The 57,280-nt window shown below is 55.6% G+C and carries 53 protein-coding genes (1 of these 53 running past the window's edge); 38 read left to right on the plus strand and 15 right to left on the minus strand.

The annotated features are described in order from the left end of the window. The first annotated feature begins 169 nt into the window (after positions 1-169). Positions 170-2,977, plus strand: coding sequence for an autotransporter outer membrane beta-barrel domain-containing protein (locus tag AOY23_RS16400; protein WP_054180520.1), 2,808 nt, complete (start codon positions 170-172; stop codon positions 2,975-2,977). 92 nt (positions 2,978-3,069) lie between these two features. Continuing rightward, positions 3,070-3,696 carry a helix-turn-helix domain-containing protein gene (locus AOY23_RS16405; protein WP_054180571.1) on the plus strand — a complete coding sequence of 209 codons (627 nt, stop codon included), beginning with the start codon at positions 3,070-3,072 and terminating at the stop codon, positions 3,694-3,696. Positions 3,697-3,698: 2 nt separating this feature from the next. On the opposite strand, the gene ampH is transcribed toward AOY23_RS16405, so the two are convergent. Continuing rightward, complete coding sequence (ampH, locus tag AOY23_RS16410) at positions 3,699-4,856, minus strand: D-alanyl-D-alanine-carboxypeptidase/endopeptidase AmpH (protein ID WP_054180519.1); 1,158 nt, start codon at positions 4,854-4,856, stop codon at positions 3,699-3,701. 203 nt (positions 4,857-5,059) lie between these two features. Here ampH and AOY23_RS16415 point away from each other — a divergent pair, with 203 nt between their 5' ends. The 3 genes from AOY23_RS16415 to AOY23_RS16425 all read left to right on the plus strand — a co-directional run bounded on the left by AOY23_RS16415 (position 5,060) and on the right by AOY23_RS16425 (position 8,061). Further along, complete coding sequence (locus AOY23_RS16415; protein ID WP_054180518.1) at positions 5,060-5,593, plus strand: isochorismatase family protein; 534 nt, start codon at positions 5,060-5,062, stop codon at positions 5,591-5,593. Between the two features lie 130 nt (positions 5,594-5,723). Next, positions 5,724-6,944 (plus strand): peptide antibiotic transporter SbmA, encoded by a 1,221-nt coding sequence (gene sbmA / locus AOY23_RS16420; protein ID WP_054180517.1) that lies wholly within the window; start codon positions 5,724-5,726, stop codon positions 6,942-6,944. Positions 6,945-6,957: 13 nt separating this feature from the next. Then, entirely contained in the window at positions 6,958-8,061 is a 1,104-nt protein-coding gene (locus tag AOY23_RS16425; protein WP_054180516.1) for a DUF1615 domain-containing protein, read from the plus strand. Here AOY23_RS16425 and AOY23_RS16430 read toward each other — a convergent pair. Continuing rightward, positions 8,058-8,360 carry a YaiY family protein gene (locus AOY23_RS16430; protein WP_054180515.1) on the minus strand — a complete coding sequence of 101 codons (303 nt, stop codon included), beginning with the start codon at positions 8,358-8,360 and terminating at the stop codon, positions 8,058-8,060. The two genes, AOY23_RS16425 and AOY23_RS16430, sit on opposite strands and share 4 nt — an antisense overlap. Positions 8,361-8,612: 252 nt before the next feature. On the opposite strand from AOY23_RS16430, the gene AOY23_RS16435 reads away from it, so the two are divergent. Continuing rightward, complete coding sequence (locus tag AOY23_RS16435; RefSeq protein WP_054180514.1) at positions 8,613-8,825, plus strand: DUF2754 domain-containing protein; 213 nt, start codon at positions 8,613-8,615, stop codon at positions 8,823-8,825. Between the two features lie 33 nt (positions 8,826-8,858). Here AOY23_RS16435 and ddlA read toward each other — a convergent pair whose 3' ends face one another. Further along, entirely contained in the window at positions 8,859-9,953 is a 1,095-nt protein-coding gene (gene ddlA / locus AOY23_RS16440; RefSeq protein ID WP_054180513.1) for a D-alanine--D-alanine ligase, read from the minus strand. A 272-nt stretch (positions 9,954-10,225) separates the two neighbouring features. Here ddlA and AOY23_RS16445 point away from each other — a divergent pair, with 272 nt between their 5' ends. The 4 genes from AOY23_RS16445 to psiF all read left to right on the plus strand — a co-directional run bounded on the left by AOY23_RS16445 (position 10,226) and on the right by psiF (position 13,808). Next, positions 10,226-11,419, plus strand: a complete 1,194-nt coding sequence (locus AOY23_RS16445; protein ID WP_054180512.1) for a multidrug efflux MFS transporter — start codon at positions 10,226-10,228, stop codon at positions 11,417-11,419. A 200-nt stretch (positions 11,420-11,619) separates the two neighbouring features. Continuing rightward, positions 11,620-11,880 carry an anti-adapter protein IraP gene (iraP, locus tag AOY23_RS16450; protein WP_038155194.1) on the plus strand — a complete coding sequence of 87 codons (261 nt, stop codon included), beginning with the start codon at positions 11,620-11,622 and terminating at the stop codon, positions 11,878-11,880. Positions 11,881-11,967: 87 nt separating this feature from the next. Further along, entirely contained in the window at positions 11,968-13,398 is a 1,431-nt protein-coding gene (gene phoA, locus AOY23_RS16455) for an alkaline phosphatase (protein ID WP_054180511.1), read from the plus strand. A 92-nt stretch (positions 13,399-13,490) separates the two neighbouring features. Further along, entirely contained in the window at positions 13,491-13,808 is a 318-nt protein-coding gene (gene psiF, locus AOY23_RS16460; RefSeq protein ID WP_054180510.1) for a phosphate starvation-inducible protein PsiF, read from the plus strand. 53 nt (positions 13,809-13,861) lie between these two features. On the opposite strand, the gene proC is transcribed toward psiF, so the two are convergent. Continuing rightward, on the minus strand, positions 13,862-14,671 hold the full coding sequence (proC, locus tag AOY23_RS16465) for a pyrroline-5-carboxylate reductase (RefSeq protein WP_054180509.1): 810 nt from the start codon (positions 14,669-14,671) through the stop codon (positions 13,862-13,864). A 110-nt stretch (positions 14,672-14,781) separates the two neighbouring features. Here proC and AOY23_RS16470 point away from each other — a divergent pair, with 110 nt between their 5' ends. The 4 genes from AOY23_RS16470 to ppnP all read left to right on the plus strand — a co-directional run bounded on the left by AOY23_RS16470 (position 14,782) and on the right by ppnP (position 17,429). Further along, positions 14,782-15,240, plus strand: coding sequence for a YaiI/YqxD family protein (locus tag AOY23_RS16470; RefSeq protein WP_054180508.1), 459 nt, complete (start codon positions 14,782-14,784; stop codon positions 15,238-15,240). A 247-nt stretch (positions 15,241-15,487) separates the two neighbouring features. Further along, positions 15,488-16,012 carry a shikimate kinase AroL gene (aroL, locus tag AOY23_RS16475; RefSeq protein ID WP_054180507.1) on the plus strand — a complete coding sequence of 175 codons (525 nt, stop codon included), beginning with the start codon at positions 15,488-15,490 and terminating at the stop codon, positions 16,010-16,012. Positions 16,013-16,388: 376 nt separating this feature from the next. Further along, positions 16,389-17,066 carry an AroM family protein gene (locus AOY23_RS16480; protein ID WP_054180506.1) on the plus strand — a complete coding sequence of 226 codons (678 nt, stop codon included), beginning with the start codon at positions 16,389-16,391 and terminating at the stop codon, positions 17,064-17,066. 75 nt (positions 17,067-17,141) lie between these two features. Further along, entirely contained in the window at positions 17,142-17,429 is a 288-nt protein-coding gene (gene ppnP, locus AOY23_RS16485) for a pyrimidine/purine nucleoside phosphorylase (RefSeq protein ID WP_054180505.1), read from the plus strand. A 30-nt stretch (positions 17,430-17,459) separates the two neighbouring features. Here the strand turns inward: ppnP and rdgC are convergent, their stop codons facing one another. Then, positions 17,460-18,374 carry a recombination-associated protein RdgC gene (gene rdgC / locus AOY23_RS16490; RefSeq protein WP_054180504.1) on the minus strand — a complete coding sequence of 305 codons (915 nt, stop codon included), beginning with the start codon at positions 18,372-18,374 and terminating at the stop codon, positions 17,460-17,462. 91 nt (positions 18,375-18,465) lie between these two features. Between rdgC and mak the strand changes: the two genes are divergently transcribed. Continuing rightward, positions 18,466-19,371 (plus strand): fructokinase, encoded by a 906-nt coding sequence (gene mak / locus AOY23_RS16495; RefSeq protein WP_054180503.1) that lies wholly within the window; start codon positions 18,466-18,468, stop codon positions 19,369-19,371. A 59-nt stretch (positions 19,372-19,430) separates the two neighbouring features. On the opposite strand, the gene sbcC is transcribed toward mak, so the two are convergent. Together sbcC and sbcD are read right to left on the minus strand one after the other, a co-directional pair. Further along, positions 19,431-22,571, minus strand: coding sequence for an exonuclease subunit SbcC (sbcC, locus tag AOY23_RS16500; protein ID WP_054180502.1), 3,141 nt, complete (start codon positions 22,569-22,571; stop codon positions 19,431-19,433). Next, positions 22,568-23,770 (minus strand): exonuclease subunit SbcD, encoded by a 1,203-nt coding sequence (sbcD, locus tag AOY23_RS16505; protein WP_054180501.1) that lies wholly within the window; start codon positions 23,768-23,770, stop codon positions 22,568-22,570. The genes sbcC and sbcD overlap by 4 nt, the downstream gene beginning before the upstream one ends. Before the next feature lie 183 nt (positions 23,771-23,953). Between sbcD and phoB the strand changes: the two genes are divergently transcribed. From phoB to malZ, 5 genes are all read left to right on the plus strand, one after another. Then, positions 23,954-24,643 (plus strand): phosphate response regulator transcription factor PhoB, encoded by a 690-nt coding sequence (phoB, locus tag AOY23_RS16510; RefSeq protein WP_038155175.1) that lies wholly within the window; start codon positions 23,954-23,956, stop codon positions 24,641-24,643. 21 nt (positions 24,644-24,664) lie between these two features. Further along, a complete protein-coding gene (gene phoR, locus AOY23_RS16515) occupies positions 24,665-25,960 on the plus strand; it encodes a phosphate regulon sensor histidine kinase PhoR (protein ID WP_054180500.1) in 1,296 nt (431 codons plus the stop codon). A gap of 410 nt (positions 25,961-26,370) precedes the next feature. After that, positions 26,371-27,690 (plus strand): branched-chain amino acid transporter carrier protein BrnQ, encoded by a 1,320-nt coding sequence (gene brnQ / locus AOY23_RS16520; protein ID WP_054180499.1) that lies wholly within the window; start codon positions 26,371-26,373, stop codon positions 27,688-27,690. Between the two features lie 88 nt (positions 27,691-27,778). Further along, on the plus strand, positions 27,779-29,152 hold the full coding sequence (gene proY, locus AOY23_RS16525; protein ID WP_054180570.1) for a proline-specific permease ProY: 1,374 nt from the start codon (positions 27,779-27,781) through the stop codon (positions 29,150-29,152). Positions 29,153-29,294: 142 nt separating this feature from the next. Further along, positions 29,295-31,079 carry a maltodextrin glucosidase gene (malZ, locus tag AOY23_RS16530; RefSeq protein ID WP_054180498.1) on the plus strand — a complete coding sequence of 595 codons (1,785 nt, stop codon included), beginning with the start codon at positions 29,295-29,297 and terminating at the stop codon, positions 31,077-31,079. On the opposite strand, the gene AOY23_RS16535 is transcribed toward malZ, so the two are convergent. Beyond that, on the minus strand, positions 31,076-31,978 hold the full coding sequence (locus AOY23_RS16535) for a LysR substrate-binding domain-containing protein (RefSeq protein ID WP_054180497.1): 903 nt from the start codon (positions 31,976-31,978) through the stop codon (positions 31,076-31,078). The two genes, malZ and AOY23_RS16535, sit on opposite strands and share 4 nt — an antisense overlap. A gap of 285 nt (positions 31,979-32,263) precedes the next feature. On the opposite strand from AOY23_RS16535, the gene AOY23_RS16540 reads away from it, so the two are divergent. The 5 genes from AOY23_RS16540 (at position 32,264) to AOY23_RS16560 (ending at position 39,531) form a co-directional block, all read left to right on the plus strand. Further along, positions 32,264-32,905, plus strand: coding sequence for a hydrolase (locus AOY23_RS16540; protein ID WP_054180496.1), 642 nt, complete (start codon positions 32,264-32,266; stop codon positions 32,903-32,905). 53 nt (positions 32,906-32,958) lie between these two features. Then, on the plus strand, positions 32,959-33,504 hold the full coding sequence (locus tag AOY23_RS16545) for an antibiotic biosynthesis monooxygenase (RefSeq protein WP_054180495.1): 546 nt from the start codon (positions 32,959-32,961) through the stop codon (positions 33,502-33,504). A gap of 20 nt (positions 33,505-33,524) precedes the next feature. Continuing rightward, entirely contained in the window at positions 33,525-35,393 is a 1,869-nt protein-coding gene (locus AOY23_RS16550) for an amidohydrolase (RefSeq protein WP_054180494.1), read from the plus strand. Positions 35,394-35,542: 149 nt separating this feature from the next. Beyond that, on the plus strand, positions 35,543-38,143 hold the full coding sequence (locus tag AOY23_RS16555) for a DUF2339 domain-containing protein (protein WP_054180493.1): 2,601 nt from the start codon (positions 35,543-35,545) through the stop codon (positions 38,141-38,143). Next, positions 38,140-39,531: a DUF3999 domain-containing protein gene (locus AOY23_RS16560; RefSeq protein WP_054180492.1), complete on the plus strand. Its 1,392-nt coding sequence runs from the start codon at positions 38,140-38,142 to the stop codon at positions 39,529-39,531. Before AOY23_RS16555 ends, AOY23_RS16560 begins: the two co-directional genes overlap by 4 nt. A gap of 49 nt (positions 39,532-39,580) precedes the next feature. Here the strand turns inward: AOY23_RS16560 and AOY23_RS16565 are convergent, their stop codons facing one another. Together AOY23_RS16565 and acpH are read right to left on the minus strand one after the other, a co-directional pair. Next, positions 39,581-40,183, minus strand: a complete 603-nt coding sequence (locus tag AOY23_RS16565) for a peroxiredoxin C (RefSeq protein ID WP_049855879.1) — start codon at positions 40,181-40,183, stop codon at positions 39,581-39,583. Positions 40,184-40,351: 168 nt separating this feature from the next. After that, complete coding sequence (gene acpH / locus AOY23_RS16570; RefSeq protein WP_054180491.1) at positions 40,352-40,933, minus strand: ACP phosphodiesterase; 582 nt, start codon at positions 40,931-40,933, stop codon at positions 40,352-40,354. Between the two features lie 91 nt (positions 40,934-41,024). On the opposite strand from acpH, the gene queA reads away from it, so the two are divergent. The 7 genes from queA to AOY23_RS16605 all read left to right on the plus strand — a co-directional run bounded on the left by queA (position 41,025) and on the right by AOY23_RS16605 (position 47,699). Continuing rightward, positions 41,025-42,095: a tRNA preQ1(34) S-adenosylmethionine ribosyltransferase-isomerase QueA gene (gene queA / locus AOY23_RS16575; RefSeq protein WP_054180490.1), complete on the plus strand. Its 1,071-nt coding sequence runs from the start codon at positions 41,025-41,027 to the stop codon at positions 42,093-42,095. Between the two features lie 54 nt (positions 42,096-42,149). Then, a complete protein-coding gene (gene tgt / locus AOY23_RS16580) occupies positions 42,150-43,277 on the plus strand; it encodes a tRNA guanosine(34) transglycosylase Tgt (protein WP_054180489.1) in 1,128 nt (375 codons plus the stop codon). A gap of 22 nt (positions 43,278-43,299) precedes the next feature. Beyond that, a complete protein-coding gene (gene yajC / locus AOY23_RS16585; RefSeq protein WP_038155154.1) occupies positions 43,300-43,632 on the plus strand; it encodes a preprotein translocase subunit YajC in 333 nt (110 codons plus the stop codon). Between the two features lie 27 nt (positions 43,633-43,659). Next, on the plus strand, positions 43,660-45,507 hold the full coding sequence (gene secD, locus AOY23_RS16590) for a protein translocase subunit SecD (RefSeq protein ID WP_072171038.1): 1,848 nt from the start codon (positions 43,660-43,662) through the stop codon (positions 45,505-45,507). Positions 45,508-45,517: 10 nt separating this feature from the next. Next, positions 45,518-46,489, plus strand: coding sequence for a protein translocase subunit SecF (gene secF / locus AOY23_RS16595; RefSeq protein ID WP_038155150.1), 972 nt, complete (start codon positions 45,518-45,520; stop codon positions 46,487-46,489). A 129-nt stretch (positions 46,490-46,618) separates the two neighbouring features. Then, positions 46,619-46,987, plus strand: coding sequence for a VOC family protein (locus AOY23_RS16600; protein WP_054180487.1), 369 nt, complete (start codon positions 46,619-46,621; stop codon positions 46,985-46,987). 19 nt (positions 46,988-47,006) lie between these two features. Continuing rightward, positions 47,007-47,699 (plus strand): helix-turn-helix transcriptional regulator, encoded by a 693-nt coding sequence (locus tag AOY23_RS16605; RefSeq protein ID WP_054180486.1) that lies wholly within the window; start codon positions 47,007-47,009, stop codon positions 47,697-47,699. Between the two features lie 42 nt (positions 47,700-47,741). Here AOY23_RS16605 and AOY23_RS16610 read toward each other — a convergent pair whose 3' ends face one another. Together AOY23_RS16610 and AOY23_RS16615 are read right to left on the minus strand one after the other, a co-directional pair. Continuing rightward, a complete protein-coding gene (locus AOY23_RS16610) occupies positions 47,742-48,626 on the minus strand; it encodes a nucleoside-specific channel-forming protein Tsx (RefSeq protein ID WP_054180485.1) in 885 nt (294 codons plus the stop codon). A 313-nt stretch (positions 48,627-48,939) separates the two neighbouring features. Next, positions 48,940-49,485 carry a SadB/YajI family lipoprotein gene (locus AOY23_RS16615; protein ID WP_054180484.1) on the minus strand — a complete coding sequence of 182 codons (546 nt, stop codon included), beginning with the start codon at positions 49,483-49,485 and terminating at the stop codon, positions 48,940-48,942. A gap of 151 nt (positions 49,486-49,636) precedes the next feature. Here AOY23_RS16615 and nrdR point away from each other — a divergent pair, with 151 nt between their 5' ends. The 6 genes from nrdR to pgpA all read left to right on the plus strand — a co-directional run bounded on the left by nrdR (position 49,637) and on the right by pgpA (position 53,724). Next, positions 49,637-50,086: a transcriptional regulator NrdR gene (gene nrdR / locus AOY23_RS16620; protein WP_038155143.1), complete on the plus strand. Its 450-nt coding sequence runs from the start codon at positions 49,637-49,639 to the stop codon at positions 50,084-50,086. A gap of 3 nt (positions 50,087-50,089) precedes the next feature. Continuing rightward, positions 50,090-51,196, plus strand: a complete 1,107-nt coding sequence (gene ribD, locus AOY23_RS16625) for a bifunctional diaminohydroxyphosphoribosylaminopyrimidine deaminase/5-amino-6-(5-phosphoribosylamino)uracil reductase RibD (protein WP_054180483.1) — start codon at positions 50,090-50,092, stop codon at positions 51,194-51,196. 74 nt (positions 51,197-51,270) lie between these two features. Beyond that, on the plus strand, positions 51,271-51,741 hold the full coding sequence (ribH, locus tag AOY23_RS16630) for a 6,7-dimethyl-8-ribityllumazine synthase (RefSeq protein ID WP_054180482.1): 471 nt from the start codon (positions 51,271-51,273) through the stop codon (positions 51,739-51,741). A 21-nt stretch (positions 51,742-51,762) separates the two neighbouring features. Next, on the plus strand, positions 51,763-52,182 hold the full coding sequence (nusB, locus tag AOY23_RS16635) for a transcription antitermination factor NusB (RefSeq protein ID WP_054180481.1): 420 nt from the start codon (positions 51,763-51,765) through the stop codon (positions 52,180-52,182). Positions 52,183-52,253: 71 nt separating this feature from the next. Then, on the plus strand, positions 52,254-53,231 hold the full coding sequence (thiL, locus tag AOY23_RS16640) for a thiamine-phosphate kinase (RefSeq protein ID WP_054180480.1): 978 nt from the start codon (positions 52,254-52,256) through the stop codon (positions 53,229-53,231). Beyond that, positions 53,176-53,724, plus strand: a complete 549-nt coding sequence (gene pgpA, locus AOY23_RS16645; protein ID WP_072171044.1) for a phosphatidylglycerophosphatase A — start codon at positions 53,176-53,178, stop codon at positions 53,722-53,724. The genes thiL and pgpA overlap by 56 nt, the downstream gene beginning before the upstream one ends. An 81-nt stretch (positions 53,725-53,805) precedes the next feature. Here the strand turns inward: pgpA and AOY23_RS16650 are convergent, their stop codons facing one another. The 3 genes from AOY23_RS16650 to ispA form a co-directional block, all read right to left on the minus strand. Further along, positions 53,806-54,780, minus strand: a complete 975-nt coding sequence (locus AOY23_RS16650) for an aldo/keto reductase (RefSeq protein ID WP_054180478.1) — start codon at positions 54,778-54,780, stop codon at positions 53,806-53,808. Positions 54,781-54,848: 68 nt separating this feature from the next. Continuing rightward, a complete protein-coding gene (gene dxs, locus AOY23_RS16655; protein ID WP_054180477.1) occupies positions 54,849-56,711 on the minus strand; it encodes a 1-deoxy-D-xylulose-5-phosphate synthase in 1,863 nt (620 codons plus the stop codon). A gap of 25 nt (positions 56,712-56,736) precedes the next feature. Next, on the minus strand, positions 56,737-57,280 hold the 3' portion of the coding sequence (ispA, locus tag AOY23_RS16660; protein ID WP_054180476.1) for a (2E,6E)-farnesyl diphosphate synthase. It continues 356 nt past the right edge of the window; 544 of the gene's 900 nt are visible here — the last part of the coding sequence; its start codon lies beyond the right edge, outside the window — the gene reads right to left on this strand; it ends in the stop codon at positions 56,737-56,739.

Below are 57,280 nucleotides of genomic sequence, written 5' to 3' on the forward strand. Positions count from 1 at the left end.
GAATAAATTTAAAATTTATTATTTTTAATCCTGTAAAAATATATTGCGTCCGGTTTCGAACTTCTACCAAAGATTAATTGAACTATCTTGTATCAGGAACGCATAATTCAACCGCAATTTAATCTTATTTGATGGACCAACATAATAAGTCCCTGAGGAGGGATAACAAATGCACTCGTGGAAAAAGAAAGTTGTGGTATCTCAATTAGCAATGGCCTGTGCGCTCGCAATCGCTTCTCAGGCAAATGCATCAACGGATATATCGAATACGGATTACACAACATTTATTCATTATAATGATGCGACATATACAGACGGCGTTTATTATCATGGATATGTCGGCTGGAATAATTACGGCGCTGATAGTATTTATAATGGTGATATTTATCCGGTCATCAATAATGCAGCAGTCAACGGTGTTATCTCCACCTATTATCTCGATGACGGCCTCTCTACTAATTCCAATCCCAACAGTCTCACCATCAGCAACAGCACCATTCATGGCATGATCACTTCCGCGTGTATGACCACCGAATGCGATAATCGCAGCGGCGCGGATTATTATTACGATCGCCTGGCATTAACGGTTGATCACTCAACCATTGATGACAACTATGAGCATTATACCTACAACGGTACCTGGAATGATGCGCCGGATACGCATGTGGTCGATGTGTATAATCTCGGCACCGCAATTACGCTGGATCAGGAAGTTGATCTCACCATTCAAAATAATTCCCACGTTGCCGGTATTACCCTGACGCAGGGTTATGAATGGCAGGATACCGACGACAATACTGTCAGCACCGGTGTTAACAGCAGCGAAGTATTTAATAACACCATCAACGTGAAAGACTCTGTGGTGACGTCCGGCTCCTGGTCAGACGAAGGCACTGAAGGCTTCTTTGGTCGCTCCGGCAATGCCAGCGATTACGACGGGAAAGCCTGGACGGCGGATGACATCGCGCTGGCGGTTGTGGCAAATCCTTCTGCGGATAACGCCATGCAGACCACCGCTAATTTCAGTAACTCTACCTTAACCGGTGATGTGGTCTTCTCCAGTAACTTCGACGAAAACTTCTTCCCGAACGGGGCGGACAGCTACCGCGATACCGATGCCAATCCTGATACTAACGGCTGGGATGGCACTGACAGCCTGAATCTGACGCTGGACAACGGTAGCAAGTGGGTCGGCGCGGCGGTTTCCGTGCATGACGTGGACAGCGATGGCGACGGCGTTTACGACAGCGTTGCGGCGGGCACAGAAGCCACAGCGACTCTGTATGACGTGACCGCTAACAGTCTGTGGCCAACCTCAACATACGGTGTTGATAACGACAAAACCGCGTTCAGCGAAGGCAGCCATGTTACCGGCAATGAGGTGTATCAGAGCGGCCTGTTCAACGTCACTCTGGATCACGCCTCCGAGTGGGATACCCGTAAATCGTCTCTGATTGACACCCTGACCGTGAACAACGGTTCACAGGTGAATGTGGAAGCCTCTGATCTGGTTTCTGACATCGTGACCCTGAACAACGCCTCCTCGCTGAACATTGGCGATTCCGGCCGCGTGGCAACAGACAGCGTAAACCTCAACAGCTACAGTACCGCGACGCTGACGGAAGAAACGGCTGAATTGTATGCCAACACGATTACCGTTGATGGCGGCGCGCAGCTGAACCTGGGGCTGGGTCAGGTCGATACCGCAACACTGGCACTGACCAACGGCGGTACGTTCAACATTGCCAGCCGCGACTATATCCTGAATGGCGACATGCTGAACGGTCACAGCAACGACAAAGCACAAACCAACTACGGTTACGGCGTGGTGGCGTTGAATTCAGATGGTCACCTGGCGGTGAACGGCGATGTGGCGGGCAACTATAAAGTCCGTATCGATAACGCTACCGGCGCGGGCTCCATTGCGGATTACAAAAACAACGAAGTGATTCGCGTGTATGACAACAATGCCGACACCGCAGCCACCTTCACCGCGGCAAACCGTGCTGATCTCGGCGCGTACACCTATGAAGCGCAGCAGCAGGGCGACACGGTGATCCTGCATCAGGAACGCCTGACCGATTACGCCAACATGGCGCTGAGCATTCCGTCAGCGAATACCAACATCTGGAACCTGCAACAGGATACGCTGAACAACCGTCTGAACAGCGCGCGTCACGGCTTTGATGACAACGGCGGCGCCTGGGTGAGCTACTTCGGTGGCAACTTCAACGGCGACAACGGCGTGATCAACTACGATCAGGACGTCAACGGCCTGATGGTCGGTCTGGACACCAAAGTGGATGGCAACAACGCGAAGTGGATCGTGGGTGCGGCGGCAGGCTTTGCTAAAGGCGATCTCAACGATCGTACCGGCCAGGTTGATCAGGACAGCCAGTCAGCTTACCTGTACTCTTCAGCGCATTTTGCTAACAACGTCTTCTTTGACAGCAACCTGAACTACACTCGTTTCAACAACGATCTGACCGCCACCATGAGCAATGGCGACTACGTTGATGGCAACACCACATCTGATGCCTGGGGATTCGGCCTGAAACTCGGTTATGACTGGAAGCTTAACGATACCGGTTATATCACCCCGTACGGCAGCATCTCCGGCCTGTTCCAGTCTGGCGACAGCTATCGTCTGAGCAACGATATGCGCGTCAACAGCCAGGACTACGACAGCCTGCGTTATGAGCTGGGCGTGGATGCGGGTTACACCTTCAACTTTGGCGATCAGGCGATGACGCCGTACTTCAAGCTGGCGTACGTCTATGACGACTCCAACAATGACGCGGATATCAACGGCGATACCATTGATAACGGTGTTGAAGGTTCAGCGGTACGTGTTGGTGTGGGTAGCCAGTTCAGCTTCACCAAAAACTTTAGCGCCTATACCGGTGTGAACTACCTCGGTGGCGGCGATGTTGATCAGGACTGGGCTGCTAACGCCGGTGTGAAATACACCTGGTAATACTGTCTGGCAGGAAGGGTTTCCTTCCTGATGGGGTTAACATTCTGATGCCCGCCACGCAAATGGCGGGCATCGTTGTAGGACTACCCGATATGCCACAACTGAACAAACCACTCATTGAATTCGATATCCTTAATCAGTACCTCCACACTCACGGTACGCCGTTTGTCGTCGCGGAAGGCGAGAACATCCTGCCAGCGGACAAACAGACGAATCAGTACACCATCGTGATTTTACAGGGGTGCGCTTCCCTGAGCCGCGCACAGAACGACGTGCTGCTTGGTTTTGCGCAGGCACCCTGTGTCATTGGCCTTGCGGCTGGCGTGATGTCAAACCAGATTGATTATCAGGTAGCGACGGAAACGCAGTGCAGTGGTTATTACCTGCCTGCTGCCCAGGCGCTGTCGCTCCTGGAAAAATACACGCTCTGGCGGGAAGCTTTTTACTGGATGACCTGGCAACACCGGATCCTGGAAATGCGCGATACCCAACTGGTGGGCAGCAACAGCTATAACCAGATCCGCGCGTCGTTACTGACCATGGCGAAATGGGATGAATCACTACGCTTACGCGTCGGGGTGATGAACTACATCCAGCGAAGGACGCGGATCTCCCGTTCGGTGATTGCCGAAGTCCTCGCGGCGCTGCGGCAGGGAGAATATATCAGAATGCATAAAGGCAAGCTGTTGAGTATCAACCGCTTGCCTTTAGATTATTAAACTCAGGAAGCCGGAACGATGGCGGGCTTGTTGTTACTCAGCTCTGTCACCAGATCGTTAATGCCATCGCTCATGTTGGCAAAGCGCGTCAGCGGTGAGCGGGTCACTACCACGAAAGCGCCGATATTGTGCTGAGGGATCATCGCCATGTAGGTAATGAAACCGCCACCACCACCGGTTTTCTGAATGATCCCCGGGTGACCATTTTTTGCCGCCATATAGACCCACCCGAGGCCAAGCGCATCGGCTTTTCCGGGAACGTCCATCCCGATGACGCGCGTCAACTGGCTGCGCTGGTAAATCAACGTTTGCATCCGATCCGCCTGTGCGGTGCGGGAATAGAAGTCAGACGAAAGGAATTGCTGCATCCAGCGCATCATGTCGCCTGGCGTGGAATAGACGCCGCCACTGCCGATGGCCGCCAGTGTATTGTTACACGGACTGGCACCTTTCTCCGCCACCATCAGGCGCTGACACTGGTCCGGCGATGGCGTAAACGTGGTGTCCTTCATCCCCAGCGGACGGGTGATGCGCTCTTCAAAAAGCTGCGGATACGGTTTCCCTGCGGCATTTGACAGTGCATCCGCCAGCAGATCAAACGCCAGGTTGGAGTAGGCGGCCTGCGAGCCAGGTGTGGTTTTCAGGGTTGCCGTTGAGAGCCAGTTCCAGCGCTGGTCGCGGGTTGGCCAGACGAATACCGGGCGATGCGCCGCACCGCCGGGCTGCTCACGCGGGAGCGCGCTGGTGTGCGTCGCCAGATTCACCAGCGTAATCGGCACGCCGTTATGGCCGGGAACCCGCGCTCCGGGCGGTGCAAACTTACTTAACGGATCGTTAAGGTTCACGATGCCCTGATCGAGCAACTTCACCAGCATTTCGCTGGTCATCAGCTTCGTCAGGGACGCAATGCGGATCACCGAGTCAAGCTGTGGACGCACGTTATTGCCCGGGCGAGTTTCACCAAAGCTGCGGAACACCCGCTGGTTTCCATCAATCACGACGAGCGCCATGCCTGTCGCGCCGCTGCCATAAAAGATGTGATTGGCATAACGGTCAACAATATCAGAAGCAAAAACAGGATCGGGGGAGGTCTGGGCGGCGTGTGCCACAGACAGGGTTGACGCAAACAGCGCAATGCTCAACAGCAGACTACGTTTCAACGGGTGTGTCCATGAATTGAAATAGAAAGATAATGCGTATTTATACTACTTACCGGCGCGATGCAAAGCCCCTTTCACAGCAATCGTCCTGATAAAAACGTAACGACGCGTAAATGTAGAAAGTTTTCCTGTGATAAGCCATCCACTTTTGTGATCTGACGCTTATGATAGTCGCAGAGCGAATACTTTTTACGGAGCAGAAAATGGTCGGAAAACGCGTTGTCATGGTCGTCGATATGCAAAATGGCGTTTTCGCCACGCCGCGCCTTAACCCGGAACACTACATCGCGCAAATCAATCGCCTGACCCGCGTGGCGGATACCGTCATTTTCATCCAGCATGCGCAAGCGGGCGGGCTGGAAGAGGGGGGTGATGGGTTTGCCCTGCTGCCTGATCTGTGGCAACCGGACAATTCCCTGTACGTCACCAAAACTGCATGCGATGCCTTCTACCGCACGACGCTCGCCGATGTGCTTGCCGCGCATGACATTCACGCTTTCGTGATTTGCGGTTGCGCGACTGATTATTGTGTTGATACCACGATCCGAAACGGCGCCAGCCGTGGCTATGCCATCACCGTCGCCGAAGATGCTCACACCACCGCCAACCGACCCGCAGCGCCAGCCGAAACACTGATTGCCCATCATAACGATGTCTGGCGGGATCTTATCGTGCCCGACAACCCCGTTTACGTGAAACCCGTCGAAACAATTCTACGGGAATGGTTGACGAACTAAGTCGCTAATTCCCGGTCTCATTGAGCGGTCTGACCGTTTGGTTCTCCCTGATTTATCGCAACGTCGCTGCGGTTGGGGACGTGTTGTCACAGCAATAGCCAGAACAAAAAGAAGTTAGCAGGAGAGTTATATGTTTAAGTCTTTTTTCCCAAAGCCGGGGCCGTTTTTCCTTTCGGCATTTATTTGGGCACTCATTGCCGTTGTCTTCTGGCAAGCGGGCGGAAGCGCGTTTTTTGAGCAGATCGCGCATGTCAGCAATAAAGTTCCCATCAGCGCCGCGCGCTTCTGGTCCGGCAGTTATCTGTTGTTTTACGCCTATTACGCCTTTTGCGTGGCCGCATTCGCCCTGTTCTGGTTCACGTACAGCCCGCATCGCTGGCAATACTGGTCGATTCTGGGCTCATCGCTGATCATCTTCGTGACCTGGTTTCTGGTGGAAGTGGGGGTTGCGGTTAACGCGTGGTACGCGCCGTTCTTCGATCTGATCCAGACCGCTCTCAGCTCGCCGCATAAAATCCCTATCGAACGGTTCTACACTGAAGTCGGGGTGTTTCTCGGTATCGCGTTGATTGCGGTCGTGGTCGGCGTGCTGAACAACTTTTTCATCAGCCACTATGTGTTCCGCTGGCGTACGGCGATGAACGAATATTACATGACGCACTGGCAGCGCCTGCGTCACATCGAAGGGGCGGCGCAACGTGTGCAGGAAGACACCATGCGTTTTGCCTCTACGCTGGAAGATATGGGCGTCAGCTTTATCCAGGCGGTGATGACGTTGATCGCCTTTCTGCCGGTACTGGTGGCGCTGTCGCCGCACGTTGAGGAATTGCCGATTGTCGGACACATTCCCTACGGGCTGGTCATCGCGGCGATCGTCTGGTCATTGATGGGAACCGGTTTGCTGGCGGTAGTGGGGATTAAACTGCCCGGTCTGGCCTTTAAGAATCAGCGTGTGGAAGCGGCGTACCGTAAAGAGCTGGTGTATGGCGAGGACGATCCTGCTCGCGCCACGCCACCTACCGTTCGCGAGTTATTTGACGCTGTGCGCCGAAACTATTTCCGCCTCTATTTCCATTACATGTATTTCAACATCGCGCGCATTCTTTACCTGCAGGTGGATAACGTTTTCGGCGTGTTCCTGCTTTTCCCGTCAATTGTCGCGGGTACAATCACGCTGGGGCTGATGCAGCAGATCACCAACGCCTTTGGCCAGGTGCGGGGATCGTTCCAGTATCTCATCAGCTCGTGGACCACGCTGGTAGAGCTGATGTCCATCTACAAACGTCTGCGGAGTTTTGAGCGTGAACTGGATAACCCGGACAGCCAGCCCGTAACGCCATCTTTTAGCTAAACAGGGAAGCCTTATGACCACTGCCGCATCACGTTTTTGTACTGCCTCGTTAACCCTGCTGGCAGGTGCCATCCTGAGCGCCTGTACCAGCAAAGCGCCTGAATTAAAGGAGGGCGAGAAGGTGGTTGATGTGGCGGCCGTGGTACGGCAAAAAATGCCTGCCAGCGTTAAAAACCGCGAGGCGTGGGCGCAGAACATGGCAAAAACTTTCGAAAGCCAGAAACTGGCGCCGACGGTAGAAAACGTCTGCTCGGTGCTGGCGGTGGCGCAGCAGGAGTCTAACTATCAGGCTGACCCCGCCGTGCCCGGGCTGAGTGGCATTGCCTGGAAAGAGATCGACCGGCGGGCGGCGCGTCTGCACATTCCGGCCATGCTGGTGCATACCGCGTTGAAAATAAAATCCCCGAACGGCAAAAGCTACAGCGAACGGCTGGACAACGTGAAAACGGAAAAGCAGCTCAGTGAGATTTTTGACGATTTCATCAACATGGTGCCGATGGGGCAAACGCTGTTCGGATCGCTGAACCCGGTCCACACCGGTGGCCCGATGCAGGTCAGCATCGCGTTTGCCGAGGCGCATACGGACGGTTATCCGTGGGAAATGGCGGGAACGGTGCGACAGGAGGTCTTTTCCCTGCGCGGCGGTCTGTGGTTTGGCACGTATCATTTGCTGAACTATCCGGCGAATTACAGTGAGCCGCTGTATCGCTTTGCGGATTTTAATGCCGGATGGTACGCCAGCCGTAACGCCGCGTTCCAGAATGCCGTCAGCAAGGTCACGGGGGTGAAGCTGGCGCTCGACGGCGATCTGATCCGCTACGACAGCGATGAACCGGGCACAACGGAAATGGCGGTGCGCAAACTGGCGTCGCGCCTGTCGTTAAGCAACAGCGAGATCCATCGTCAGTTACAGAAAGGCGACAGTCTGGCGTTTGAAAAGACAGCGGTTTACGAAGGGGTATTCAGACTGGCGGAAGCGAAGACCGGGAAAGTGCTGCCGAAAGCCGTACTGCCGGGCATCCAGCTTGAGAGCCCGAAGATCACGCGTAATCTCACCACGGCGTGGTTCGCAAAACGCGTTGATGACCGTCGGGCCCGTTGTATGGCGCAGAATTAATGGTATCGGCGCCAGCGAAGGAACAGGGCTATCACGCCAAGCAGAGCGCAGCCTGCGAGGAAGGGCACTAAACCAAACAGCGTGCCGACCGCAAGACCCATCTCCACGCGCGGGCGACCGGTATCCTGCATTTGCATCAGATGTTCATAGACGCCTGGTGCATGTACCAGCATGTTGAGGAGTTGAGCGCCTGCCCAAAAGCATAACAATACAAACAACGCATAGGCGATATTGCCTGGCGCGGAAGATTCCCTTTTTTTCCCACTGATAATGGGTTTCGACATGGAGAAATCTGTCATATACGCCTCCCGGACATATGGTGCTGGATTCCTGTCCAGTGAATATGACTTAAGTGTGACAGTGGTTGTCGTTTGTCAATATCAGATTTATGGTAATTTCTGCTCAGGAATCGTCTTAGATGATGGAATTTTGTTGGTGATCACAAATGCGTCAACGCAGGTTAATCTGACAACTTTTTCAGATTTGTCGCGGGTTACGCAGACGGTCGGGGCGGAATATGTGATGATACGATTTTCTACTCTGGAGCGACCATGAACCTGCCTGTAAAAATCCGCCGCGACTGGCATTACTACGCGTTTGCGATTGGCCTGATCTTTATTCTGAACGGTGTTGTCGGGCTGCTTGGCTTTGAAGCGAAGGGCTGGCAGACGTACGCGGTCGGTCTGGTGACCTGGGTGGTAAGCTTCTGGCTGGCGGGCATGATTATTCGTCGTCGCCCGGACGACGAAACCCCGGCGGAGTAACGCCAGGCAACTAAGCGCTGCCTGGCGATGGATTTACATGGACGTTTTCAGTGCGCTGTCGGCCTGATGGCGTTCCAGCGCCAGTTCAATCAGACGGGTAATCAGCGAGGTGTAGTCCAGCCCGCTGGCCTGCCACAGTTTCGGGTACATGCTGATATTGGTAAAGCCGGGCAGAGTATTGATTTCATTGATAATGACGTCGTTATCCGCCGTCAGGAAGACATCGACGCGCGCCATGCCGCTACAGCCCAGTGTCTGATAGGCTTTGACCGCAATATCACGGATCTTGTCGTTAACGTCCGGGGCGATGGCCGCCGGAATCACCACTTTCGCGCCATTATCATCAATGTATTTCGTGTCATAGGCGTAGAACTCGCTATTGAGCACGATCTCGCCGCAGGTGCTGGCTTGCGGGAAGTCATTGCCTAACACCGCACACTCAATTTCGCGCCCCTTAATTCCCTGTTCAACCACCACTTTATGGTCAAATTCAAAGGCCAGCGCGACAGCCTGATGATACTGCGCTTCGCTGGTGACTTTGCTGACGCCAACGGAGGAACCCTGGTTCGCCGGTTTTACAAACAACGGCAAACCGAGTTGCGCTTCAACGTCGGCAAAGTGAATACGATCGCGATTCGCGCGGGTCAGTGTAATGAACGGTGCGATAGCCAGCCCGGCGTCGCGCAGCAGGCGCTTGGTGACGTCTTTGTCCATGCAGGCGGCCGAGCCGAGCACATCAGAACCCACGTAGGGGAGGTTAGCCATGCGCAGCATACCCTGCAGCGAACCATCTTCGCCCAGCGTGCCGTGAACAATCGGGAAAATGACATCAATGGCGGGCAGCGGCTGACCGTTATCCGCGTCGATCAGTTGTTGTACGGCTTTACCTGGAATTTGCGCCAGCGTGACGTCAGAAGGGCGCAGCGCGATGTGCGCGGGATCCTGCGCGTTTAACAGATAGTTGCTGGCATCGTTGATATGCCACTGGCCTTGCTTATCGATCCCAAGCAGGGTCACATCAAACTTTGTTTTATCAATTGCCTCGACGATGTTTTTCGCCGACTGCAACGACACTTCGTGTTCTGCTGATTTACCACCAAAAACAATGCCCACCCGCAACTTTGCCATCTCAACATTCATCCGCTAAAAAACTCAAAGCACATACCATACCACGCCAATTTCGGCGCTTCTGCCATAATCTTTAAAGCATTCATTTCTCTGCGCGGCGCTGAGGACAACGCGCTGCGAAAGGAGAAAATAAACGTGATAAAGTTCACAAAATTATGTAGAGGAAAGATAAAAACCCGAATTTATCCGCAGCGCATCTAACGCAATATTTTCCGGTCAGTGTATTGCTAAGCTGGCTAACCAACTTATAAGGTGAATGAAAACGCGCAGTTATGGAATCCTGGAAGGTTAACCTCATCTCAGTCTGGTTTGGGTGTTTTTTTACCGGGCTGGCTATCAGCCAAATCTTGCCGTTTCTTCCCCTGTATGTTTCACAGCTGGGCGTAACGTCTCACGAAGCCCTGTCGATGTGGTCCGGGTTAACCTTCAGCGTCACGTTTCTGGTTTCTGCCATCGTTTCCCCAATGTGGGGCAGCCTCGCGGACCGTAAAGGTCGTAAGCTCATGCTGCTGCGTGCGTCGCTCGGCATGGCGATAGCGATCCTGCTACAGGCGTTTGCCACCAATGTCTGGCAACTGTTTATTCTGCGCGCGATTATGGGGCTGACTTCCGGGTATATTCCGAATGCGATGGCGCTCGTCGCCTCTCAGGTGCCGCGGGAGCGCAGCGGCTGGGCACTCAGTACGCTGTCGACGGCGCAAATTAGCGGCGTGATAGGCGGTCCGTTGCTGGGCGGGTTTCTGGCGGACCACGTCGGTCTGCGGATGGTGTTTTTTATCACGGCGATCCTGCTTACCGTCAGTTTTCTGGTCACGCTGTTCCTCATTAAAGAGAGCGCCCGCCCGTCCATCAGCAAAGCGGAGCGTCTGAGTGGCAAAGCGGTATTTGCCACCTTGCCGTATCCGGGGCTGGTGATTTGTCTGTTTGTCACGACGATGGTCATTCAGCTATGTAATGGTTCCATTGGCCCGATTCTGGCGTTGTTTATTAAATCCATGGCGCCCGACAGCAATAACATTGCGTTCCTCAGCGGGATGATCGCCTCTGTGCCGGGTATTTCCGCGCTGATCTCCGCGCCGCGGCTGGGTAAACTGGGTGATCGTATTGGTACCGGGCGCATTCTCCTCGCCACGCTGTGCTGTGCGGTGGTGATGTTTTTCGCCATGTCATTTGTGACCTCGCCATTGCAACTCGGTATTCTGCGTTTCTTATTAGGCTTTGCCGATGGCGCAATGCTGCCGGCAGTACAAACGCTGCTGCTCAAATATTCCAGCGACCAGGTAACGGGACGTATATTCGGTTATAACCAGTCGTTTATGTATCTGGGGAATGTCGCCGGTCCGTTAATGGGCGCTTCTGTATCGGCGATGGCAGGTTTCCGTTGGGTATTTGTCGCGACGGCTATTGTGGTGCTGATAAACTTATTCCCGCTTCGCTTTGCGCTGCGCCGCGCGGCCAGAAAATAATACTCGCGCTGTCGTAAACTATTTTCTTATAATATCCAACAACAACACAGGCGTTGGATCATTTTTGTCGCCATAGAAACGTTTCGCTATTGCTTTCACCTGACATTTTGTCTATTTCATGCAAAATAGATACGACTTTTATCAGGCATGTCCGGAAAACTGTGTTAATGTCAAAACACTTCTGAAAAGGAAATAGCGCCATGAAAAATCTTATTGCAGAGTTGTTGGTGAAACTTGCTGAAAAAGAAGAGGAAGCGAAAGAGTTGACCGCACAAGTCGAGGCGCTGGAAATAGTCGTGACCGCGCTTATCCGGCATATGGAAAAGAATCAATTCGAAGCGCTGGTGACGGATGTCGAATCCGCGCTGGATCAGGCCGATCCCCGGGCTTACGTGTCAGAACGCGATACGGAAATCTTAAGGCAATATCTAAATAAGTTGTTACGGCATCCGCGTAGCTAACGCGTCGCGCTGACGTAGCGGATGCTGTCATAAGAGTGTCATCTGCCTTTTATAAAGTCTCCTTGTTTTTTAAAAAGTATTTATTACATGGAGAAGATAAAAGTGAGATACAGCGCAATATTCATCGCATTATTACCTCTGCTTACCGCTCCGGTTATTGGTGCCGAAACGACATCAACGGCAGTGCTGGATAATCGTGCCGCGCAGGGGGATATCACTACGCCTGGCGGAGCCCGTCGTTTATCCGCTGATCAGACCGAAGCGATCCGCGCATCAATTAACAGTGGCCAGGCCAAAAATATTATTTTGCTGATTGGCGACGGTATGGGTGATTCAGAAATTACGGCTGCCCGAAATTATGCTGAAGGGGCTGGCGGTTATTTTAAAGGGATTGATGCATTGCCCCTCACTGGTCAATACACGCATTACGCATTAGATAAGAAAACCGGTAAACCGGATTACGTAACGGATTCCGCCGCTTCCGCCACCGCATGGAGTACCGGGGTGAAAACCTATAACGGTGCGCTGGGTGTGGATATTCACGAAAAAGATCACACCACGATCCTCGAAATGGCAAAAGCGGCTGGTTTGAAAACCGGTAACGTCTCTACGGCGGAATTACAGGATGCAACGCCCGCGGCGTTGGTTTCGCACGTCACGTCGCGCAAATGCTACGGTCCGGGCGTGACCAGCGAGCAATGTCCGGGTAATGCGCTGGAAAAAGGCGGTAAAGGCTCGATTACCGAACAACTGCTGAATGCGCGTGCTGACGTCACGCTGGGCGGCGGCGCGAAAACCTTCTCCGAAACGGCGACGGCGGGCGAATGGCAGGGCAAAACGCTGCGTGAGCAGGCACAGGCGCGTGGCTACCAGTTAGTCAGCGACGCAAGCTCACTGGCTGCTATCACCGAAGCTAATCAGGATAAACCGCTGCTGGGTCTGTTCTCTGACGGTAACATGCCGGTGCGCTGGGAAGGGCCGAAAGCCTCTTTCCATGGCAACATCGACAAACCGGCCGTGACCTGCACGCCAAATCCGAAACGTGGCGCGAGCGTGCCGACGCTGGCGCAAATGACCGAAAAGGCCATTTCCCTGCTCAGCAATGGCGAGAAAGGTTTCTTCCTGCAGGTTGAAGGCGCGTCCATTGATAAGCAGGATCACGCGGCAAATCCGTGTGGTCAGATTGGCGAGACCGTCGATCTCGACGAAGCCGTGCAAAAGGCGCTGGAATTTGCCAAAAAAGACGGCAATACGCTGGTGATTGTCACCGCTGACCATGCGCACGCCAGCCAGATCATCCCCGCCGACACCAAAGCCCCTGGCCTGTCGCAGGCGCTGAACACCAAAGACGGTGCGGTAATGGCAATGACGTACGGCAACTCTGAAGAAGAGTCGATGGAGCATACCGGTGCGCAGCTTCGCATCGCCGCGTATGGTCCGCATGCCGCGAATGTCATCGGCTTAACCGATCAGACCGATCTCTTCTACACCATGAAAGACGCGCTTGCGCTGAAATAATGGCAAACCCGGCAGTGAAAATGCGCTGCCGGGTGGTTTTTTTGCCGTAACCGACCAGACTTACAGGGAATAACTCTCAGAAGGATGGTCCGATGAAAATTGCATTACTGGTGACGTTGCTCTGTGGCATGGTGATGACGACGGTGAGCGCGGCGGAGAAAACCTTAACGCCGCAGCAGCAGAGAATGACGACCTGCAACCAGCAGGCGACCGCCAAAGCGCTGAAAGGCGATGCGCGGAAAACCTATATGAGTGATTGCCTGAAGAATGGCGCATCGGCGTCAAACGAGAAAAGCCTGACGCCGCAGCAACAGAAAATGCGTGAATGTAATTCGCAGGCGACACAGCAGTCACTTAAAGGTGACGATCGCAGTAAGTTTATGAGTGCCTGCCTGAAGAAACAGGGTTAACGCTTATCGCGTCGGGTGAGCGGTTTACGGTTTCACCCGACGCGTTCTCCGCATCAGGATTTGCTCAGTTGTTCCGATTTTTCCATGCATTTCACCATCGCTTCCATCACCGCGGCACGGAATCCTCGCTCTTCCAGAACGCGAACGGCCTCAATGGTGGTGCCTGCAGGCGAGCAGACCATATCTTTCAGCTCGCCGGGGTGTTTGCCTGTTTCCAGCACCATTTTGGCGGAGCCCATCACCGCCTGCGCGGCAAATTTATAGGCCTGCGCGCGTGGCATACCGCCCAGCACGGCGGCGTCGGCCATCGCTTCGATAAACATGAAAACGTAAGCCGGTGCAGAGCCGCTGACGCCAACTACCGGGTGGATCATTGGTTCGGCAATCACTTCCGCTTCGCCAAAGCAGCGGAAAATGTTCAGCACATCGGCGGTATCTTCCGGCGTCACCAGCGCGTTTGGCGTCACCGAGGTCATACCGGCGTTCACCAGCGACGGGGTATTCGGCATCGCACGGACGATTTTACGATCGTGGCCCAGCGCGCGCGCCAGTTGTTCCAGCGTGACGCCTGCCGCGATGGAGACGACGAGAGAATCTTTATTCAGGCTGGAGGCGATATCGCTCAGCACTTTGACCATGATGCCCGGTTTTACGGCGCCAAAGACGATGTCCGCAATCTGCGCGACTTCCTGAGCACTCTGCGCGGCGTTGATTCCGAACTCATCATGCAGGGCGGCCACTTTGTCCGGCGATGGGGTATACACCCAAATCTGCCCAGGCATGACCTGCCCACTGGCGATAAGCCCACCGAGAATGGCTTTGCCCATATTGCCGCAGCCGATAAAACCGATCTTCTTCTCCATCACGTTCTCCCTCAGCTCGTTTTATAGCGATATAGCTTAACATCTTGTGACTATCTCTGGCGGGAAAAGCACGAGATAATAGCCCGCAGACAGGATCTACAGGAGTCACAATGGCTATTTGGGTTGATGCGGACGCGTGTCCGAACGTCATCAAGGATATTCTTTTTCGTGCCGCCGAGCGGACGCAAATCCCGCTCACGCTGGTGGCGAACCAGAATTTGCGGGTGCCGCCATCGCGCGTTATCCGGACGCTGCGGGTGGCCGCCGGGTTTGACGTCGCGGATAACGAGATCGTGCGGCTGTGCCAGCCCGGCGATCTGGTGATCACCGCGGATATTCCGCTGGCGGCGGAAGTGCTGGCGAAAGGCGGCGTGGCGCTTAATCCACGCGGCGAACGATACAGTGAAGCGACGATCCGCGAACGGTTGACGATGCGTGATTTTATGGACACACTCCGCGCCAGTGGTATTCAGACTGGCGGCCCGGACAGCTTATCGCAGCGCGACCGGCAGCAGTTTGCCGCCGAGCTGGAAAAATGGCTACTTAGCGTCAAACGCCAGCAGGGCTAATCACCGCGGGCGTCAGGGCCACAGGGCTTGTCAAAAGCTGGCGCTTTCATGTAATGTTGCCGAAACATAAATTGACCTAAAATGTTTACAGTTTCGCAGGTCATGGGTCAGAATCGGCCCTTGTTAGTGAACGAGCTAACATGAAACTGTAAAATTATTTTTACACTGAGATGTGTACTCGTTTAATGGTACCTTTTTCTCTGAACGACCATCCGGCGCTTTGCGCTACCAGGGGGATCCCCAGGTTATGACACAACCTATATTTCTGATCGGCGCCCGCGGTTGCGGAAAAACGACCGTTGGCGAGGCGTTAACCCGCGCCTGCGGATTTACTTTTATCGATACCGACCAGGCATTACAGGCGAAGGCGCAGCGTTCTATCGCCGAGATTGTTGAAGACGAGGGCTGGTCAGCGTTTCGCGCGCGTGAAACCGCGACGCTGCAGTCGGTTACACAACCCGCAACGGTGATCGCCACCGGCGGCGGGATTATCCTTTCCCCGGTAAATTGCGACTTTATGCGCAGCAATGGCGTGGTGATCTACCTGAATGCGCCGGTTTCCGTGCTGGCGGAACGCCTGGAAGCCTTTCCGGAAGAGGCGCAACGCCCGACACTGACCGGCAAACCGATCAGTGAAGAGGTGCACGAGGTGTTAGCGCAACGTGACGCGCTCTATCGCCAGACCGCGCATCATGTGGTGGATGCCAGTGGTTCCCCGGAGCAGGTGGTGCATGAAATCCTGACCGCATTACAGGTCGCGCGCGCCAGTTGATCCCCTTGCCATGGCCCCGGGTGACGGGGCTGTCCTGCTGCTCATCCCATCGTCTTTCCCGCCGCAATTTGCCCTGAGTGAGCAAAAATTGCGCCATTCGTGTTTTTCCTGCGTACCGAAATATGCCTGACAGGGCGTAAATCACACTTTTCATTAATCGAAAGTGTTAATGAGAGGTTAAGCTCAGGATATTTCAGGTGGGTTTTGGAATCATTTGGAATCTTTACATTTCGATGACCAGTGGAGATGCTACGCTTTTGAACGGTTCTTTTTATAACCAGAAAAAAGGCGGATATCTGTCGTAAGCCTGTTCAAAAAGTAGTGGAGAGACTGCGCTCTGCCAGGGCGGACGCAGTCTGAATGAAAGGTACATAACATGAGTGCAAACCTGGCGATTCTTACTATTGGTGTCGTGCCAGTCAATGAGGCATTACCCTATCTGACCGAGAATATCAGGGAAGACCAAATCACTCATATCAGCCTGCTTGGCAAAATGACCCGTGAAGAGGTGATGGAAGATTATGCGGCTGAGCCTGGCGAAGAGATGATCGTATCGTTACTGAACGATAACGAGCGAGTTTACGTGTCAAAAGCCAAAGTGGTGCGCGATCTGCAGGCCGTTATCGAAGTTTTAGATCAGCAGCATTATGACGTGATCCTGTTCATGAGCACCGCGCCGATTACCAGTCTCGTCGCGCGCAATGCCATTCTGCTGGAGCCGTTGCGGATTATTCCGCCGCTGGTGGCGTCGATTGTCGATGGTCATCATGTCGGGGTGCTCGTGCCGTTAAAAGAGCTGATCCCCTCGCAGCAACAGAAATGGCAGGTTCTGGAAAACCCGCCCCGTTTTGCGCTGGCGGACCCAATGCAGCATACCGACGCGCAAATGGTGGAAGCCGGGCGCGAGTTAATTGACAGTGGCGCGGATGTGCTGATGCTGGATTGTCTCGGCTATAGCCAGAAGCATCGCGATCTCCTGCAAAAGGCGCTGGATGTGCCGGTATTGCTGTCTAATATCCTGGTGGCGCGTCTGGCCGCTGAACTGCTGGTGTAACGTGTTTTTTTGCGTGACAGCCCTTCACGCTGGCCCCTATATTGAATGCTTAACTTAAGCGATAAGGGCCAGTTTATGCTTCAAAGTAATGAATACTTTTCCGGCAAAGTGAAATCCATTGGATTTACCAGCAGCAGTACAGGCAAAGCCAGCGTTGGCGTGATGGCGGAAGGCGAATATACCTTTGGTACCGCAGAGCCGGAAGAGATGACGGTGATAAGCGGCGCGCTGCGCGTTCTGTTGCCAGGGGAAACCGACTGGAAAACCTATGAAGCCGGAGCGGTATTCCGTGTGCCTGGCCACAGCGAGTTTCATCTGCAGGTCGCGGAGCCGACCTCGTATCTTTGCCGTTACCTGAAATAAAACAATCCCGGCCTTGCGCCGGGATTTTTCTTAGCGCTGAGCTTCGCCGCCCAGACCTTCGACCAGATTCTGAATCAACGCGGCCAGTTCGCCAGTCATCAGAATGAAATCCGCATCAAAGCGCTGGGCGTAATCTTCGCGGTCGATGTCGTCGTTCTGATCGCGCAATTCATCGCTGAACTTCAGGCGCTTCAGGGAACCATCGTCGCAAAGCACAAACTGGATGCGCTGCTGCCAGTCGAGCGCCAGTTTGGTCACTACTTTACCGGCTTCGATATGCACGGCGATTTCGTCGCTGACCAGATCCTGTTTTTTCGCGCGGATCACGCCGCCATCTTCCAGCATCGCTTTCAGTTCGGCTTCGTCCAGTAGCTGGAACCCCTGCGCGACCGTACCGGAACGCACCCACTCGGTCAGCGTCAGTTCAATCGGGTTTTCCAGCGACAGCGGCACCACCGGCAGCGAGCCGAGGGTTTTGCGCAGCAGGGCGAGGGTGTCTTCGGCTTTCTTCGCGCTGGCGCAGTCGACCATGATCAGCCCGTTGACGGTATCAATCCACATCATGGTCTGGCTGAAGCGGCTGAATGCGCGCGGCAGCAGCGTGTGGAGCACTTCGTCTTTCAGGGAATCTTTTTCGGTTTTCTTCAGCTTGCGGCTCTGCTCGGCTTCCAGCTTCTGGATTTTGGCTTCCAGCGCCTGTTTAATCACCGGCGAGGGGAGGATCTTCTCCTCTTTACGCGCGCAGATGACAATCTGGCCATTCGCCGTGTGCGTCAGTGCGTCACTGTTGTGTGAACCCATCGGCGGTACCCAGCCCGTTTTTGCCATATCCTGGCTACCGCAGGGGGTGAATGCCAGTCCGGCTAACTGTTTCTCCATCTCTTCAGCACGCAGCGTGATGTCGCGGCTGAGACGGTAAACCATTACATTTTTGAACCACAGCATGTTAATTTCCACGGCATTGTTTGAAACCAGCGGGCATGATAGCGAATTGTCGCTACGCTTGCATTGTTAATCCGGACCAGGGGAGCGTTCTGTGCGTATAGGCATTGATTTAGGCGGTACCAAAACCGAAGTGGTGGCGCTCAGCGATCAGGGGAAACAGCTTTATCGTCATCGCCTGCCGACACCACGTGATGACTATCATCAGACCATCGAAACCATTGCGACGCTGGTGGCGATGGCAGAAAAAGAGACCGGCCAGCAGGGCACCGTCGGCATGGGCATTCCTGGCTCTATTTCGCCCTACACCGGCGTGGTGAAAAACGCCAACTCCACCTGGCTTAATGGAAAACCGTTTGATAAGGATCTCAGCCAGCGCCTGAATCGTGAAGTGCGTCTGGCGAACGACGCCAACTGCCTGGCCGTCTCAGAAGCGGTGGACGGCGCGGCGGCTGGCGCGCAAACGGTCTTCGCGGTAATTATTGGCACCGGCTGCGGCGCGGGTGTGGCGATCAACGGTCGGGCGCATATTGGCGGTAACGGCACGGCGGGCGAGTGGGGGCATAACCCGTTGCCGTGGATGGACGACGACGAGTTGCGTTACCGCGCGGAAGTACCGTGCTACTGCGGGAAACAGGGTTGCATTGAGACCTTTATTTCCGGCACCGGGTTTGCCACCGATTATCAGCGGATGAGCGGTCAGGCGCTGAAGGGCAATGAAATCATGCGTCTGGTTGAGGAGCAGGATCCGGTCGCGGAGCTGGCGCTCAGCCGCTACGAACTGCGGCTGGCGAAGTCACTGGCGCATGTGGTGAATATCCTCGACCCGGACGTGATCGTCCTTGGTGGCGGCATGAGCAATGTGGATCGTCTGTACAAAACCGTGCCGGGGCTGGTGAAAAACTGGGTGTTTGGCGGCGAGTGTGAAACCCCGATCCGCAAAGCGGTACATGGCGATTCCAGCGGCGTGCGCGGCGCCGCCTGGTTGTGGCCGCTGTAACCTCACATACTGCGACAATTACTTGTAGGCCCGGCAAGCGTAGCGCCCCGGGCTGGCATTCACTCCACCGCGAAGGTTTTATCCAGCCTGCTGTAACCCAGACCGTTAATTTTCTTCACTTTGATCTGCACCGGAATGCGCTCTTTCATCGCCTCAACGTGACTGATGACGCCGATGATTTTGCCGCTGGCATTCAGCGCATCGAGCGCATCAAGCGCGGTGTCCAGCGTTTCGCTGTCCAGCGTGCCAAACCCTTCATCAAGAAACAGGGAGTCGATCCGCGTTTTGTGGCTGACCAGATCGGAAAGCGCCAGTGCCAGCGCAAGGCTGACGAGGAAACTCTCGCCACCGGACAGCGTGCGGGTATCGCGCACCGCATCGGCCTGCCAGGTATCGACCACTTCCAGCTCCAGCGCGTCACTGGCCTTGCGCTGCAACAGGTAGCGGCCATGCAGGCGGGTCAACTGATGATTCGCCAGCCACACCAGATTATCGAGCGTCAGCCCCTGGGCAAATTTGCGGAACTTATCCCCCTCTTTTGAGCCGATCAGCGCATTGAGCCAGCTCCAGTCCTCTACCTGCTGCGTGGCCTGCGCGATTTGCTCCATCAACGCCTGCTGATGTTGCCGGTTGTCGGCGTCCTGCTTCAGTTGCTGGCGAATTTCCCCCTGTAGTGAGGTGTTTTCCCGCAGTTGTTGCACGACGTGCTGCACCTGTTGCTGTAACTCGTCGAGCGGTCGTGCGGCATCCAGCGCGGCGGGCGGTGTTTGCCGGTGTTGCTGTAGCGCCGTTTGTGCCTGCTCTGCCAGCGTCTGTCCCTGCTGAACGGCTTTTTCCAGTTGCGCTTTCAACTGCTCCAGCGTCTGGCGGGTGTTTTCATCAAGCAAGGCCGCCAGAAAAGCCGGTTGATCGGCAAACGGGCTGGCGGCGAGCGCGTCGGTAAACTGTTTCTGCAACGCGGTCAGCCGTTCATTTTCCAGCGCTTCCTGCTGCTGACGCGTTTGCCACTGGCTGTGCAACGACACACAGTCATGATGCACCTGCTGCCAGCCATCAAGCGGCGCAGGCTCCAGCGTCTCTTCCGTCTCAGGTTTCGGCAGCGTTTCCAGCAGCGGAACCAGCGAGTTACGCTGTTGCTGGAGCGTCTGTTGCTCCGTTTGCTGCGCCTGCCACTGGCGGGCATCTTCACTGCGCGCCGCCAGCCAGTGCGTTTCTTCACCCGCGGCGGGCAATGTCAGGTTATACGGGCGGAGCGATTCATCGAGCGCCTGTAACCGAGCCTCACGATCCCGCGTCAACTGGTCATGTTGCTGCGCTAATTCGGTGATCTGATTCTGCAGACTGAGCCGCTGGCTTGCCTGCCAGAGCTGCTGCTCTTCATCGTCCTGCTGTTTCAGCCAGCCGGCGATATCATCGGCGGGCGACAGCGTGATCTGCAGTTCGCCGGTCACCTGCTGCCATTGCGCCGTCAGTGCATGCGTTTGCTGATGCAGGGCGTCCGCCTCCTGCGTGTCGCTTTGCGTCTGTTTCTGCAACGCCTCCAGTTGCCCCCGTAACGCGGCGCCTTCCTCTTTCAACTGATTGACTTCACGCTCCAGCGCATCGCGGCGGGCCTGATTCACGCCGGGAACAATGGCCTGATATTCCGCCACGGCCGGATGTTCCGTTGAACCGCACAGCGGGCAGGGCTGCCCGGCCTGCAGACGCGCGCGCTCTGCTTCCAGCTTCACAATGGTCGCTTCCTGTTCGCACAGGGTACGCACGTCAATGTATTGCTGGTGCTTCTCTTTATAGTGCTGACGGCGTTGTTGCAGCAGGGTTTCCCTCTGCGCCTGTTCGTTCTGCCGCGCGATTAACCCCGTCTGCAACCTTTGCAGGCGCTGTTGCAGTGGTAAAAACTGACCGTGCAGGGCAGAGAGTTGCTGACGTTGTGGCCGCAGAGCGCTGTGCTGTGCCAGGGCTTGCGCGAGGGCATCGGCATCTAGCGTCAGGCCGGAATCCGGCAGCGCCTGGCGTTTTTGCTCCAGTTCATGCTGTTTTTGCCGCAACGAGGCGAGCTGCGCGCCATCCCGCGTGAGCTGAGAAAAGGTGGCCTGCCAGCCGCTCAGCACATTTGCCAGCTGGCGAAAATGCTCGTGCTGCCCGATCCAGTCAGCGACGCGTTTTTCCTGTTCGAGCAAAGCGCTATGCTGCTGTTCGGCGCTGCGCCAGATGCGGTCACGCAGACGCAGCGAGGCATGTAAGCGAGTATTTACTTCTTCGCTCTGCCGACGGGTATCGGCGACCGTGGCTGTCTGCTCCTGCAGGCGTGTCCACAGCGGGCGTAACTGTTCGGCTGGTTGAGCGCGGGTCAGGGTTTCCAGTTGTGGCTGCGCCGCCGCTAATGCCTGTTGCGCGTCGCGTAAGCGGGTCTGGCTAAGCTGCTGCTCATTTTCCAGCTCCTGCTGACGGGTAAGCCACTGAAGTTGCGTCTGCAGTTGCACCTGGGCGGTCAGAGTCTGCTGTTCTTCCGTAGTAAGCGCCTGCAAACGTTGCTGCAACGCCTGCTGTTGCTCGTCGCTGAGCATCTGCACGCCGGATGCCTGCGCCTGCCATTTTTCCAGTTCGGTACGGGCGTTTTTATGCTTTTCGAACACCATCGCCGAAATTTGCCCATAGATTTCCGTGCCGGTCAGCTCTTCGAGCAGTTCTGCCCGCTCTTTGGGTTTCGCATTCAGGAAGGCGGCGAACTGCCCCTGCGACAGCAGCATTGAACGGGTAAAGCGACCGTAATCCAGCCCGGTCAGCGAGGCGGTCAGATCCAGCTTGTCTTTGACTTTATCCGCCAGAATTTTGCCGTCTTCGCTGCGGGCCAGTTCCACGCGCGGCGCCTGTAAATTGCCGTCCGGCTGATTGCGGGCGCGGTTCTGACTCCAGAACGCACGGTAACTGACGCCTTTAACTTCAAACTCCACCTCCGCCAGACACTCGGCGGTGTCGCGGGTCATCAGATCGTTTTGCGATTGCGAAACCGTGTTCAGGCGCGGGGTTTCGTGGTAGAGCGCAAGGCAGATGGCGTCCAGCAGCGTGGTTTTCCCGGCGCCGGTCGGGCCGGTAATGGCAAACAAACCGTTGCTGGCGAACGGCTCGGCGGTGAAGTCAATTTTCCATTCACCCTTGAGTGAGTTGATGTTTTTAAGCCGCAGACTGAGGATTTTCATACGTTTTCCTCCCCGGACAGGCTGTGCAGGGTTTCATCAAACAACTGCCGCAAGCGCGCCTGTTGATCCTCTTCCAGTGTTTCCAGCGCCAGGCGACGGGCAAACACCTCTTCCACCCGCAGTTCGCTCAGGGTTTCACGCTTCTCGCTGGCGATGATCCGCTCCCGCTGTTCGCGACTGCGGCGGATCAGCAGCACCTCTACCGGTAAATCTTCGGTGAGGGTCTGTATTTTACGTTGCAGATCGTGCAGGTATTCGTCGCTGCTGATTTCGATATCCAGCCACACCGGCACGGTTTCCGTGCGGTTGCGCCACTCGCCAAGTTGAGCACTGATACTGGCGAAATCCCCTTTGATCACCGCCAGCGGTTGCGTTACCGGTACTTCCAGCGTATCAACCTGCGCCAGTTTGCCGTCGCTGAAGCTCACCAGGTGAACACTTTTGCGTTTTCCGGTTTCGTCAAAGCTGAGAGCAATCGGCGAGCCGCAGTAGCGGATATGCTCGCTGCCGCTGATCTGCTGCGCGCGGTGAATATGCCCGAGGGCGATATAGTCGGCGGCGGGGAAATTCTGCGCCGGAAAGGCGTCGAGCGTGCCGATGTAGATATCGCGCACCGCATCGCTTTTACTGGCGCCGACGGTGGTGAGATGGCCACTGGCGATAATCGGCAACGCACGGTCACCGCGCAGCGCAACCGCCTGCTGGTGTTGCTGATGATAGTAGTCGGTGATGGCCGCCAGCAGATGTTGCTGTTTTTCGCTGCCGGAATGCCCGGCCTGACTGGTGACGATATCGCGCGGGCGCAGGAAGGGCACCGGGCAGAAAATTGCCCCCACTGTGCCGTCGCGGCGCGTCAGTTCAAAAGGGGCGCAGCCCGCGCTGGCAACCACTGTTGTATTCAGAAAAGCGAGAATATCGCGCGATTCATTCAGCGTGGCGACAGAGTCATGGTTGCCCGCAAGCACCACCAGATGGCAGCCGCTTTTCTGGAGCTTCACGACAAAGCGGTTATAGAGTTCGCGCGCATAGCTTGGCGGCGAACCGGTATCAAAAATATCGCCTGCAACAATAATGGCATCAACCTGTTTTTCTTCTGCGGTCAGCAGCAGCCAGTCAAGAAAAGCCTCGTGTTCGGCAGCACGGCTCTTGCTGTAAAAGTTCTGGCCAAGGTGCCAGTCCGAGGTGTGGATGATGCGCATAGCAGGTCCTTAGCAGAAAAGCGTAATGCCGATTATAAACATTCAACGAGGGCGGGGTCGACGAGTGTCATAATCTCCTGGAGTGACTATCATAAGACGGTCATCTTTTCATAAATCTGTCATAAATCTGACGCATAATGGCGCCGCACTCTATAATTGCTACTAAAAAATACAGGGTAAATAATGGCGAGACGAATTCTGGTCGTTGAAGATGAAGCACCTATCCGCGAGATGGTTTGCTTCGTGCTGGAGCAAAATGGCTTTCAGCCAGTTGAGGCCGAGGATTATGACAGTGCAGTGAATCAACTCAACGAACCCTGGCCTGATTTGATTCTGCTTGACTGGATGTTGCCGGGCGGCTCGGGGCTTCAGTTCATCAAACATATGAAACGCGAAGCGATGACGCGTGAGATCCCCGTCGTCATGCTGACAGCGCGTGGCGAAGAAGAAGATCGTGTGCGCGGGCTGGAAACCGGCGCTGACGATTACATCACCAAACCCTTTTCTCCGAAAGAGCTGGTGGCCCGTATTAAGGCCGTAATGCGCCGTATTTCACCGATGGCGGTGGAAGAGGTGATTGAAATGCAGGGGTTAAGTCTTGATCCCACCTCGCATCGCGTTATGACCGGCGAAAACCCGCTTGATATGGGGCCTACCGAATTTAAGCTCCTGCACTTCTTTATGACACACCCGGAACGTGTTTACAGTCGCGAACAATTGTTAAATCATGTCTGGGGCACCAATGTGTATGTTGAAGACCGGACGGTCGACGTTCACATTCGTCGTTTACGTAAGGCGCTGGAACTGAGCGGTCACGATCGCATGGTTCAAACCGTTCGCGGTACGGGCTATCGTTTTTCTGCTCGTTTCTAAAAATTTGACAGGAGTAGACCCGTGCTGGAACGGCTGTCATGGAGAAGGCTGGCGCTTGAGCTGATCTTGTGTTGTATCCCGGCGTTCATTCTGGGGGCTATTTTTGGTTACCTGCCGTGGTTTTTACTGGCGGCGGTGACAGGGCTGTTAATCTGGCATTTCTGGAATTTACTCCGCCTTTCCTGGTGGCTTTGGGTTGACCGTAGCATGACGCCACCACCGGGGCTGGGTAGCTGGGAGCCGCTGTTATACGGTCTGCATCAGATGCAGATGCGTAATAAAAAGCGGCGCCGCGAGCTGGGAAGTCTGATCAAACGCTTTCGCAGCGGTGCGGAATCGCTGCCGGATGCGGTCATCCTTACCACCGAAGAGGGCACCATGTTCTGGTGCAACGGCCTGGCGCAGCAGGTGCTGGGGTTACGCTGGCCCGACGACAGCGGGCAAAACATTCTTAACCTGCTCCGTTATCCCGAATTTGCCCACTATCTTAAACTTCGTGATTTCTCAAAGCCGCTGAATCTGGTGCTCAATACCGGGCGGCATCTGGAAATTCGCGTGATGCCATACAGCGAGCAACAGTGGTTGATGGTGGCGCGCGACGTCACCCAGATGCATCAACTGGAAGGTGCCCGGCGTAATTTTTTCGCCAACGTCAGCCATGAGTTGCGCACGCCGTTGACGGTGTTGCAGGGATATCTCGAAATGATGCAGGAGCAGACGCTGGAAGGCCCGCTGCGCGATAAAGCCCTGCATACCATGCGCGAGCAAACCTACCGGATGGAAGGGCTGGTCAAACAGTTGCTGACGTTATCGAAGATTGAAGCCGCGCCGAAAATGGCGCTGAACGACCGTATTGACGTGCCGATGATGCTGCGCGTGGTGGAGCGTGAAGCGCAAACCCTCAGCCAGCAGAAGCACATCCTCCATTTTGAGGTGGATGATTGTCTGCAGGTGATGGGCAACGAAGAACAGTTACGCAGCGCGATTTCAAACCTGGTGTATAACGCTATCAATCACACCCCGCCCGGTACCGAGATCACCGTGCGCTGGGAGCGGGTGATGCATGGCGCGCAGTTCAGCGTGGAGGATAACGGTCCGGGGATTGCGGTGGAGCATATTCCGCGTCTGACCGAACGTTTCTACCGGGTGGACAAAGCCCGTTCGCGACAAACTGGCGGCAGCGGTCTGGGGCTGGCGATTGTGAAGCATGCGATCAGCCATCACGACAGCCGTCTGGATATTGAAAGTACCGTCGGCAAAGGCACGCGTTTTAGCTTTATCCTGCCGGAACGTTTGATTGCCAAAAAAGCCGGATAATCCTGGCGTTGTCAGCTTTTCTTTCCGGGACCAGCGCAGGCTGGTCCTTTTTATTTGCAGCTGATCGTAAATCTGATGGATTAATATGCGTCTGATGTTTTTTTGTTCGCATGATTAGCCATAAGTTTTTTGTCTGGCTGGCGTAAAACGCTATGCCTGAAATTACTATCAGCATAATCATCTGGTTTCGAGATCCCTTCTTGCTTTAAAACGTTATAAGCGTTTAAATTGCGCCCTTGCAGACTTTTACACACTGCATTCGCGTGGTAATTCGAAAAACAATTCTTCGCTGCGCGTATTCGGGAGAATATCCCGCTGAGTTACCTGTTTATTGCCGCGGTATTATCCCATCGGGAAAAACGCGAACAGTGACATTTTTACAACACCACATCCACAGGCAGTCAGACACTATGACCCATCAGTTAAAATCACGCGACATCATCGCCCTGGGCTTTATGACCTTTGCGTTGTTTGTTGGCGCTGGCAACATTATTTTCCCTCCTATGGTGGGTTTGCAGGCAGGCGAACACGTCTGGATGGCGGCAATCGGCTTCCTGATTACGGCAGTGGGTCTGCCGGTACTGACGGTAGTCGCGCTGGCGAAAGTCGGCGGTGGTGTGGACAGCCTCAGCACGCCGATTGGTAAAGTGGCGGGTGTGCTGCTGGCGACCGTTTGCTATCTGGCTGTCGGCCCGCTGTTCGCCACACCGCGTACGGCGACGGTCTCCTTTGAAGTGGGGATTGCGCCGCTGACCGGCGATGGCACGATGCCGCTGTTCATCTACAGTCTGGTCTATTTTGCGCTGGTGATCCTCGTGTCGCTCTATCCTGGCAAGCTGCTGGATACCGTCGGCAACTTCCTGGCGCCGCTGAAGATTATCGCGCTGCTGATCCTCTCCATTGCCGCTATCGTCTGGCCTGCCGGGCCGATCAGCCACGCGCTGGAAGCCTACCAGACCGCGCCGTTCTCCAACGGTTTTGTGAATGGTTATCTGACGATGGATACGCTGGGGGCGATGGTCTTCGGTATCGTTATTGTTAACGCCGCCCGTTCGCGCGGTGTCACGGAAGCGCGTCTGCTGACCCGCTACACCATCTGGGCCGGTCTGATGGCCGGTGCCGGTCTGACGCTGCTTTACCTGGCGCTGTTCCGTCTCGGCTCTGACAGCTCGCTGCTGGTTGATCAGTCCGCCAACGGTGCCGCCATTCTGCATGCGTATGTTCAGCACACCTTCGGTGGCGCGGGTAGCTTCCTGTTAGCGGCGCTGATTTTCATCGCCTGTATGGTCACCGCCGTGGGCCTGACCTGTGCTTGTGCAGAGTTCTTTTCACAGTATCTGCCGTTCTCCTACCGCACGCTGGTGCTGGTGCTGGGTGTGTTCTCGATGGCGGTGTCCAACCTGGGCCTGAGTCATTTGATTCAGATTTCCATTCCGGTGCTGACGGCCATTTATCCGCCGTGCATTGCGCTGGTGGTCCTGAGCTTCACCCGCAACTGGTGGCACGGCACCACCCGCGTGATTGCGCCGCCGATGTTTATCAGCCTGATTTTTGGTATCCTTGACGGCGTTAAGGCGTCTGCCTTTGCGGATATGCTGCCGGGCTGGACCGCGCGTCTGCCGCTGGCGGAGCAGGGGCTTGCCTGGTTGATGCCGACGATGGTGATGGTCGTGCTGGCCGTTATCTGGGATCGCGCCGCTGGCCGTCAGGTAACGTCGAACGCCCACTGATCCGGCGCAGACAGAGTTAATGAACCACGGAGAGTCAAACTCCGTGGTTTTTGTTTTTGATAATTTGGCATTTTTGGCAGTGGAGTCGATGGAAAGTACAAATAAGCTAAAACGCGGGTTGAGCACGCGCCACATTCGCTTCATGGCGCTCGGATCCGCGATTGGTACGGGGCTTTTTTATGGTTCGGCTGACGCCATCAAAATGGCCGGTCCGAGCGTGCTGCTGGCGTATATCATTGGCGGTGTCGCCGCTTACATCATCATGCGTGCGCTGGGCGAAATGTCGGTGCACAATCCTTCCGCCAGTTCTTTTTCGCGCTATGCACAGGAAAACCTCGGCCCGCTTGCCGGGTACATCACCGGCTGGACCTACTGTTTCGAAATTCTGATCGTGGCGATCGCGGACGTCACCGCCTTCGGCATCTATATGGGCGTCTGGTTCCCGGCTGTACCGCACTGGATCTGGGTGCTGAGCGTGGTGCTGATCATCTGCGCGATCAACCTGATGAGCGTGAAGGTATTCGGCGAGCTGGAATTCTGGTTCTCCTTCTTTAAAGTCGCCACCATTATCATCATGATTGTCGCCGGTTTCGGTATCATCATCTGGGGTATCGGCAACGGCGGGCAGCCTACCGGTATTCACAATCTCTGGAGCAACGGCGGCTTCTTCAGCAACGGCTGGCTGGGAATGGTGATGTCGCTGCAAATGGTGATGTTCGCCTACGGCGGGATTGAGATCATCGGTATTACTGCCGGTGAAGCGAAAGATCCGGAGAAGTCGATTCCGCGAGCAATTAACTCAGTGCCGATGCGTATTCTGGTGTTTTATGTCGGCACGCTGTTTGTGATCATGTCGATTTACCCCTGGAATCAGGTGGGCACCAACGGCAGTCCGTTCGTGCTGACCTTCCAGCACATGGGCATTACGTTCGCGGCCAGCATTCTCAACTTTGTGGTGCTGACGGCGTCGCTCTCCGCCATTAACAGTGATGTGTTTGGCGTCGGTCGTATGCTGCACGGCATGGCGGAACAGGGCAGCGCGCCGAAGGTATTTGCCAAAACCTCGCGCCGTGGCATTCCGTGGGTGACGGTACTGGTGATGACCCTTGCGCTGCTCTCCGCGGTATATCTCAACTACATCATGCCGGAGAACGTGTTCCTGGTTATCGCTTCGCTGGCGACCTTTGCCACCGTCTGGGTGTGGATCATGATCCTGCTGTCGCAAATCGCTTTCCGTCGTCGTCTGCCGCCGGAAGAGGTAAAAGCGCTGAAATTCAAAGTGCCGGGCGGCGTTGCGACCACCGTGGTTGGCCTGCTGTTCCTGGTCTTTATTATCGCGCTGATTGGCTATCACCCGGATACCCGCATTTCGCTGTACGTCGGCTTCGCGTGGATTGTCCTGCTGCTGATTGGCTGGGGCGTTAAAGCGCGTCGTCAGCGTCAGCTCGCAGAAAATCACTGATTTTTATCGCCCCTTTCTCAAACGGGAAAGGGGCGAATTTCTCCTCCCCCGGGCTCCTCCCCCCAATAAACCGCTTAATGATGAGTTATCCTCTCCACTGCTATGGCATGGTGAAAGTATTTTGTAATGAGGGGATCTGACGATGTTGAAGGCCTGGCATCTTCCTGTTGCGCCGTTTGTGAAAGCGCACCAGGATCGGCTGTCGATTACGCTGTGGCTGCGTGGTGACAATCTTCCGACACGGATAACGTTGCGTGCTGAACAGGATAACGAAGAACTGACGCTGCCGATGCACCGCCTGCGGCGCTCACCGCACAATGGCGTGGTGGCCTGGCGAGGGGAAATCGATCTCACTCAGGGGCAGCCCCGTCGCCGCTATAGCTTTAAACTGCTGTGGAATAACCGTCAGTTGTGGTTTTCGCCGCAGGGTTTCAGCCGCTTTCCACCTGCGAAGCTTGAACAGTTTGCCATCGATCTCCCTGATTACGGCCCACAATGGGTGGCTGAACAGGTCTTTTATCAAATTTTCCCCGACCGTTTTGCCCGCAGCCAGTCACGCCAGCACGTGCGGGATGCTACGCTGCGCGACTGGGATGCGCCGCTCACTGCTGAGGGCGCCGGGTCGACGTTTTATGGCGGCGATCTCGACGGCATCAGCGAAAAACTGCCTTACCTGAAAACGCTGGGCGTCACCGCGCTTTATCTGAATCCGGTTTTCACCGCGCCGAGCGTGCATAAATACGACACGAAAGATTATCGCCACGTCGATCCGCAGTTTGGCGGCGATGAGGCGCTGCTGCGCCTGCGGCACAATACGCGACAGGAAGGTATGCGGCTGATCCTCGACGGCGTTTTTAACCACAGCGGCGAGTCGCACCCCTGGTTCGACCGGCATCAGCACACCGACAGCGGGGCGTGTCACCAGCCGGACTCCCGCTGGCGCGACTGGTACAGTTTCTCCGACGAGGGCCGCGCGCTGGACTGGATGGGCCATCCGACCCTGCCGAAGCTGGACTATCGCTCGCCGACGCTGGCGGAGGAGATCTACGGTGGCGAAGACAGCATTGTTCGTCACTGGCTGAGAGAACCGTGGCAGATGGACGGCTGGCGTCTTGATGTGGTGCACATGCTGGGCGAATCCGGCGGTGCGAAAAACAATTTGCAACATGTTGCGGGGATCACCCGCGCGGCCAAAGAAGCGCAACCGGACGCTTATGTGTTCGGCGAGCATTTTGGTGATGCCCGCCAGTGGTTGCAGGCCGACGTGGAAGACGCAGCCATGAACTATCGCGGTTTTACGTTTCCGCTATGGGGTTTTCTCGCCAATACCGATATCTCTTACGATCCGCAGCAACTCGACGCCCAGACCTGCATCGCGTGGATGGAAAACTATCGCGCCGGGTTATCTCATCAGCAGCAGTTGCGGATGTTTAACCAGCTCGACAGTCATGACACGTCGCGCTTCAAAACGCTGCTCGGCAAGGACGTGGCGCGGTTGCCACTGGCAGTGGTCTGGCTGTTTACCTGGCCTGGCGTTCCCTGCATTTACTATGGTGATGAAGTCGGGCTGGACGGCAGCAACGATCCGTTCTGCCGCAAGCCGTTTCCGTGGGAAAAGCGTCAACAGGACGGGAACCTGCTGGCGCTTTATCAGCGCATGGCGAAACTGCGTAAGAGCAGTAAACCGTTGCGCGATGGTGGCTGCCATGTGGTGTATGCCGAAGACAACGTGGTGGTATTCCTGCGCGTCTGGCAGCAGCAGCGCGTGCTGGTTGCGATCAACCGCGGCGATGCCTGTGAAGTCGTGCTGGAGAAAACGCCGCTGATGGTGGTCAACGCGTGGCAAAACCGCGAAGGAAAAGGCGTTATCCACGACAATATCCTGACGCTGCCGTCGATTTCCGCCACGGTGTGGAGCGGCAGTTAAGCGTAGAGTTCGCTGAGTGTATCGCCGTTTAATAACGCGTCGAGCCACCAGCGTTGCGCCAGTCCATCCGTTTGATTGCGCCAGGCCATATAGGCGACATCTTTTTCACGAAAGGAGAGCACGTTCTTTTCCACCAGCTCACCTTTTTCCAGCCATGGGCGGGCGATATGGCGCGGTAAAAAACCGCAGCCCAGTCCAGCCCGTAACAGCGTCACTTTGCTGTGGAAATCATCGACGCGGATTTGAGGCTGTTCGTCCATCAGGTTGGTATTGATGGGACGACAACTGCGGGCGCTGTCGCTGATGATCACCGCCCGATGCAAACACAGTTGTTCGTTGGTTAATGGTGATGACAGGGACGCCAGCGGATGACCCGGGGCGACTACAAACACATTATCCAGTGTTCCAAGCATCTTGTAGGACCAGGCGGCGGAGGTCGGCGGTTCGTTGATGGCGCCAAGAATGATGTCGGCGCCATGATGGGTCAGCGACTCCCAGGCTCCCGCCAGGGTGTGGTGTGTAATGTTTAGCCGTGTCTGCATGTTGAGGGCATAAAAGGCGTCGATCACCGGTAGCAACGAATCAAAGGGGAAGGAGGCATCAAGCGCAATCGCCAGCTCTTTTTCCCAACCAGCGTTGAGCTGTATCGCCTGTTTTTCCAGATCTTTCGCCGCTGACAGCAACAGCCGTCCTTTTTCCAGTACCATTCGCCCGGTATCGGTAAATTTTGCCCGGTGACCAGAACGATCGAGCAGGGTAATGTTTAAGTCGCTCTCCATTTTTTGAATCATGTAACTTAGCGCAGCAGGCGTTTTAAACAGGGACTCAGCCGCTGTGGCGAAGGTTCCATGTTTTTCCAGTGCATCGAGGATAAGTAGCACATCAAGGTTTATTCGCATAACGCATCACCGATTATCCAGAACCCGTCATTTTTTACCGAAAGCTGACCATCAATGCCAGTGAATAATTTAGAAACCACTGGCGCAATTTTTTGACGTTTTTCCTGAATAATTAATAACTCCTGATTTCTATTGCTAAATAATGCTACCAGATCCTCAAAGAATTTCTTTAATAACTCATTAAAAATTTCCCGCTATACTCAAGTGACTTTCTCGGTCACGATAAGCTTGTTCACGGCAGTTACCCATTACGTTATTTAATATCTTGATTGTTAAGGTGAAAATATGTCTATTCGCGAGCTTATCAACCCTGAGAATTCTGCACTTATCTTTATTGACCACCAGCCGCAAATGGCATTTGGCGTTGCTAATATTGATCGTCAGACGCTGAAAAATAATACTGTGGCACTGGCGAAGGCCGGTAAAATATTCAATGTGCCGGTCATTTATACTTCAGTGGAAACAAAAAGCTTCAGCGGCTATATCTGGCCGGAATTGCTGGCGGTGCACCCTGACGTCAAACCGATTGAACGTACTTCAATGAACTCCTGGGAAGATGCGGCGTTTGTTAACGCGGTAAAAGCGACCGGGCGGAAAAAATTAGTAATCTCAGCGCTGTGGACCGAGGTCTGCCTGACTTTCCCTGCGCTGATGGCACTCGATGCCGGTTATGAAGTGTATGTCGTGACCGATACGTCCGGTGGTACTTCTGTGGATGCGCATGAGCGCGCTATTGACCGCATGGTACAGGCGGGCGCTGTGCCAGTTACGTGGCAGCAAGTGCTGCTTGAGTACCAGCGTGACTGGTCACGCAAAGAAACCTATGACGCGGTGATGGATCTGGTCCGCGATCACAGTGGCGCTTACGGTATGGGTGTCGATTATGCCTACACGATGGTGCATGGCGCGCCTGAGCGCAAAGCGTAATGACCCGGCGGGGCGACAGTCCCGCCACTCACAATAGCAAGGGATCTTTCACTATGTCGCAGAAGAAACACGTCACACTGGTCATCACGCATGCACTGGATCAAGCCCATGCTGAGCAGTACGAACAGTGGCTGGGCAAAATTATGCCGATTGCGGCGGAATATCCCGGACACCTCGGCGCCAACGTGATTCGCCCTGCTGCAGGGCAGAACTTGTGGAATATTATCATCCGCTTCGACACTCTGGAGCACCTTTACGGCTGGACGCAGTCGGAAACCCGCAAGCAACTGGTGGATGAAATTACACCGCTGCTCACCGAGGGTGATCGTACCGAAATTCGCACCGAAGCCGCCTTCTGGTTCACGCCACCTGAGCCGAATGTGCGTCGGCCGCCACAGTGGAAACAGTTCCTTATCACATTACTGGTGATCTTCCCCAGCACCAACCTGGTGCCATGGCTCACCGGTCTGCTTTTCCCTTCGCTGAAAGGGACCTTGCTGTTGCATTTCATTAACGATGCCTGCGTGGTGGCGTTGGTTGTCTGGCTGTGGATGCCCATCGTGACCCGCTTGTTTGCCGGATGGCTGAAAAAAGCCTGACCTGAATTCTGGAGATTACTATGTCTCAAACTGCCACATTGATCCTGACGCATGGACAGATCCATACCCTTGATCGCGCCACACCGCTGGTGGAAGCGGTGGCCATTGCGAACGGTAAAATTCTCGCCACAGGCACGCACGATCAGATGATGACCTGGGCGGCCGGGGGAACGCAGATTGTCGATCTAAAAGGGCATACGGTGATCCCGGGCCTGAATGACTCGCACCTGCACTTAATCCGCGGCGGGCTGAATTATAACCTTGAGTTGCGCTGGGAAGGCGTGCCCTCACTGGCGGATGCGCTGCGGATGCTTCGTGAGCAGGCTGCCCGCACGCCGTCGCCGCAGTGGGTGCGCGTGGTGGGCGGCTGGAGCGAATTTCAGTTTGCCGAGCGCCGGATGCCAACCATTGAGGAACTGAATGATGCTGCGCCAGACACGCCCGTATTTGTGCTGCATCTTTATGATCGGGCGTTGCTCAACCGTGCGGCGCTAAAGGCGGTCGGTTACACCAAAACGACGCCGGATCCGGCGGGTGGTGAAATCGTGCGTGATGCGAACGGGAATCCGACCGGTATGTTGATCGCGAAACCGAACGCGATGATCCTCTACGCCACGCTGGCGAAAGGGCCGAAATTGCCACTGGAGTTGCAGATCAACTCCACACGCCAGTTTATGCGCGAACTGAATCGTCTGGGATTAACCAGTGCGATTGATGCGGGTGGTGGTTTCCAGAACTACCCGGAAGATTACGAAATTATTGAGCAACTGCATACGAACGATCAGATGACGGTTCGCATTGCCTATAACCTGTTTACCCAGCGTCCGAAGCAGGAACTGGATGATTTTGAGCGCTGGACCGACATGCTTAAACCGGGGCAGGGTACCGATTTCTATCGTGCCAACGGTGCCGGTGAAATGCTGGTCTTTTCCGCTGCCGATTTTGAAGATTTCCTGCAGCCGCGGCCCGATCTGCCGCAGGGCATGGAAGATGAACTGGAGCGCGTCGTGCGCCACCTTGTTGAGCATCGCTGGCCGTTTCGTCTCCATGCTACCTATGACGAATCCATCAGCCGCATGCTTGATGTATTTGAAAAGGTAAACCGCGATATTCCGTTCAATGGTCTGCACTGGTTCTTCGACCATGCAGAGACCATTTCCGCGCGCAATATCGAGCGCGTCAGGGCGCTGGGCGGCGGTATCGCCGTACAGCATCGCATGGCGTTTCAGGGCGAATATTTTGTCGATCGCTATGGTAAAGAGGCAGTAAAACACACGCCGCCAGTGGCTAAAATGCTGGAGCTTGGGGTGCCGGTAGGGCTGGGCACCGATGCCACCCGAGTCGCGAGTTATAACCCGTGGACTGCGCTCTACTGGCTGGTATCAGGGCGTACCGTCGGCGGAATGGCGATGTACGACGACAATAACCGCCTGCCGCGCGAAGTGGCGCTGGAACTGTGGACGGCGGGTAGCGCCTGGTTCTCCAGTGAGCAGGGCAAGAAGGGGCGCATTGTGAAAGATCAGCTCGCCGATCTGGTGGTGTTGTCGAAGGACTATTTCAGCGTGCCTGAAGAAGAGATCAAAGGCATTGAGTCTGTGCTGACGGTGGTCGATGGCAAAGTCGTTTATGCCGCAGGGCATTTTAGCCCGCTGTCGCCTCCCGCCATCCCGGTACTGCCGGACTGGTCGCCAGTGGTGAAGGTGCCGGGTCATTATCGCTCAGCACCGCCAGCCGCGACAAAAGTGGGTGCTGTCGTTCAGATGCATCAGTGTATTGGTAGTTGCGGCGTTCACGGACATCAACACGAGGTCGCCCGGAACTCTGGCATCCCAGTATCAGACGAACAGGCGTTTTGGGGCGTTCTCGGGTGTTCCTGTTTCGCGTTTTAACGTCCTTCCCCGGCGGACATCGGTTCGCCGGTTTTTCCCTTGCCTTTGCCGAAATTTTTTCTGATTTTCACCACATTTGCGTGGATATCTCGTGCAAATGATGCATTCTGTGCCACTGTAATGGAACTGCATACAGTGAAGGTGAAAACATGGATGAACTTCTTTTCCTTGGCTGCGTAATACTGTTTTTCGTGCTGGTGGTGGTGCCAGCGCTTGCCATTATCGCCTTCAGGCGAAGCGGAACCTTGCGGGATGAACTGGCGATGCTGCGCCGCCGTGTTGAACAACTCGAGCAACAGAAGCCCGAGCCTGTCCCGGTTCAGAAGCCTGCAACGGTTATACCGGCGGTACCTGTGCAGAAGGCGGAACCCGCACCGGTCCCCGTGACGCCAAAAACCGTGGCCGCAAAACCCGCCCAGCCGGAAAAACCTTCGGCATTTGGCGGTATCGTCACCTCGCTGGCGCGCTGGTTTATGCAGGGCAATCCGCTGGCGAAACTGGGGATTATCCTGCTGTTCCTTGGGCTTTCCTTCCTGATCCGCTATTCCGTTGAACATCAACTTCTTTCCCTCGAGTTGCGGCTGACATTAACGGCGCTGGCAGCGGTGGGTCTGCTCGCCTTTGGCTGGTTTCTGCGCCATAAACAGCGGGTCTATGCGCTGATCCTGCAGGGCGGCGGTACGGGCGTGCTTTATCTGACAGTTTTTGGCGCATTCCGGCTCTGGGACATGTTACCGGTCTCGCTGGCGTTCGGCTTGCTGGTGCTGATTTGTGCCACCAGCGTCGGGCTGGCTATTCTGCAAAAGGCGCTCAGTCTGGCGATGCTGGCGAGTCTTGGTGGATATCTGACGCCACTGCTGCTCTCCACCGGAAGCGGGAATTATGTGGCACTTTTCTCGTTTTATCTGTTGCTCTCGGTCGGTATTCTCGCCATCAGCGTATGGCAGCACTGGCGCGAACTGAATCTTCTGGGGCTGCTGTTTACTTTTGGTATCGGTACCCTGTGGGGCGTTAAATCCTGGCAGCCCGAGTATTACCTCAACAGCCAGCTGTTCCTGATCGCCAATATTCTGCTGTTTGGAGTGTTGAGCGTGGTGCTGTCGTTGCGCGCGCAGAGCCACGGTCAGCGGGTGGTTGACGGCATTCTGCTGTTCGCCCCGCCGCTGGTGGGCTATGGCCTGCAATACGGCATCACGCAGCATATGGCATACGGCCCGGCGCTGAGCGCGCTGGCTTATGGCGGCGTCTATATGCTGCTCGCCTGGCTGGCGCTTAAACGTTTTTCTATCGGTGGCAAACCGCTGGTACTGGCGGCGCTGGCGCTCGGCGGTGCTTTCGCAACCCTGGCGATCCCACTGGCGCTCTCTGCGCGCTGGACCGCGATGGCCTGGGCGCTGGAAGGCGTTGGGGTGCTGTGGCTGGGTGTCCAACAGCAACAAAGGCGCATGAGTTTCAGCGGCACAGCGCTGCTGGTGCTGGCGCTGGGGAGCGCGATAACCGCCTTCATGCAGCCTTCAGGTGCGCTCACCATGATGATGATTTCGCTGGTGATGAGCGCCTGCTGGCTGGTGGCGGCATGGCTGTGGCGCTCGCTGCGCCGCGAAGTGAGCCGGGTGTTGCTGGCTGGCGGGATCATTTTCTGGATCGTTGCACTTTATCAGGCGGCCGAACTGTTGCTGGAGCACGCGCCTTATGTTTATGCAGCGACGCTGGCGCTGCTCGCCGTTTCCGCCTGGATCTGGCGCTACGGTGGGATCAGCCTGGCATGGGCAGAGGCGGGCTACGCGAAATGGCTGCTGTGGCCTGCGATATTGTTATTGCTCGCTTATCAGATAAGACACGGCGGCATTATCACCGCGGGCCGGGAGAGTCTGGTATGGCTGGTGGCGTTGCCTTCCGCCATCCTGCTGTTGCGCCGGGATGACGCAGCGCTGCGACGCATTGTTTCGCAGGGGCTGCATTTGTCACTCTTCTGGATGCTGTTGCTGGCGCTGGGCCATGAGCTTTTCTGGTTTGTCCGGGCGTTGCCGTGGGGGATGGACGCCTGGATGAGCGGCCTCGTCATGGCGGCGGGCGGTCTCACCGTTATGCTGGTGGATATCGCCCTTCGTCGTCAGCACTGGCCGTTCCGCGTCTGGCCTGATCTGTATGGCGCGCTGGCGATGGCGCCTGTGGCCGTTGTGTTGCTGCTGTTGCTGATGGTGGCGAATGTCCAGGACGGTGTGGTATTCCAGCAGCGTTATCTGCCGCTGATTAACCCGCTGGAAGAGGGCGCGGCGTTCGCACTGTTAGGGCTGCTGGTATACAGCCGTTTCCCGATATCGCGCTTCCCGCGTCAGGTCGCCGTTTTCCGTCGCGTCATGAAGGTCGTGCTATTGGCGCTCAGTTTCTGGTGGCTGAACGGGGTGCTGTTGCGTGCGCTGGCGCATTTTGGCGGGCTCCCGTGGTATATGGAAAGCCTGTGGCATTCACGCCTGGTTCAGACAACGTTCGCTCTGTTCTGGATGCTGACCGCGCTGATTGTCATGCTGCGCGCCACCCGTCGCGCGTCCCGTTACGAATGGCTTAGTGGCGCGGTGCTGCTGGGGGTAGTGATTATTAAACTGATGCTGGTGGACAGCGCGCGTGGCGGCGGGCTGGCTCGTGCCATTGCATTTATTGGCGTGGCGGTGCTGGTCCTGATTATCGGCTACTTTTCACCTTTACCGCCAAGGGCGGAACCGGTCAAAAAAGCAGGAGAAGAACAATGAAATGGATGAAACGCGTCGTGCTGGGTGTGGCGCTCAGTGCTGCGATACCTGCGTTTTGTGCTGAAGCGCCTGCGGAAACGCCAGGAGATTACGCCTTTGGCATGACGCTGGAGACCCCGTCGTCCGCGCCCTGGTTTCGCATTGATTTGCCCACGCAGGTCTACCAGCAGACGGCCTGGCCGGACATGCGCGATGTGCGCGTCTTTAACCAGCAGGGTGAAACGGTGCCTTTTTCGGTGGTGGTGCAGAAAACAGCTGTCGCCACCCCGGAGGCCATTCCATTGCGTGTTTTTCCGCTGACCGCGGCGCCGTTCAGCGTCAATACAGATAACCGACGCGCATCAGAAACCATGGTGCTTCGCTCGTCGGGCGGTCTGGAGGTGCATCTGCAAAGCGAGGATGCCAGAAATGCCGGGCAGAGCTATTTACTGGCGTTGCCTGATGAATCAAAAACCTCACGCTATATTTCACAACTCCAGCTCGACTGGAAAACCCCCGCCGGCAACTGGCAGGGGAAAGTCTCACTCTATACCAGCCACGATCTGGACGACTGGAGGTTGCAGGATGAGCCAGCGACGCTGATGGATCTGACCAGCGGTACCGACCGCCTGAAGCTGGATCGTCTCAGTCTTTCAACCCGGTTGTCGTCAGACGGTACACGTTATCTGCTGCTGATTTTTGCCGATCAAACCCCGCCGCTGACCCTCACCGGCGCATCGGCGCTGCCACGTAACCAAGACTCTGAAAACGATCAGGTTGTGCTGCAAAGTACAGGAAACCGGGTGTCGGAAAACGAAGCGATTTACCAGTGGTCACAGCCGCAGCCGCTGACCTCGATTGCTTTCGCACTGGAACAGGGTTCGGTGCTGCCAGTGGAGCTTGCCTGGCGCGGGACGGAAAAAGACGCGTGGCAGCCCTTAACGAAGCAGATGCTTTATTCGCTGGATAACCGCAGTTCAGAGCCGTTCCCGATGCAGGAAAGGGTGGTGCAGGCGATACGCCTGACGACGGTGAATGCCCATCTGCCGGAGACGCTGCCGGACATTTCCGGTCGTCGTGATCAGTTAACGCTGGTCTTTAATGCGCAGGGCAAAGCGCCTTATATGCTTGCCTGGGGAAATGGCGCGGCAGAACCGGCCAGCATCGCAATGAATATGCTGATCCCGGAAGCGCTGGAGAAAGCCTGGCCGCTGGAGGCGATTCCACGGGCGGATGCGCTGGAGCCGGTTACGCTGGGTGGTGAAGCACGGCTGACGGCAACGTCGAAAGCGGAACGCGCCAGCCAGTGGCAGACGATGTTAGTGTGGGGCGCGTTAATTGTCGGCGTCGTGCTGTTGACTGGTATGGCGTGGCGGATCTGGCGGGAAGTGAAACATAAAGCGGAATAACAGGCACAAAAAAGGCTCGCGATGCGAGCCTTTTCGTTAACGTCGCCGATTACAGGCTGGAGACGTTTTCGCTCAGGTACTTGGCAACGCCGTCCGGAGACGCGTTCATGCCTTCTTTCCCTTTTTCCCACTGTGCCGGGCACACTTCACCGTGCTCTTCGTGGAACTGCAGGGCGTCAACCATACGCAGCATTTCGTCGATGTTACGGCCCAGCGGCAGGTCGTTAACTACCTGATGGCGCACGATGCCGTTTTTGTCGATCAGGAAAGAACCACGCAGGGCAACACCTTCGTCCGGGTGTTCGATGCCGTAGGCTTTCTGGATTTCGCGCTTAACGTCAGCAACCATTGCGTATTTCACTGCACCGATGCCGCCTTTGTCGACAGGGGTGTTGCGCCATGCGTTGTGGACGAATTCAGAGTCGAAAGAAACACCAACGACTTCAACGCCGCGTTTCTGGAATTCTTCGTAACGTTTGTCAAATGCGATCAGTTCAGACGGGCAAACGAAGGTGAAGTCCATCGGCCAGAAGAACACAACCGTTGCTTTACCATTGGTATGTTGTTTGAAGTTGAATTTTTCAACAATTTCGCCGCTACCAAGAACAGCCGCAGCAGTAAAGTCAGGAGCCGGACGAGTAACCAGAACCATAGGGTTCTCCTTTACATTTATAAGGTTAATGGAACGCAACGCGGGCCAGTATAGAGAGTGGTATTGGTAAGCTCAACGTGATGCTGACAATCAATGAGACAGGTTTTACCTATCAATCGATTTTAAAAAACACCTGTACGATATCGAATTTGTGATAAAGCGCAAGTTTTAAAGTGCTCTTTTTCTCGCCTGCGCCATCATGCGCGGATAAAACTGCCAGAATCGGTTTTCCAGGTCGTCGTAATGCGTATCCAGATCATGCCAGGAGTCACGCAGGGCGTCCAGCCGTGGGCGACGGCTTGCCATGCCGTTTAACACGCGCTGAATAAATTCCATTTCACGATAGCGTTCGAGCCAGCGTTCCGACCACAGATAGTCGTTCAGATTAATAAACCGCGGCGGGGAATCCGGCAGGATCACGCTGACCTGCGCATGGGCATAGCGCACGAATTCCGCCAGTGGCATCTCCGGCGATAGCTGTTCCCAGTGGCGGGACAGAAAATGATCCCACATCACGTCCAGCGTAATCGGCGCCACGCGGCGCGTCTGCGGGCGAAACCATTCGCGCGCTTCTTTCACTTCCGGCAGGTTGTCGGTCAGTACGTCGATGCGGCGATGCATATGGATACCGTCCACCACGTCAACCGGGTAGAGCTCGTCCGGGTTACCGCGCACAAAGTCGGCAAGAAGATTGCCGGACAGCGAGCTGTTGGCAAGGTGGGCGAGATGTAAATGTGCAAGAAAATTCATGAGTATCTCTGTCCGGTAGCGGCTAAGTGTTGCAGCGAAGGGGCGCGGGCACTAGACTAAGCCGCCTGTTTTTAAGTCACGAGTCTACGTCATGCGTGTTGCCGATTTCTCCTTTGAGTTGCCCGAATCCCTGATTGCCCACTATCCACAGCCTGAGCGCAGTAGCTGCCGCTTGTTATCGCTGGATGGGCCGACAGGCGCGCTGACGCACGGTACTTTCACCGATTTGCTCGACAAGCTCAACCCCGGCGATCTGCTGGTCTTTAATAATACCCGCGTGATCCCGGCGCGCCTGTTTGGCCGTAAAGCCAGCGGCGGCAAGATTGAAGTGCTGGTCGAACGTATGCTCGATGATAAACGTATTCTGGCACATATTCGCGCCTCAAAAGCGCCCAAACCCGGCGCGGAACTGCTGCTGGGTGACGATGAAAGCATTAATGCCACGATGGTGGCCCGCCACGGTGCGCTGTTTGAAGTGCAGTTTAACGACCCGCGCCCGGTGCTGGATATCCTCAACAGCATCGGCCATATGCCGCTGCCGCCGTACATTGACCGCCCTGACGAAGATGCTGACCGCGAACTCTATCAGACGGTCTACAGCGAAAAACCGGGTGCGGTCGCCGCGCCGACAGCAGGCCTGCATTTTGATGAACCGCTGCTGGCGCGTCTGCGCGAGAAAGGCATTGAGATGGCGTTTGTGACTTTGCACGTTGGCGCAGGCACCTTCCAGCCAGTGCGGGTCGACAGCATCGAAGAGCACATCATGCACTCCGAATATGCCGAGGTGCCGCAGGACGTGGTGGATGCGGTGCTGGCGGCGAAAGCGCGCGGCAATCGCGTGGTGGCGGTGGGCACCACTTCCGTGCGTTCGCTGGAGAGCGCGGCGCAGGCGGCAAAAGATATGCTGATAGCGCCGTTCTTTGGCGACACGCAGATTTTTATCTATCCGGGTTATCAGTATCAGGTGATCGACGCGCTGGTCACCAATTTCCATCTGCCTGAATCGACGCTGATCATGCTGGTTTCCGCCTTTGCGGGCTATCAGCACACCATGCAGGCGTATCAGGAAGCGGTGAAGACGAAATATCGCTTTTTTAGTTACGGTGATGCGATGTTTATCACGTACAATCCGCAAGCCATTACTGAACGTGTCGGGGAATAATGCCGCGGCACAGGTTTAATCATCAGACTGTCTCTCTGATGCAGGAGAAATGTAGTGAAATTTGAACTGGATACCACCGACGGACGCGCACGCCGTGGCCGCCTGGTGTTTGATCGTGGCGTAGTGGAAACGCCCGCTTTTATGCCTGTAGGTACGTACGGTACCGTTAAAGGCATGACGCCGGAAGAAGTTGAAGCGACCGGCGCGCAAATCATTCTCGGCAATACCTTCCACCTCTGGCTGCGTCCGGGGCAGGAGATCATGAAACTGCATGGCGATCTCCATGATTTCATGCAGTGGAAAGGGCCGATCCTCACCGATTCCGGCGGTTTCCAGGTGTTCAGCCTCGGCGATATTCGTAAGATTACCGAGCAGGGCGTGCATTTCCGTAATCCGATCAACGGTGACCCGATTTTCCTCGATCCTGAAACTTCGATGGAAATTCAGTACGATCTTGGTTCCGACATCGTCATGATTTTCGATGAATGTACACCGTACCCGGCGGACTGGGATTACGCTAAACGTTCAATGGAAATGTCCCTGCGCTGGGCGAAACGCAGCCGCGACCGCTTTGACGGGCTGGGCAACAAAAATGCGTTATTCGGCATCATCCAGGGCAGCGTTTACGAAGATTTACGTGATATCTCCGTCAAAGGTCTGGTAGAGATTGGCTTTGATGGCTACGCTGTCGGCGGTTTGGCTGTTGGTGAGCCGAAGGCAGATATGCATCGCATCCTTGAACATGTTTGCCCGCAGATCCCGGCAGATAAACCGCGATACCTGATGGGCGTGGGTAAACCGGAAGACCTGGTGGAAGGTGTTCGTCGCGGCATTGATATGTTCGACTGCGTCATGCCGACGCGCAATGCCCGCAATGGTCATCTTTTTGTCACCGATGGGGTGGTGAAAATCCGTAACGCCGTACATAAAAGCGACACCAGCCCGCTCGATGCCGAGTGTGATTGCTATACGTGTCGCAATTATTCGCGCGCTTACTTGCATCATCTCGACCGTTGCAACGAAATATTGGGCGCACGTCTCAATACCATTCATAACTTGCGCTACTATCAGCGCTTAATGGCTGGTTTACGCAAGGCTATTGAAGAGGGTAAATTAGAGAGCTTCGTGGCCGATTTTTACCAACGACAGGGTCGACCCGTTCCACCTTTGAACGTTGATTAATTTTAATAATGAGGGAATTTGAATGAGCTTTATTATTTCTGATGCGGTAGCGGCAACCGGAGCACCGGCGCAGAGCAGCCCGATGTCTCTGATCCTGATGCTGGTGGTTTTCGGTCTGATCTTCTACTTCATGATTTTACGCCCACAGCAGAAACGTACTAAAGAGCACAAAAAGCTGATGGACTCCATTGCCAAAGGTGATGAAGTGCTGACCAACGGTGGTCTGGTTGGCCGCGTAACCAAAGTGGCTGAAAATGGCTACATTGCTATCGCGCTGAACGACACCACTGAAGTGGTTATCAAACGTGACTTCGTAGCCGCCGTTCTGCCGAAAGGCACGATGAAGGCGCTGTAATTTTTCGTTTTCCCAAAGGGAACTGCCGTGTTAAACCGTTATCCTTTGTGGAAGTACATCATGCTGGTCGTCGTGATTCTCGTCGGCCTGCTTTACGCACTTCCCAACCTGTATGGTGAGGATCCGGCTGTTCAAATCACTGGCGCGCGCGGTGTCGCCGCCAGTGAGCAAACGCTGATCCAGGTCCAGAACACCTTAAAAGAAGAAAAAATTACCGCTAAGTCTGTGGCACTGGAAGAGGGCGCAATTCTTGCGCGCTTCGACTCCACTGACGTCCAGCTGCGCGCTCGCGAAGCGCTGGTGGGCGTGCTGGGTGATAAATACGTCGTGGCGCTGAACCTTGCTCCTGCTACGCCGCGCTGGTTAGCTGCTCTGCATGCGGAGCCGATGAAACTCGGCCTCGACCTGCGTGGCGGCGTTCACTTCCTGATGGAAGTGGATATGGATACCGCGCTCGGTAAACTGCAGGAACAGAATATCGATGGCCTGCGCAGCGATCTGCGCGAAAAAGGCATTCCATATACTACCGTTCGCAAAGAGGCTAACTACGGCCTCAGCATCACCTTCCGCGACAGCGCGGCACGCTCTCAGGCGATTGATTATCTGGCGCCGCGTCACCGCGACCTGGTGATCTCAAGCCAGGGCGACAACCAGTTGCGCGCGGTAATGACCGACGAACGTCTGAAAGAAGCGCGTGAATATGCGGTTCAGCAGAACATCAACATTCTGCGTAACCGTGTTAACCAACTGGGCGTCGCCGAGCCGGTGGTACAGCGTCAGGGCGCTGACCGTATCGTGGTTGAACTGCCGGGTATTCAGGATACCGCACGCGCGAAAGAGATCCTCGGCGCGACCGCGACCCTGGAATTCCGTCTGGTCAACACTAACGTCGATCAGTCCGCGGCGGCGTCTGGCCGTGTGCCGGGCGATTCCGAGGTGAAATCCACCCGAGAGGGTCAGCCGGTTGTTCTGTACAAACGCGTGATCCTGACCGGTGACCATATCACTGACTCCACCTCCAGCCAGGATGAGTACAACCAGCCGCAGGTGAACATTTCGCTCGACAGCGCGGGTGGCAACATCATGTCTAACTTCACCAAGGACAACATCGGTAAGCCGATGGCGACCCTGTTTGTGGAGTACAAAGACAGCGGTAAGAAAGATGCCAACGGCCGTGCGGTGCTGGTGAAAGAGGAAGAGGTGATTAACATCGCCAATATCCAGTCCCGTCTGGGTAACAGCTTCCGTATCACCGGGATCAGTAACCCGACCGAAGCGCGTCAGCTGTCGCTGCTGCTGCGTGCGGGCGCGCTGATTGCACCGATTCAGATCGTTGAAGAGCGTACCATTGGCCCGACTCTGGGTCTGCAGAACATCCAGCAGGGCCTCGAAGCCTGTCTGGCCGGTCTGGCGGTTTCTATCATCTTCATGATCTTCTTCTATAAGAAGTTTGGTCTGATCGCGACGAGTGCGCTGGTGGCGAACCTGATCCTGATTGTCGGCGTGATGTCGCTGCTGCCTGGCGCGACGCTGAGTATGCCGGGGATTGCGGGTATCGTGCTAACCCTTGCGGTGGCCGTCGACGCCAACGTACTGATCAACGAACGTATCAAAGAAGAGTTGAGCAACGGGCGGACGATCCAACAGGCTATCGACGAAGGGTATCGTGGGGCGTTTAGCTCGATTTTCGATGCGAACATCACGACGCTGATTAAAGTGATTATCCTGTACGCTGTGGGTACCGGGGCCATTAAAGGCTTCGCAATCACCACTGGTATCGGTGTCGCGACGTCCATGTTTACCGCTATCGTCGGTACCCGTGCCATCGTGAACCTGTTGTACGGCGGCAAGCGCATTAAAAAGCTGTCTATCTGAGGAGTGCGTTGTGGCACAGGAATATACAATTGAACAATTGAACCACGGCCGTAAAGTCTGGGACTTTATGCGCTGGGACTACTGGGCTTTCGGCATCTCAGGTTTGCTGCTCGTGCTGGCTATCGTCGTGATGGGCGTACGCGGGTTTAACTGGGGTCTCGATTTCACCGGTGGTACGGTTATCGAAATCACGCTGGAAAAACCAGCGGATATGGACCAGATGCGTGAAGCGCTGGAAAAAGCAGGCTTTGCTGAACCGCAACTGCAGAACTTCGGCAGCAGCCGCGACATCATGGTGCGTATGCCGCCAGAGCATGACGCGAGCGGCAGTCAGGCGCTGGGCAGCAAAGTGGTAAGCGTTATCAACGAGTCCACCAGCCAGAACGCGACGGTGAAGCGTATTGAGTTTGTGGGCCCGAGCGTCGGGGCGGATCTCGCTCAGACTGGTGCGATGGCGTTGATGGCCGCGCTGCTGTCTATCCTGGTGTACGTCGGCATCCGCTTTGAGTGGCGTCTGGCGGCAGGGGTCGTTATCTCGTTGCTGCACGACGTTATCATCACCCTTGGCGTGTTGTCGCTGTTCCATATCGAAATCGACCTGACCATTGTGGCATCGCTGATGTCGGTCATCGGTTACTCGCTGAACGACAGCATCGTGGTCTCTGACCGTATCCGTGAGAACTTCCGCAAGATCCGCCGCGGTACGCCTTACGAGATCTTCAACGTGTCGCTGACCCAGACGCTGCACCGTACGTTGATTACCTCCGGGACAACCTTAATGGTTATCCTGATGCTGTACCTCTTCGGGGGGCCGGTGCTGGAAGGCTTCTCTCTGACCATGCTTATCGGTGTCACCATCGGTACCGCATCGTCCATCTACGTGGCTTCGGCGCTGGCGCTGAAACTGGGCATGAAGCGTGAGCACATGCTGCAGCAGAAAGTGGAGAAAGAAGGGGCGGATCAACCGTCAATTCTGCCTTAACCGCGTGAAAACAGGCTGAATGAAATCCCGGTCATCTGATCGGGATTTTTTTTTGCACACTCCTGACACTATGCTGTCAGGAGCCCTGTCATAGACTCCTCCTGTACCCACCCAACGACTGGAGTCACTATGAACAACATCATCAACTGGTTTGAAATCCCGACCACCGATCTGAAACGCGCCATGGCATTCTACGAGCCGGTCATGCAGCTTTCGCTGCGCTATGAAAACATGTCAGGTGTAGAGATGGCGATATTTCCGTATCAGGATCCAGCCACTGGCGGCGCCCTGGTGAAGTTTGAACATTTCACGCCATCCGCACAGGGTTGTATTCTCTATCTACACACCTCTGATCTGAAAGCGACGCTGGAACGCGTGGCAGCCGCGGGCGGTGAGTGTGTCTTTGGTCCGCTGGAATTACCCAATGACATTGGTACTATTGCCCTGTTTATGGACAGCGAAGGCAACCGCATTGGCCTGCATCAGCCACCACTTTAACGTCTGACCCGGAGAGAATATGTCCCGACGCGCCGACCGACTCTTTCAGATTGTACAGATCCTGCGTGGCAGGAGGCTGACGACGGCGGCGCTGTTGGCAGAGCGTCTGGGCGTCTCCGAACGGACGATTTACCGCGATATCCGCGATCTGTCTATTTCCGGTGTGCCAGTGGAAGGCGAGGCCGGAAGCGGCTACCGGTTGATGGATGGCTTTGACCTGCCGCCGCTAATGCTGACCACCCGCGAATCGGAAGCGCTGGTGGTGGCAATTCGTCTGCTGAAAACCTGGGGTGGCGAAACACTGTCATTGTCGCTGGAATCGGCACAGGAAAAGATCCTCGCGATCCTGCCGGAAGAGAGTCGACGCAAAGCGGAACAAACGCGCATTTTTGCCCCCGATCTCGGCTTGCAGTCGCACTCCCGCAGCGTGTTCGATCAAATCCATCACGCGATCTCCGCGCAGCAGGTGCTGGCGCTGCATTATCGGGATGAGTCGGGGCAACTGTCATGGCGCAACGTGCAGCCGCTGGGGCTGTTTTTCTGGGGGGAGCACTGGTTGCTGGTGACCTGGTGTGAACGGCGGGAGGATTATCGCTGCTTCCGGCTCGATCGCTGCCTGAATATCACCACCCTGGACAGGCGCTTCAGTGAACAGGCAGATCGTTCGCTCAGCGACTTTTTACGCAAGGTAAAGCGGGTCGACACGCATTAAAAAAGCCAGCGCGAAGGCTGGCTCTTTCCTGTTGGACGGGGATTAGAAGTTGTAACCCACGACCAGATAACCACCCCAGCCGGTAGAACGAACGCTGAAGTCGCCTTTGCCGAAGTTCAGGCTGGCATCGTCCGCCCACTGACCGCCGTTGTGCCAGTAACGGGCAACAACAGAGTAATGCCAGTGATCGTAGTTCAGCGCCAGGATGTGACTGGAGGCGATGGAGTTGCTGGTACGCGCGTGCTTCCCGTTGTTGTCGTAGAAGTTATCGTCGCCCAGGTCAGAACCCCAGTCAAAGTTGGTGAAGCCGATATAGCTCAGCTGACCGCCCCACAGTTGGGTGATCGGCACGAAGTATTTCACTTTGAAACGGTAGCCGTCCCATTCGTTTTCGTTGGACGCGCCATAGTTCTGCCACTGGTATTTCGCATACACGTTCAGCGACAGGCTCATCGGCAGACCGGTTTCAACGTCAGTACCCAGACCCATGTACCAGGTGCTTTGCTCCTGAGAGTCATTGCGGCCCATATCGTAGATATAGTTATTCGCGAAATACCACTCTTTGAACGGACCAAACGCCAGGCTGGTGCCGGTCAGTTTATCAATGGAGAAACGCGGTTCGATTTCCATAAACAGCGGGGAACCGTTGTTCCAGATACCTTTGGCTTCGGTGTTACCACCGAAGAAGACCGGCGCATCGATGTAACCATAGAAATCAAACCAGTCTTTTTTGGCAAAGGCTTCATATTCAAGGTATGTATCGTTGCGGATCAGCGGTCCGAAGCGGGTGTGATAGCTGCCTACCACGTTAACGCTCTGGTGCCACCAGTCGGAGAGATACTGCGGTTTATCATTTTCTGCCGCGCTGGCAGTGAAAGAAGCGGAAAGCGCAAGTGCAGCACCGGCTGCCAGTAATGTTTTTTTCATAATTTTGCCACTGATTAAAAACCCCTGAGCGGGAGTGAAAAGAGTTGTTTTAACGTTTCTGAATGTTTCGTGTTTCTGGGTGCCTATTATAGAAATCATTGCTCACAAAAATATGTCTTGTTTCACAGATCTCTCATTCACGTAATCGATTGCGTTCACGTTTGCGTGCTTTGGCTGGCCGGGATTGTACTGAGATTGTTAAAAGTTGCAAATTGTTAGCGGCGGAAATGAAGATTTACGCAGACGGACTGGCGAGTATTTGCACAAAAATAACCGGATGGCAGTGGCGCCATCCGGTTATTGAGTGAAGGGGTTAAGGCTGAACGGCAGGCTGGATATCGTGAATGCGCACGAAACCTAACTGATCCGGCGTAATGCCGTTGAGCTGAAGGGGAATATCCACATCGCTTGGCGCCAGCACACTGGCCGGAGCGTTGATCAACTGGTTCTGCACGTTAACTTCCTGAAAATTTTCCGTGGTGCCCTGGATTTGGCCCCATTCGACGGTGCCGCTAAATGCGGGCAGCGGATCGTTCGATTCACCCTGAATGCGCAGCGTCACCCGGGTACCCTGGGCATTCTGCGCCGCGTTCAGCAGCGACATCCGCAGGGTGCCGATCTGGCTCTCAAGGCGTGCGGGCGTGTTGGAGCCCGGCAGCAAATAGACGCCATTGCTGGACTGTGCATTTAGCCGATTCTGCTGGGTAATTTTTACCGTTTCCTTGTTGAGCTGCGTCATCTCTTTATTCAGCGTGCTCACATTTTGATGCATTTCGCGCACTTCACTTTGCTGCGCGCAGGCGCTGAGGGAAAAGAGGCTTCCCACCAGGAGAATTCTTAGGTAACGTCTTGTCTTCATCTCATTTTTCCTTGAAACCATCGTTGGCTTAATGGTAGCCAGCAAAGCACTTTCTGACATCTGCTGTTTGTCTCAAAAAGCGCTCTTCCTTTGTTGTCGGGTCAGAACAGGGTAAAATGGATTTCAGTTAATTCGACAATCAGGACGCGCTATGCATTGCCCATTTTGTTTCGCCGTAGATACAAAAGTCATCGATTCACGTCTGGTGGGTGAAGGCTCGTCGGTTCGTCGCCGTCGGCAGTGTCTGGTGTGCAACGAACGTTTCACCACGTTTGAAGTGGCTGAACTGGTTATGCCGCGGGTGGTGAAAAGTAATGACGTCCGCGAGCCGTTTAATGAAGATAAACTGCGCAGCGGCATGCTGAAAGCGCTGGAAAAACGCCCGGTCAGCTCCGACGATGTCGAAATCGCGCTAAACCATATTAAATCGCAGCTGCGCGCCTCCGGCGAGCGTGAAGTGCCGAGCAAAATGATCGGCAATCTGGTGATGGAGCAACTGAAGAAGCTCGATAAAGTCGCCTACATCCGCTTTGCGTCGGTGTACCGCAGCTTTGAGGATATCAAAGAGTTCGGCGAAGAGATCGCCCGTTTACAGGATTAAGCCATGTCGGATGAAATTTACATGGCGCGGGCGCTGAAACTGGCGCAGCGCGGTCGTTTCACCACGCATCCCAATCCCAACGTGGGGTGCGTCATTGTTAATCATGGCGAGATCGTTGGCGAAGGGTTTCACTATCGTGCGGGTGAACCGCATGCCGAAGTACATGCGTTGCGCATGGCCGGTGAAAAGGCGAAAGGCGCGACCGCCTATGTCACCCTGGAGCCGTGCAGCCATCACGGGCGCACGCCGCCGTGCTGCGATGCGTTAATTGCCGCCGGAGTGTCGCGGGTTGTCGCTGCCATGCAGGATCCTAACCCGCAAGTCGCCGGTCGCGGTCTGCACCGCCTGAAACAGGCGGGTATAGAGGTCAGTCACGGGCTGATGATGAGTGAGGCCGAGGCGCTGAACAAAGGCTTCCTGAAGCGCATGCGCACCGGTTTTCCCTATATTCAGCTCAAGCTTGGCGCGTCGCTGGATGGCCGCACCGCGATGACCAGCGGCGAAAGCCAGTGGATCACATCGCCCGCCGCCCGCCGTGACGTGCAACGGCTGCGGGCGCAAAGCCACGCCATTCTGACCACCAGCGCGACCGTGCTGGCGGACGACCCGGCGCTTACCGTGCGCTGGGACGAATTAGACAGCCAGTCTCAGGCCATTTATCCGCAAGAAAATCTGCGTCAGCCGCTGCGTATTGTGCTCGATCGTCGCGGGCAGGTGACGCCGGAACACCGCATTGTGCAGCAGGCGGGAGAAACCTGGCTGGTGCGCGCGCAGGAAGATGGTCGTCACTGGCCGGAAAACGTCCGTTCGCTGCTGATGTCTGAGCATAACGGGCATCTCGACCTGGTATTATTGATGATGCAATTGGGCAAAGCGCAAATTAACAGTCTGTGGGTGGAAGCCGGGGCGACCTTTGCCGGGGCGTTATTACAGGCAGGCCTGGTCGATGAGCTGATTGTCTACCTTGCGCCTACACTGTTAGGCAGTGATGCCCGTGGATTATGCGCGCTGCCGGGGCTTGAGAAACTGGCTGACGCCCCCCATTTGAAATTCAACGAGATACGTCGGGTCGGCCCTGATCTGTGTCTGCATTTGACGCCTGCGACATAAAGTAAGCAGTGCACAAAAGATTATGATAAAATCCGCCCCCCTGCGGGGCCATAATGAACCCGTAAAGGAAAAGTATGAACATTATCGAAGCACCCGTTGCTACCCCAGATGCCCGCGTTGCCATCACCATTGCGCGTTTCAATAACTTCATCAATGACAGCCTGCTGGACGGTGCGATTGACGCCCTGAAACGTATTGGCCAGGTCAAAGATGAAAATATTACCGTGGCGTGGGTGCCGGGCGCGTATGAACTGCCGCTGGCCGCGAGCGTAATGGCGAAGACCGGTAAATTTGATGCGGTTATCGCGCTGGGTACGGTGATCCGCGGCGGTACTGCGCACTTCGAATATGTGGCCGGTGGTGCGAGCAATGGCCTGGCGCACGTCGCTCAGGATTGCGATATCCCGGTTGCTTTCGGTGTTCTGACCACTGAAAGCATTGAACAAGCCATCGAACGTGCTGGCACTAAAGCCGGTAACAAAGGTGCAGAAGCTGCACTGACCGCGCTTGAAATGATTAATGTATTGAAAGCCATCAAGGCCTGATTTTTTTGTAAGGGGAATTCCGTGAAACCTGCTGCTCGTCGCCGCGCCCGTGAGTGTGCTGTCCAGGCGCTTTACTCCTGGCAGTTGTCCAAAAACGACATCGCTGATGTTGAATACCAGTTCCTGGCGGAACAGGACGTGAAAGACGTTGATGTTCTGTATTTCCGTGAACTGCTAACCGGAGTGGCGACTAACAGCGCGTACCTCGACGGCCTGATGAAGCCGTATCTGTCCCGTCTGCTTGAAGAGCTGGGCCAGGTTGAGAAAGCGGTGCTGCGCATTGCGCTTTTCGAACTGTCTAAACGTGCTGATGTGCCGTACAAAGTGGCTATCAACGAAGCCATCGAACTGGCGAAAACCTTCGGTGCCGAGGACAGCCACAAGTTCGTCAACGGCGTGCTGGATAAAGCAGCGCCGGTAATTCGCCCCCACAAAAAGTAATCGACAGGCCGGGGATTGAGCGTCAGCTCTTCATCTCCGGCTTTTTTATTTCTTCTGCTGAGGCATAACGTATGGCATGCGGTGAATTTTCCCTGATTGCCCGTTATTTTGATCGCGTGAGAAGCTCTCGTCTCGACGTCGATACAGGCATCGGCGACGATTGTGCTCTCCTCAATATTCCGGACAAACAAACGCTGGCGATCAGCACAGATACGCTGGTTTCTGGCATCCATTTCTTACCCGATATCGATCCTGCTGACCTGGCGTATAAAGCGCTGGCGGTGAATCTGAGCGATCTGGCGGCGATGGGCGCGGATCCGGCGTGGCTGACGCTGGCGCTGACACTGCCGACGGTCGATGAACCCTGGCTGCAGGCCTTCAGCGACAGCCTGTTTGAACAGCTCAATTATTACGATATGCAACTGATTGGCGGCGATACCACGCGTGGTCCGCTGTCGATGACGCTGGGTATCCACGGTTTTGTGCCGCTGGGCCGTGCGCTGAAACGCTCAGGGGCGAAACCGGGCGACTGGATTTGCGTCACCGGCACGCCGGGCGACAGCGCGGCGGGGCTGGCGATTTTGCAGGATCGCCTGCAGGTGAAAGACGCTGATGACGCCCGCTATCTGAAACAGCGGCATTTGCGGCCTGTGCCGCGCATTCTGCATGGTCAGGCACTGCGCGATCTCGCCAGCTCGGCTATCGACCTTTCTGATGGCCTGATTTCCGATCTCGGTCATATCCTGAAAGCCAGCCGCTGCGGTGCGCGACTCGATCTCAATGCGCTGCCGTATTCTGATGCCATGCAGCGCCATGTCGATCCGGAGCAGGCGCTGCGTTGGGCGCTGTCAGGCGGAGAAGATTACGAACTTTGCTTCACGGTGCCGGAGCTGAATCGTGGCGCGATGGATGTCGCCATCGGGCATCTGGGCGTTCCGGTCACCTGCATCGGGCAGATCAGCGCGGAGGTGGAAGGGCTGCATTTCCAGCGCGATGGCAAAAATATTACGCTGGACTGGAAAGGGTACGATCATTTTGACTCGCACTAAAGATGTTGCCAAAAGCCGCCTGAACTTGCTTAATCCCTGGCATTTACTGGCAACAGGATTCGGCAGTGGCTTAAGCCCGATTGTTCCGGGCACGATGGGGTCGCTGGCGGCGATCCCGTTCTGGTATCTGATGACCTTTCTGCCGTGGCAGCTCTATTCACTGGTGGTGATGCTGGGGATCTGCATCGGTGTTTATCTCTGTCACCAGACGGCGAAAGACATGGGCGTACACGATCACGGCAGTATCGTCTGGGATGAGTTCATCGGCATGTGGATCACGCTGATGGCGCTGCCAACCAACGACTGGCAATGGGTCGCGGCAGGGTTTGTGATTTTCCGTATTTTCGATATGTGGAAACCGTGGCCGATCCGCTGGTTTGATCGTAACGTCCACGGCGGTATGGGGATCATGGTGGATGATATCGTCGCCGGGATTATCTCCGCCGGGATTTTGTATCTGATAGGCCATCACTGGCCGATTGGGCTGTTTTAAATGAGTGCCGGGTGGCGGCTCCGCCTTACCCGGCCTACGGTTCCACAGGCCCGATAAGCGAAGCGCTATCGGGCAAAAAAACTATTTAAACCCGACCACCGGGTGCGGCTGGTACGGCGTTTCCAGTTCGGCGATCTGCTCCGGTTTCAGCGTAATATCGACCGCATTCAACAACTCTTCAAGCTGTTCTTTCCTGGATGTTCCAATAATCGGTGCCGCCACGCCCGGTTTACTCAGCAGCCATGCCAGCGCGACCTGCGCGCGGGTGGCGCCAAGATCGTCGGCAATCACGGCCAGTCGTTCGGCGATTTGCGCGTCATTGTCTTCCGTGGTGCTGTAGAGGGTTTTACCGAACTCATCCGACACTATCCGCGCCGTCGTTTCTCCCCACGGACGGGTTAAGCGTCCGCGCGCCAGCGGACTCCATGGGATCACCGCCACACCTTCTTTGTAGCACAGCGGCAGCATCTCCCGCTCTTCTTCGCGGTAAATCAGGTTGTAGTGATCCTGCATGGTGACGAACGGCGCCCAGCCGTGCTGCGCCTGTAAAGCGAGCGCCTGAGCAAACTGTGACGGGTGCATAGAAGAGGCGCCGATGTAACGCGCTTTACCGGCTTTAACCACGTCATTCAGCGCTTCGAGGGTCTCTTCGATCGGGGTGTTATAATCCCAGCGGTGGATTTGCAGCAGATCAACATACTCCATGCCGAGACGCTTCAGGCTGTCGTCGATGGAACGCAGGATCTGGGCGCGGGACAGACCTTCCGCTAAATCACCAACCTGATGAAAAACTTTGGTGGCGACCACGATGTCGTCACGGCGGGCAAAATCACGCAGCGCGCGGCCGACAATCTCTTCACTGCTGCCGTCAGAGTAACTGTTTGCGGTGTCAAAAAAGTTGATGCCGCCTTCCAGCGCCCGCTTGATGATCGGGCGGCTGCTCTCTTCCGGCAGCGTCCAGGCATGTCTGCCGCGATCGGGCTCACCGAACGTCATGCAGCCGAGGCAAAGACGGGAAACCTTAAGATCTGTTTTTCCTAACGTATTGTATTTCATGGTTCCACTCCTGCTGGTGGCTCAAAAAATGTACCATTAAGCATAGCAGGAGCGGAAAGGGGGAGGGATTATGCCAGCCAGGAGGTGATTTTCGCTTCAATCCCCGTGGCATCGAGGCCGATTTCCGTGCGCGCTTCTTCTTGCGTGCCTTGCGGAATAAAGAAATCCGGCAGACCCAGATTCAGCACCGGAACGGGCTTGCGATGGGCCATCAGAACTTCGTTAACGCCGCTACCTGCACCACCCATAATAGCGTTTTCTTCCAGCGTGACCAGCACTTCATGTTGCTCCGCCATGGCCAGAATCAGCTGTTCATCCAGTGGCTTAACGAAGCGCATGTCGACCAGTGTCGCGTTCAGTTTTTCAGCCACCGCCGTCGCTTCCGGCAACAGCGTACCGAAATTGAGGATGGCCAGCTTTTCGCCTTCGCGTTTAATAATGCCTTTCCCCAGCGGCAGTTTCGCCAGCGGCTGGAGCTCAGCCCCCGTACCGTTGCCACGTGGATAACGCACCGCACAAGGACCGTCGCTGTAGTGGTAACCGGTGTAGAGCATCTGGCGACATTCGTTTTCGTCGCTCGGCGTCATGATAACCATCTCCGGGATGCAGCGCAGGAAAGAGAGATCAAACGCGCCCTGGTGCGTCTGACCATCGGCGCCGACAATGCCCGCGCGATCGATAGCAAACATCACCGGCAGTTTCTGGATAGCCACATCGTGGATCACCTGGTCGTAAGCGCGCTGCAGGAAGGTGGAGTAAATTGCCACCACCGGCTTGTAACCGCCAATCGCCAGGCCCGCGGCGAAAGTGACTGCGTGTTGCTCGGCAATGGCTACGTCAAAATACTGATCCGGGTATTTTTTGGAAAACTCAACCATTCCGGAGCCTTCACGCATGGCGGGCGTGATAGCCATTAATTTGTCGTCTTTCGCGGCGGTTTCGCACAACCAGTCGCCGAAAATTTTCGAATAGCTCGGCAGGCCGCCGCTGCTTTTCGGTAGTTTTCCGCTGGTATGGTCAAATTTTGGCACCGCATGGAAGGTAATCGGGTCTTTTTCGGCAGGCTCATAGCCGCGCCCTTTTTTGGTCATGATGTGCAAAAACTGCGGGCCTTTCAGGTCACGCATATTTTTGAGCGTACTGACCAGCCCCAGCACATCGTGTCCGTCTACCGGGCCGATGTAGTTGAAGCCCAGCTCTTCAAACAGCGTGCCGGGCACCACCATCCCTTTGATATGTTCTTCGGTGCGTTTGAGCAGCTCTTTAATCGGCGGTACGCCGGAGAAGACCTTTTTGCCGCCTTCGCGCAGAGTGGAATAGAGTTTGCCAGAGAGCAGTTGCGCCAGGTGGTTGTTCAGCGCGCCGACGTTTTCGGAAATCGACATTTCGTTGTCGTTGAGGATCACCAGCATATCCGGTTTGATATCGCCCGCGTGGTTCATCGCCTCAAACGCCATACCGGCAGTAATCGCGCCATCGCCGATCACGCAGACCGTCCGGCGTTGTTTACCTTCTTTCGCGGCCGCAATCGCGATACCGCTGCCAGCGGAAATGGACGTTGACGAGTGGCCGACGCTCAGCACGTCATACTCGCTCTCACCGCGCCACGGGAACGGGTGCAAACCGCCTTTCTGACGAATAGTGCCGATCCGATCGCGACGCCCGGTCAGGATTTTGTGTGGATAGGCCTGATGCCCGACATCCCACACCAGCTGATCAAACGGGGTGTTATAGACGTAATGCAACGCCACGGTGAGTTCCACCGTGCCAAGCCCGGAGGCGAAATGCCCGCTGGAACGGCTCACACTGTCGAGCAGGTAACGACGCAGTTCGTCGCACAATTTCGGCAGGCTCTCTTTCGGCAGCAGGCGCAGCTCTTGAGTCGAGTCCACCAGCGCCAGCGTCGGGTATTTGGCAATATCAAAGCTCATCAGAAACTCATCGTGGTTCTAGTGTTTATTTATCACGCTGGATTATATAGTCCGCAAGCGCTTCCAGTGCCGTGGTATCCAGTGATTGGGCGGCCAGCTGGTTCAGCGACTGGCGGGCATCTTCAATCAAATCACGGGCTTTCGTCCGGGCCTGCTCCAGGCCCAGCAGTGCGGGATAGGTGCTCTTACCGAGCTGCTGGTCAGCGCCCTGGCGCTTTCCAAGCGTGGCAGTATCCCCCACCACATCAAGAATGTCATCCTGAACCTGGAATGCCAGGCCGATGCTTTGCGCGTAGCGATCCAGTACCGGCAGGACGGAACGGCCGCGTTCTCCGGCGCTCAGCGCCCCGAGACGGACAGCCGCGCGGATCAGCGCGCCAGTCTTGTGGCGGTGAATACGTTCCAGGGCGGCGAGATCCACATGCTGGCCTTCGGCAGCGAGATCCAGCGCCTGACCACCACACATGCCAGCCACGCCGCTGGCCTGCGCCAGTTCAGAAATCATCGCCAGCCGATCGCGATCGCTGACGTCGGTCATCGGTGCATCGCTGAGAATTGAAAATGCCAGC

The sequence above is a fragment of the Trabulsiella odontotermitis genome, assembly GCF_001297775.1.
Classification (GTDB): Bacteria; Pseudomonadota; Gammaproteobacteria; order Enterobacterales; family Enterobacteriaceae; genus Trabulsiella; species Trabulsiella odontotermitis.

What these genes read in the sequence shown, in the direction of transcription:
- AOY23_RS16555 (WP_054180493.1), top strand. Translation starts at nt 35,543, where the DNA reads ATGGATGAACTTCTTTTCCTTGGCTGCGTAATACTGTTTTTCGTGCTG.
- AOY23_RS16405 (WP_054180571.1), top strand. Translation starts at nt 3,070, where the DNA reads ATGCCACAACTGAACAAACCACTCATTGAATTCGATATCCTTAATCAG.
- AOY23_RS16400 (WP_054180520.1), top strand. Translation starts at nt 170, where the DNA reads ATGCACTCGTGGAAAAAGAAAGTTGTGGTATCTCAATTAGCAATGGCC.
- phoA (WP_054180511.1), top strand. Translation starts at nt 11,968, where the DNA reads ATGGAGAAGATAAAAGTGAGATACAGCGCAATATTCATCGCATTATTA.
- AOY23_RS16615 (WP_054180484.1), bottom strand. Translation starts at nt 49,485, where the DNA reads ATGAAGACAAGACGTTACCTAAGAATTCTCCTGGTGGGAAGCCTCTTT.
- ribH (WP_054180482.1), top strand. Translation starts at nt 51,271, where the DNA reads ATGAACATTATCGAAGCACCCGTTGCTACCCCAGATGCCCGCGTTGCC.
- sbcD (WP_054180501.1), bottom strand. Translation starts at nt 23,770, where the DNA reads ATGCGCATCATCCACACCTCGGACTGGCACCTTGGCCAGAACTTTTAC.
- ddlA (WP_054180513.1), bottom strand. Translation starts at nt 9,953, where the DNA reads ATGGCAAAGTTGCGGGTGGGCATTGTTTTTGGTGGTAAATCAGCAGAA.
- pgpA (WP_072171044.1), top strand. Translation starts at nt 53,176, where the DNA reads ATGGCAAAAATATTACGCTGGACTGGAAAGGGTACGATCATTTTGACT.
- iraP (WP_038155194.1), top strand. Translation starts at nt 11,620, where the DNA reads ATGAAAAATCTTATTGCAGAGTTGTTGGTGAAACTTGCTGAAAAAGAA.
- nrdR (WP_038155143.1), top strand. Translation starts at nt 49,637, where the DNA reads ATGCATTGCCCATTTTGTTTCGCCGTAGATACAAAAGTCATCGATTCA.
- dxs (WP_054180477.1), bottom strand. Translation starts at nt 56,711, where the DNA reads ATGAGCTTTGATATTGCCAAATACCCGACGCTGGCGCTGGTGGACTCG.
- queA (WP_054180490.1), top strand. Translation starts at nt 41,025, where the DNA reads ATGCGTGTTGCCGATTTCTCCTTTGAGTTGCCCGAATCCCTGATTGCC.
- thiL (WP_054180480.1), top strand. Translation starts at nt 52,254, where the DNA reads ATGGCATGCGGTGAATTTTCCCTGATTGCCCGTTATTTTGATCGCGTG.
- AOY23_RS16425 (WP_054180516.1), top strand. Translation starts at nt 6,958, where the DNA reads ATGACCACTGCCGCATCACGTTTTTGTACTGCCTCGTTAACCCTGCTG.
- AOY23_RS16540 (WP_054180496.1), top strand. Translation starts at nt 32,264, where the DNA reads ATGTCTATTCGCGAGCTTATCAACCCTGAGAATTCTGCACTTATCTTT.
- phoB (WP_038155175.1), top strand. Translation starts at nt 23,954, where the DNA reads ATGGCGAGACGAATTCTGGTCGTTGAAGATGAAGCACCTATCCGCGAG.
- AOY23_RS16470 (WP_054180508.1), top strand. Translation starts at nt 14,782, where the DNA reads ATGGCTATTTGGGTTGATGCGGACGCGTGTCCGAACGTCATCAAGGAT.
- psiF (WP_054180510.1), top strand. Translation starts at nt 13,491, where the DNA reads ATGAAAATTGCATTACTGGTGACGTTGCTCTGTGGCATGGTGATGACG.
- brnQ (WP_054180499.1), top strand. Translation starts at nt 26,371, where the DNA reads ATGACCCATCAGTTAAAATCACGCGACATCATCGCCCTGGGCTTTATG.
- AOY23_RS16600 (WP_054180487.1), top strand. Translation starts at nt 46,619, where the DNA reads ATGAACAACATCATCAACTGGTTTGAAATCCCGACCACCGATCTGAAA.
- proC (WP_054180509.1), bottom strand. Translation starts at nt 14,671, where the DNA reads ATGGAGAAGAAGATCGGTTTTATCGGCTGCGGCAATATGGGCAAAGCC.
- AOY23_RS16435 (WP_054180514.1), top strand. Translation starts at nt 8,613, where the DNA reads ATGAACCTGCCTGTAAAAATCCGCCGCGACTGGCATTACTACGCGTTT.
- acpH (WP_054180491.1), bottom strand. Translation starts at nt 40,933, where the DNA reads ATGAATTTTCTTGCACATTTACATCTCGCCCACCTTGCCAACAGCTCG.
- sbcC (WP_054180502.1), bottom strand. Translation starts at nt 22,571, where the DNA reads ATGAAAATCCTCAGTCTGCGGCTTAAAAACATCAACTCACTCAAGGGT.
- AOY23_RS16445 (WP_054180512.1), top strand. Translation starts at nt 10,226, where the DNA reads ATGGAATCCTGGAAGGTTAACCTCATCTCAGTCTGGTTTGGGTGTTTT.
- aroL (WP_054180507.1), top strand. Translation starts at nt 15,488, where the DNA reads ATGACACAACCTATATTTCTGATCGGCGCCCGCGGTTGCGGAAAAACG.
- sbmA (WP_054180517.1), top strand. Translation starts at nt 5,724, where the DNA reads ATGTTTAAGTCTTTTTTCCCAAAGCCGGGGCCGTTTTTCCTTTCGGCA.
- AOY23_RS16550 (WP_054180494.1), top strand. Translation starts at nt 33,525, where the DNA reads ATGTCTCAAACTGCCACATTGATCCTGACGCATGGACAGATCCATACC.
- rdgC (WP_054180504.1), bottom strand. Translation starts at nt 18,374, where the DNA reads ATGCTGTGGTTCAAAAATGTAATGGTTTACCGTCTCAGCCGCGACATC.
- AOY23_RS16415 (WP_054180518.1), top strand. Translation starts at nt 5,060, where the DNA reads ATGGTCGGAAAACGCGTTGTCATGGTCGTCGATATGCAAAATGGCGTT.
- AOY23_RS16565 (WP_049855879.1), bottom strand. Translation starts at nt 40,183, where the DNA reads ATGGTTCTGGTTACTCGTCCGGCTCCTGACTTTACTGCTGCGGCTGTT.
- AOY23_RS16610 (WP_054180485.1), bottom strand. Translation starts at nt 48,626, where the DNA reads ATGAAAAAAACATTACTGGCAGCCGGTGCTGCACTTGCGCTTTCCGCT.
- AOY23_RS16650 (WP_054180478.1), bottom strand. Translation starts at nt 54,780, where the DNA reads ATGAAATACAATACGTTAGGAAAAACAGATCTTAAGGTTTCCCGTCTT.
- AOY23_RS16430 (WP_054180515.1), bottom strand. Translation starts at nt 8,360, where the DNA reads ATGACAGATTTCTCCATGTCGAAACCCATTATCAGTGGGAAAAAAAGG.
- AOY23_RS16605 (WP_054180486.1), top strand. Translation starts at nt 47,007, where the DNA reads ATGTCCCGACGCGCCGACCGACTCTTTCAGATTGTACAGATCCTGCGT.
- ribD (WP_054180483.1), top strand. Translation starts at nt 50,090, where the DNA reads ATGTCGGATGAAATTTACATGGCGCGGGCGCTGAAACTGGCGCAGCGC.
- AOY23_RS16545 (WP_054180495.1), top strand. Translation starts at nt 32,959, where the DNA reads ATGTCGCAGAAGAAACACGTCACACTGGTCATCACGCATGCACTGGAT.
- malZ (WP_054180498.1), top strand. Translation starts at nt 29,295, where the DNA reads ATGTTGAAGGCCTGGCATCTTCCTGTTGCGCCGTTTGTGAAAGCGCAC.
- AOY23_RS16480 (WP_054180506.1), top strand. Translation starts at nt 16,389, where the DNA reads ATGAGTGCAAACCTGGCGATTCTTACTATTGGTGTCGTGCCAGTCAAT.
- ppnP (WP_054180505.1), top strand. Translation starts at nt 17,142, where the DNA reads ATGCTTCAAAGTAATGAATACTTTTCCGGCAAAGTGAAATCCATTGGA.
- proY (WP_054180570.1), top strand. Translation starts at nt 27,779, where the DNA reads ATGGAAAGTACAAATAAGCTAAAACGCGGGTTGAGCACGCGCCACATT.
- yajC (WP_038155154.1), top strand. Translation starts at nt 43,300, where the DNA reads ATGAGCTTTATTATTTCTGATGCGGTAGCGGCAACCGGAGCACCGGCG.
- AOY23_RS16535 (WP_054180497.1), bottom strand. Translation starts at nt 31,978, where the DNA reads ATGCGAATAAACCTTGATGTGCTACTTATCCTCGATGCACTGGAAAAA.
- AOY23_RS16560 (WP_054180492.1), top strand. Translation starts at nt 38,140, where the DNA reads ATGAAATGGATGAAACGCGTCGTGCTGGGTGTGGCGCTCAGTGCTGCG.